General features: G+C 62.4%; 47 protein-coding genes and 1 riboswitch (2 of these 48 cut by a window edge). Of the genes, 30 read left to right on the forward strand and 17 right to left on the reverse strand.

Annotation, left to right across the window (positions count from 1 at the left end):
* Together HY836_RS10660 and HY836_RS10665 are read left to right on the forward strand one after the other, a co-directional pair.
* A protein-coding gene (locus HY836_RS10660) for a CHASE domain-containing protein (RefSeq protein ID WP_290676128.1) crosses the window boundary here: on the forward strand, nucleotides 1–2,552 show its 3' portion. The gene continues 472 nt to the left of window position 1, outside the view; 2,552 of the gene's 3,024 nt are visible here — the last part of the coding sequence; its start codon lies beyond the left edge, outside the window; the stop codon is at nucleotides 2,550–2,552.
* 58 nt (nucleotides 2,553–2,610) lie between these two features.
* Nucleotides 2,611–3,372: a class II glutamine amidotransferase gene (locus tag HY836_RS10665; protein WP_290676129.1), complete on the forward strand. Its 762-nt coding sequence runs from the start codon at nucleotides 2,611–2,613 to the stop codon at nucleotides 3,370–3,372.
* Here HY836_RS10665 and HY836_RS10670 read toward each other — a convergent pair whose 3' ends face one another.
* From HY836_RS10670 to HY836_RS10705, 8 genes are all read right to left on the reverse strand, one after another.
* Nucleotides 3,373–3,975 (reverse strand): TetR/AcrR family transcriptional regulator, encoded by a 603-nt coding sequence (locus tag HY836_RS10670; RefSeq protein WP_290676130.1) that lies wholly within the window; start codon nucleotides 3,973–3,975, stop codon nucleotides 3,373–3,375. It lies immediately after the preceding gene.
* Between the two features lie 44 nt (nucleotides 3,976–4,019).
* Nucleotides 4,020–5,198, reverse strand: coding sequence for an isovaleryl-CoA dehydrogenase (locus HY836_RS10675; RefSeq protein WP_290676131.1), 1,179 nt, complete (start codon nucleotides 5,196–5,198; stop codon nucleotides 4,020–4,022).
* Between the two features lie 30 nt (nucleotides 5,199–5,228).
* Nucleotides 5,229–6,155: a hydroxymethylglutaryl-CoA lyase gene (locus HY836_RS10680; protein ID WP_290676132.1), complete on the reverse strand. Its 927-nt coding sequence runs from the start codon at nucleotides 6,153–6,155 to the stop codon at nucleotides 5,229–5,231.
* A gap of 15 nt (nucleotides 6,156–6,170) precedes the next feature.
* Nucleotides 6,171–8,159: an acetyl/propionyl/methylcrotonyl-CoA carboxylase subunit alpha gene (locus HY836_RS10685; RefSeq protein WP_290676133.1), complete on the reverse strand. Its 1,989-nt coding sequence runs from the start codon at nucleotides 8,157–8,159 to the stop codon at nucleotides 6,171–6,173.
* 133 nt (nucleotides 8,160–8,292) lie between these two features.
* On the reverse strand, nucleotides 8,293–9,129 hold the full coding sequence (locus HY836_RS10690) for an enoyl-CoA hydratase/isomerase family protein (protein WP_290676134.1): 837 nt from the start codon (nucleotides 9,127–9,129) through the stop codon (nucleotides 8,293–8,295).
* 11 nt (nucleotides 9,130–9,140) lie between these two features.
* Complete coding sequence (locus tag HY836_RS10695) at nucleotides 9,141–10,763, reverse strand: carboxyl transferase domain-containing protein (RefSeq protein WP_290676135.1); 1,623 nt, start codon at nucleotides 10,761–10,763, stop codon at nucleotides 9,141–9,143.
* A gap of 21 nt (nucleotides 10,764–10,784) precedes the next feature.
* Entirely contained in the window at nucleotides 10,785–11,486 is a 702-nt protein-coding gene (locus HY836_RS10700) for a TetR/AcrR family transcriptional regulator (RefSeq protein WP_290676136.1), read from the reverse strand.
* Between the two features lie 133 nt (nucleotides 11,487–11,619).
* A complete protein-coding gene (locus HY836_RS10705) occupies nucleotides 11,620–12,408 on the reverse strand; it encodes an SDR family NAD(P)-dependent oxidoreductase (protein ID WP_290676137.1) in 789 nt (262 codons plus the stop codon).
* A gap of 59 nt (nucleotides 12,409–12,467) precedes the next feature.
* On the opposite strand from HY836_RS10705, the gene HY836_RS10710 reads away from it, so the two are divergent.
* From HY836_RS10710 to HY836_RS10730, 5 genes are all read left to right on the forward strand, one after another.
* On the forward strand, nucleotides 12,468–12,950 hold the full coding sequence (locus tag HY836_RS10710) for a thioesterase family protein (RefSeq protein ID WP_290676138.1): 483 nt from the start codon (nucleotides 12,468–12,470) through the stop codon (nucleotides 12,948–12,950).
* Between the two features lie 183 nt (nucleotides 12,951–13,133).
* Nucleotides 13,134–14,702, forward strand: coding sequence for a methyl-accepting chemotaxis protein (locus HY836_RS10715; RefSeq protein ID WP_290676139.1), 1,569 nt, complete (start codon nucleotides 13,134–13,136; stop codon nucleotides 14,700–14,702).
* Nucleotides 14,703–14,786: 84 nt separating this feature from the next.
* Nucleotides 14,787–16,703 carry a DNA helicase RecQ gene (recQ, locus tag HY836_RS10720; RefSeq protein ID WP_290676140.1) on the forward strand — a complete coding sequence of 639 codons (1,917 nt, stop codon included), beginning with the start codon at nucleotides 14,787–14,789 and terminating at the stop codon, nucleotides 16,701–16,703.
* Nucleotides 16,704–17,042: 339 nt separating this feature from the next.
* A complete protein-coding gene (locus HY836_RS10725) occupies nucleotides 17,043–18,158 on the forward strand; it encodes a porin (protein WP_290676141.1) in 1,116 nt (371 codons plus the stop codon).
* A 254-nt stretch (nucleotides 18,159–18,412) separates the two neighbouring features.
* The gene (locus tag HY836_RS10730; protein WP_290676142.1) at nucleotides 18,413–19,270 is read left to right on the forward strand and encodes a DUF1571 domain-containing protein; all 858 of its coding nucleotides are present in this window, start codon (nucleotides 18,413–18,415) and stop codon (nucleotides 19,268–19,270) included.
* A gap of 4 nt (nucleotides 19,271–19,274) precedes the next feature.
* Here HY836_RS10730 and metW read toward each other — a convergent pair whose 3' ends face one another.
* Complete coding sequence (gene metW / locus HY836_RS10735; protein ID WP_290676143.1) at nucleotides 19,275–19,865, reverse strand: methionine biosynthesis protein MetW; 591 nt, start codon at nucleotides 19,863–19,865, stop codon at nucleotides 19,275–19,277.
* Nucleotides 19,866–19,876: 11 nt separating this feature from the next.
* A complete protein-coding gene (locus HY836_RS10740; protein ID WP_290676144.1) occupies nucleotides 19,877–21,088 on the reverse strand; it encodes a homoserine O-acetyltransferase in 1,212 nt (403 codons plus the stop codon).
* Nucleotides 21,089–21,140: 52 nt separating this feature from the next.
* Nucleotides 21,141–21,215, reverse strand: a riboswitch (SAM riboswitch).
* A 152-nt stretch (nucleotides 21,216–21,367) separates the two neighbouring features.
* On the opposite strand from HY836_RS10740, the gene HY836_RS10745 reads away from it, so the two are divergent.
* Nucleotides 21,368–23,032 (forward strand): FMN-binding glutamate synthase family protein, encoded by a 1,665-nt coding sequence (locus tag HY836_RS10745; protein WP_290676145.1) that lies wholly within the window; start codon nucleotides 21,368–21,370, stop codon nucleotides 23,030–23,032.
* A gap of 12 nt (nucleotides 23,033–23,044) precedes the next feature.
* Here the strand turns inward: HY836_RS10745 and HY836_RS10750 are convergent, their stop codons facing one another.
* Nucleotides 23,045–23,665: a glutathione S-transferase N-terminal domain-containing protein gene (locus tag HY836_RS10750; protein ID WP_290676146.1), complete on the reverse strand. Its 621-nt coding sequence runs from the start codon at nucleotides 23,663–23,665 to the stop codon at nucleotides 23,045–23,047.
* 143 nt (nucleotides 23,666–23,808) lie between these two features.
* Between HY836_RS10750 and HY836_RS10755 the strand changes: the two genes are divergently transcribed.
* The 14 genes from HY836_RS10755 (at nucleotide 23,809) to HY836_RS10820 (ending at nucleotide 38,523) form a co-directional block, all read left to right on the forward strand.
* The gene (locus HY836_RS10755) at nucleotides 23,809–25,275 is read left to right on the forward strand and encodes a DUF898 family protein (protein WP_290676147.1); all 1,467 of its coding nucleotides are present in this window, start codon (nucleotides 23,809–23,811) and stop codon (nucleotides 25,273–25,275) included.
* Between the two features lie 66 nt (nucleotides 25,276–25,341).
* Nucleotides 25,342–26,718 (forward strand): adenylosuccinate lyase, encoded by a 1,377-nt coding sequence (gene purB / locus HY836_RS10760; protein WP_290676148.1) that lies wholly within the window; start codon nucleotides 25,342–25,344, stop codon nucleotides 26,716–26,718.
* Between the two features lie 207 nt (nucleotides 26,719–26,925).
* On the forward strand, nucleotides 26,926–27,603 hold the full coding sequence (locus tag HY836_RS10765; RefSeq protein ID WP_290676149.1) for a PEP-CTERM sorting domain-containing protein: 678 nt from the start codon (nucleotides 26,926–26,928) through the stop codon (nucleotides 27,601–27,603).
* Between the two features lie 60 nt (nucleotides 27,604–27,663).
* Nucleotides 27,664–28,503, forward strand: a complete 840-nt coding sequence (gene pyrF / locus HY836_RS10770) for an orotidine-5'-phosphate decarboxylase (RefSeq protein WP_290676150.1) — start codon at nucleotides 27,664–27,666, stop codon at nucleotides 28,501–28,503.
* 58 nt (nucleotides 28,504–28,561) lie between these two features.
* Nucleotides 28,562–29,719, forward strand: a complete 1,158-nt coding sequence (locus tag HY836_RS10775) for an FtsX-like permease family protein (RefSeq protein ID WP_290676151.1) — start codon at nucleotides 28,562–28,564, stop codon at nucleotides 29,717–29,719.
* 119 nt (nucleotides 29,720–29,838) lie between these two features.
* Complete coding sequence (locus tag HY836_RS10780) at nucleotides 29,839–30,477, forward strand: CDP-alcohol phosphatidyltransferase family protein (RefSeq protein WP_290676152.1); 639 nt, start codon at nucleotides 29,839–29,841, stop codon at nucleotides 30,475–30,477.
* Between the two features lies 1 nt (nucleotide 30,478).
* A complete protein-coding gene (locus tag HY836_RS10785) occupies nucleotides 30,479–32,263 on the forward strand; it encodes a bifunctional alpha/beta hydrolase/class I SAM-dependent methyltransferase (protein ID WP_290676233.1) in 1,785 nt (594 codons plus the stop codon).
* Nucleotides 32,212–33,639, forward strand: a complete 1,428-nt coding sequence (locus tag HY836_RS10790; protein ID WP_290676153.1) for a phosphatase PAP2/dual specificity phosphatase family protein — start codon at nucleotides 32,212–32,214, stop codon at nucleotides 33,637–33,639. The genes HY836_RS10785 and HY836_RS10790 overlap by 52 nt, the downstream gene beginning before the upstream one ends.
* Before the next feature lie 5 nt (nucleotides 33,640–33,644).
* Nucleotides 33,645–34,088 (forward strand): hypothetical protein, encoded by a 444-nt coding sequence (locus HY836_RS10795; RefSeq protein ID WP_290676154.1) that lies wholly within the window; start codon nucleotides 33,645–33,647, stop codon nucleotides 34,086–34,088.
* A 1-nt stretch (nucleotide 34,089) separates the two neighbouring features.
* Nucleotides 34,090–34,752 (forward strand): 1-acyl-sn-glycerol-3-phosphate acyltransferase, encoded by a 663-nt coding sequence (locus tag HY836_RS10800; RefSeq protein WP_290676155.1) that lies wholly within the window; start codon nucleotides 34,090–34,092, stop codon nucleotides 34,750–34,752.
* Nucleotides 34,753–34,754: 2 nt separating this feature from the next.
* Complete coding sequence (locus HY836_RS10805) at nucleotides 34,755–35,711, forward strand: phosphatidate cytidylyltransferase (RefSeq protein ID WP_290676156.1); 957 nt, start codon at nucleotides 34,755–34,757, stop codon at nucleotides 35,709–35,711.
* Nucleotides 35,711–36,358, forward strand: coding sequence for a hypothetical protein (locus HY836_RS10810; protein ID WP_290676157.1), 648 nt, complete (start codon nucleotides 35,711–35,713; stop codon nucleotides 36,356–36,358). Before HY836_RS10805 ends, HY836_RS10810 begins: the two co-directional genes overlap by 1 nt.
* A gap of 68 nt (nucleotides 36,359–36,426) precedes the next feature.
* Nucleotides 36,427–37,596, forward strand: coding sequence for an ABC transporter permease (locus HY836_RS10815; RefSeq protein WP_290676234.1), 1,170 nt, complete (start codon nucleotides 36,427–36,429; stop codon nucleotides 37,594–37,596).
* A 33-nt stretch (nucleotides 37,597–37,629) separates the two neighbouring features.
* On the forward strand, nucleotides 37,630–38,523 hold the full coding sequence (locus tag HY836_RS10820; RefSeq protein WP_290676158.1) for a fumarylacetoacetate hydrolase family protein: 894 nt from the start codon (nucleotides 37,630–37,632) through the stop codon (nucleotides 38,521–38,523).
* Nucleotides 38,524–38,539: 16 nt separating this feature from the next.
* Here the strand turns inward: HY836_RS10820 and HY836_RS10825 are convergent, their stop codons facing one another.
* Nucleotides 38,540–39,178 (reverse strand): TetR/AcrR family transcriptional regulator, encoded by a 639-nt coding sequence (locus HY836_RS10825; protein ID WP_290676159.1) that lies wholly within the window; start codon nucleotides 39,176–39,178, stop codon nucleotides 38,540–38,542.
* Nucleotides 39,179–39,326: 148 nt separating this feature from the next.
* Here HY836_RS10825 and HY836_RS10830 point away from each other — a divergent pair, with 148 nt between their 5' ends.
* Nucleotides 39,327–40,343: an alpha/beta fold hydrolase gene (locus tag HY836_RS10830; protein WP_290676160.1), complete on the forward strand. Its 1,017-nt coding sequence runs from the start codon at nucleotides 39,327–39,329 to the stop codon at nucleotides 40,341–40,343.
* Nucleotides 40,344–40,482: 139 nt separating this feature from the next.
* Nucleotides 40,483–43,398: an excinuclease ABC subunit UvrA gene (gene uvrA / locus HY836_RS10835; RefSeq protein WP_290676161.1), complete on the forward strand. Its 2,916-nt coding sequence runs from the start codon at nucleotides 40,483–40,485 to the stop codon at nucleotides 43,396–43,398.
* A 9-nt stretch (nucleotides 43,399–43,407) separates the two neighbouring features.
* Here the strand turns inward: uvrA and HY836_RS10840 are convergent, their stop codons facing one another.
* The 5 genes from HY836_RS10840 to HY836_RS10860 form a co-directional block, all read right to left on the reverse strand.
* The gene (locus tag HY836_RS10840; RefSeq protein ID WP_290676162.1) at nucleotides 43,408–45,039 is read right to left on the reverse strand and encodes a DUF1501 domain-containing protein; all 1,632 of its coding nucleotides are present in this window, start codon (nucleotides 45,037–45,039) and stop codon (nucleotides 43,408–43,410) included.
* Between the two features lie 9 nt (nucleotides 45,040–45,048).
* A complete protein-coding gene (locus tag HY836_RS10845) occupies nucleotides 45,049–46,710 on the reverse strand; it encodes a DUF1800 domain-containing protein (RefSeq protein ID WP_290676163.1) in 1,662 nt (553 codons plus the stop codon).
* A gap of 355 nt (nucleotides 46,711–47,065) precedes the next feature.
* Nucleotides 47,066–49,810, reverse strand: a complete 2,745-nt coding sequence (metH, locus tag HY836_RS10850) for a methionine synthase (RefSeq protein ID WP_290676235.1) — start codon at nucleotides 49,808–49,810, stop codon at nucleotides 47,066–47,068.
* A gap of 240 nt (nucleotides 49,811–50,050) precedes the next feature.
* Nucleotides 50,051–50,287 (reverse strand): DUF465 domain-containing protein, encoded by a 237-nt coding sequence (locus HY836_RS10855; protein WP_290676164.1) that lies wholly within the window; start codon nucleotides 50,285–50,287, stop codon nucleotides 50,051–50,053.
* A gap of 87 nt (nucleotides 50,288–50,374) precedes the next feature.
* Entirely contained in the window at nucleotides 50,375–51,634 is a 1,260-nt protein-coding gene (locus tag HY836_RS10860; protein ID WP_290676165.1) for a patatin-like phospholipase family protein, read from the reverse strand.
* A gap of 177 nt (nucleotides 51,635–51,811) precedes the next feature.
* Between HY836_RS10860 and recA the strand changes: the two genes are divergently transcribed.
* From recA to HY836_RS10890, 6 genes are all read left to right on the forward strand, one after another.
* Entirely contained in the window at nucleotides 51,812–52,861 is a 1,050-nt protein-coding gene (recA, locus tag HY836_RS10865; protein ID WP_290676166.1) for a recombinase RecA, read from the forward strand.
* Between the two features lie 22 nt (nucleotides 52,862–52,883).
* Entirely contained in the window at nucleotides 52,884–53,333 is a 450-nt protein-coding gene (gene recX, locus HY836_RS10870) for a recombination regulator RecX (protein ID WP_290676167.1), read from the forward strand.
* 177 nt (nucleotides 53,334–53,510) lie between these two features.
* Nucleotides 53,511–54,671, forward strand: a complete 1,161-nt coding sequence (gene sucC, locus HY836_RS10875; protein WP_290676168.1) for an ADP-forming succinate--CoA ligase subunit beta — start codon at nucleotides 53,511–53,513, stop codon at nucleotides 54,669–54,671.
* Nucleotides 54,672–54,783: 112 nt separating this feature from the next.
* A complete protein-coding gene (sucD, locus tag HY836_RS10880; RefSeq protein ID WP_290676169.1) occupies nucleotides 54,784–55,677 on the forward strand; it encodes a succinate--CoA ligase subunit alpha in 894 nt (297 codons plus the stop codon).
* A 95-nt stretch (nucleotides 55,678–55,772) separates the two neighbouring features.
* A complete protein-coding gene (locus HY836_RS10885) occupies nucleotides 55,773–56,477 on the forward strand; it encodes a TerC family protein (protein ID WP_290676170.1) in 705 nt (234 codons plus the stop codon).
* Nucleotides 56,478–56,481: 4 nt separating this feature from the next.
* Nucleotides 56,482–57,671, forward strand: the 5' portion of a protein-coding gene (locus HY836_RS10890) for a serine/threonine-protein kinase (protein WP_290676171.1). Its footprint extends 355 nt past the window's final position; the window shows 1,190 of its 1,545 coding nt (coding positions 1–1,190); its start codon is at nucleotides 56,482–56,484; its stop codon lies beyond the right edge, outside the window.

Here is a 57,671-nt window from a genome sequence, read left to right on the forward strand (position 1 = left end):
TGGATCTGTTTGTCATCAAGTACATCGAACCGCTGGCCAATAACGAAAAGGCCTGGGGTTTTGATGTCGGATCCGAAACTGTCAGGCGCCAGGCAGCCGAGCGTGCTGTGAGGTCCGGTCAGTCGGCGTTGACCGCTAGCGTCGTGTTGGTTCAGGATGGCAAGAAGCGGCCAGGCTATCTCTATTTCCTGCCAGTGTTCAATTGGGCTACCAAGATCGACACGCCGCAGGACCGCCAGCGCAACCTGGTTGGTTTGATTTACTCGCCCATCGTGCTGGAGGAGTTTCTCAGCGGTATTGGCGATGTCGCCGATCAACAGCTGGACCTGACTGTATTTGACGGTGATGACCTGGCGAGCAAGCAGCAGGTGTTTTCTTTGGGGCTGAACGCCAACAGAGCGCAGCAAACCCCGTCTTTACTCGGCTTGAGAACCCCCAAGTTCCAGATTCACAGGCGCCTTGAAATTGGGGGGCACAGCCTGACCTTGCTCATTGGCAGCACCCGGGAATTCGAACGCCGATTTGAAAGCGCCACGGTAGGGTGGTTCGCCTTGTCGGGGTGCCTGCTCAGCTGTATGTTGGCGGTGACGGCGTGGTTGTTGCTGGTGGGGCGTGCGCGCGCTGAAGCGCTGGCGCAGGCCATGACGTCGGATCTGAGTGCGGCCAAGCAAAAAGCTGAACTGGCATTGCGTGACAACAGCACCTTGCTGGACACCTTGCAGCGCTTCAACCTGATGTCGGTGACTGACGCCAAAGGCATCGTTGTGGACGTTAACGAATCGTTTTGCTTGGTCAGTGGCTACGCACGTGAAGAGATTGTCGGGCGTGGGCACAATGTCATGAGCTCAGGCAATCATGACCGCGAGTTCTGGCGCGAAATGTGGCAAACCATATCTGGCGGTGAGCCCTGGGATGGCGAAGTCTGCAACCGGGCCAAGGATGGTTCACTCTATTGGGTCAAGACAACGGTGGTGCCGCTGAAGGATGCGCAGGGGCGCGTCGAGCGTTATCTGTCCATCCGCACGGATATCACCGACGCCAAGCGCAACCAGCAGAACATGGCGGACATGGCTGAACGCTATCAGTTGGCCATTGACGGCGGCAGTGATGGCCTGTGGGACTGGTTCAATGTGAACGACCACAAGATGTGGTGGTCTCCGCAGCTCTATCGCATGCTGGGTTATGCGCCGGACGAGTTCCCCGCCGGGTTGGATGCCTTTGAAGACCTGCTGCACCCTGATTACAAGCGCAAGGTATTGGGCACGATCGAAGGTGCGCTGCGGCGAACAACGGCCTTGGACATGACCTATCCCTTGCGGACCAGGTCGGGGGCCTATCGCTGGGTGCGTTGCAGAGGCAAGACCTTCTTTGATGACAACGGATTTGCCACCCGCATGGCCGGCTCTGTGCAGGATATTCACGATCGTCACCTCGCCGAGGAGGTGATCCAGAAGCACAGCGAGCAGCTCAGCGCCATCTTCAGTTTAAGCCCGGATGGTTTTGTGTCCTTCGGTGCCGATGGTCAGGTCAACTACGCCAGTGCGGCCTACAGCGAGCTGACGGGTTTGTCTGCCGAGACCGTGCTGTGTCTGGATGAAGCGGAGTTTCTGGCTCAGTTGTTCGCGCGTTGTACCCATCCGCCAGAACTGCGCTCTCTCGACGAGTTGATGGCGTGCCCGAGCCAGGCGGATTCCATGTCATGGATGTCGCGGCATCGCCTTGTGCTGCAGATGAAGTCGCCTGCAGGGCGCATGTTGGCCTTGAGTGTGTACGAGACGCAGGGCGACACAGTGTCTCGGCTCCTGCTGGTGCGTGATGTGACCCACGAGGCCGAGGTCGATCGCATGAAGAATGTGTTTCTGTCGATGGCAGCACATGAACTTCGCACACCCATGGCCAGCATCTATGGCTTCATCGAATTGATGCTGACGCGGGACCTGAAGCCCGAGAAGCAAAAGGATCTACTCAGCAAGGTGTATCGACAGTGCGAGGTGATGATTTCGATCATCAACGAGTTGTTGGATTTGGCGCGCATTGAAAGCCAGCGCGGTGCGGACTTCGAGTGCCGCCAACTCGATCTGCTGGAACTGGTGGATGGGGTGGTTGGGGATTTCAAGACCCCTGCCGATCGCGATGCACCCATCATGGAACGCCCCCAGGAAGCCATGTTGGTGAGTGCCGATCAACAGAAGATGTGTCAGGCTTTCCTGAACGTCTTGTCCAATGCGTACAAGTATTCGCCGCAGGGCGGCCCGGTTCAGGTGAGCTTCCCGACCTCGATTGACGATGATGGCAACCATTGGGCGGGTGTGCGTGTGGTGGACCATGGTATCGGTATGACGCAGGATCAACTGGCGCACATGGGCGAGCGCTTCTTCCGTGCCGATAAATCTGGCAACATCCCTGGGACCGGCCTGGGCGTGAGCATCGTCAAGGAAATCATGGAATTGATGGGCGGCCGGCTGGATGTCAGCAGCGAGTTGGGCAAGGGCACGACCATGACCCTGTGGCTGCCCAAAGAGGCGTACCCACAAACGCTCATGCTGGCCTGACAGGCGCGGGTACCATGGCGGGGTTTGCCCCTCGGGCATCTATTTCAGGAGCGCCCCCATGTGTCAGTTGCTGGGCATGAACTGCAACACGCCCACCGACATCGTTTTCAGCTTTTCGGGTTTTGCCACCCGGGCCTGCGAGCATGCGGATGGGTTTGGCATCGCCTTTTTTGAAGGGCGTGGTGTGCGCTTGTTCGTGGATCACCAAGCCGCCAGTGTCTCGCCCGTGGCGGAACTGATCAAGCGTTACCCGATTCAGAGCCAACATGTGATTGCCCACATTCGCAAGGCCACGCAGGGGCGTGTGGCGCTGGAGAACTGCCACCCGTTTGTGCGAGAGCTGTGGGGGTGCTATTGGGCGTTTGCCCACAACGGCAACCTGGTGGACTTTCACCCCAAGCTGCACGCCGCGTTTCGACCGGTGGGTGATACCGACAGCGAACGCGCGTTTTGCTGGCTCATGCAGGAGCTGGCCAAGAGTCATGCCAGCATGCCCAGCGTGGCCGAGCTCACTGCCACCTTGACGGAACTGGTGCCTCAGGTGGCCCGGCATGGCACCTTCAACTTCATGCTCAGCCAGGGCGAGGCCTTGTGGGCGCATTGTTCGACCAAGCTGCACTACCTGGTGCGCCAGCACCCCTTTGGCATGGCGCGCTTGCAGGATCAGGATATGGCCGTGAACTTTGCCGAAATGGCCGCAGTGGATGACCGTGTGGCCGTGATCGCGACCGAGCCCTTGACCCTCAATGAGCCGTGGACGGCGATGTCCGCCGGTGAGTTGAAGGCTTTCGTTGGTGGGGCGCCGGTATCGGCGGTGTGATCAGGCCGGGCCTTGGCCCCGCAGGCACACGATGCCCTCGATCATCTTGTCCATGCTGAAGCCGAAGCCACTCAACTGCCCGTCCAGCAGCAGGTGGCTCAGGCCATGCACCATGCTCCAGTTTGCGATGGCCGTCATCAGGGCCTGTTCGCTGTCAGGTGGTACACCGGCCTGCTGGGCTGAAGCCTGCAGCAAGAGCTGGAACGCCGTGGAGGCCGCCGTTTTCAGGTCTTCGCTGCTGCTGGCATAGAGGAAACGGCTGAACATCAGCCTGAACAGCGCGGGATGGGCTTGAGCGAACGTCACATAGGCCTTGGCCGTGGCCGACTGCAGGTTCAGCGTATTGGCGGCACCTTGTGCCGCAGCGGCCTGCTGCGCGGCAAAGCGTCGGAAGCCTTCTGCTGCCACCGCGCCGAGCAGGTCATCCTTGTTGGCGAAGTGCCGGTAGGCCGCGTTGGCCGACACACCCACCTCCCGGGCCACGGCGCGCAGGCTGAAGTCTGCCAAGTCGCTTTGTTCCAGGGCTGCCAGCCCCGCCTCAATCAGGGCCGCGCGCAGATTGCCGTGGTGATAAGTGCGGGGGGGAGTGCCTACGTTGTCCATGTGCCTATTGTCCATGCTGCGCATGGCATCCCCCCCCTCAGCATTCACATCGTCTCGGCAAACAACTCCCGCCCTATCAGCATGCGGCGAATTTCGGACGTGCCGGCGCCGATCTCGTACAGCTTGGCATCACGCCACAGGCGGCCCAGCGGGTATTCGTTGATGTAGCCGTTGCCACCGAAGATCTGGATGCCCTCGGAGGCCATCCAGGTGGCCTTCTCGGCCGCCATGAGGATCAAGGCGGCGCAATCCTTGCGCACATGGCGGGCATGCTTGTCGCCCAGGTTGTCAAGGTTTTTGGCTACTGTGTAGGCAAACGATTTGACGGCCTGCTGCATGGTGTACATGTCGGCCACCTTGCCTTGCAGCAACTGGAACTCGCCAATGGCCTGGCCGAACTGCTTGCGCTCGTGGATGTAGGGCACGATGTTGTCCATCACGGCCTGCATGATGCCCAGCGGGCCGCCCGAAAGCACGGCGCGTTCGTAGTCCAGGCCGCTCATCAGCACCTTGGCGCCGTTGCCTTCGCCCCCCAGGATGTTCTCGGCAGGGACTTCGCAGTCTTCGAAGAACAGCGGGTAGGTGTTGGAGCCACGCATGCCCAGCTTGTCGAGCTTGCTGCCCTTGCCAAAACCCTTGAAGCCCTTTTCGATGATGAAGGCGGTCATGCCTTTGGCACCGGCCTCTGGCTCGGTCTTGGCATACACGACCAGGGTGTCAGCGTCACCGCCATTGGTGATCCACATCTTGCTGCCGTTGAGCACATAGCGGTCGCCACGCTTGTCGGCGCGCAGCTTCATGCTGACCACGTCAGAGCCGGCGTTGGGTTCGCTCATGGCCAGGGCGCCGACGTGATCACCACTGATCAGCTTGGGCAGGTACTTCTGGCGCTGGGCCTCGCTGCCATTGCGGTAGATCTGGTTGACGCACAGGTTGGAGTGCGCGCCATAGCTCAGGGCCACGGCCGAGCTGCCGCGGCTGACTTCTTCCATGGCCACCATGTGAGCCAGGTAGCCCAAGTTGGTGCCGCCATATTCTTCGGGCACGGTCAGGCCATGCACGCCCAGGTCGCCCAGCTTCTTCCACATCTGCGCGGGGAAGTTGTTCTCGCGTTCCACGTCTGCGGCGATGGGCGCCAGCTCCTTGGCAACGAAGTGCTGGACGGTGTCGCGCAGGGCGTCGATGTCTTCACCGAGCTGGTGGTTCAGGCCTGGCAGGTTCATGGTCTTGTCTCCTCGGGTATATGGGTTGAATCAGGTGGTGGGGTGCGCGCGCTTGGCCAGCAAGGCATTGCTGACGCGCGACACGGGCTTGCGGCCCAACACACCGGAGATGAAATCCGCCGCGTCCACCAGCTTGCCCAGGTCGATGCCGGTCTGAATGCCCAGGCCGTGCAGCAGGTAGACCACGTCTTCGGTGGCCACGTTGCCGGTGGCACCCTTGGCATACGGGCAACCGCCCAGCCCGGCCACGCTGGCATCGAAGGTGTGGATGCCCAGTTCCAGGCAGCCGTAGATGTTGGTCAGGGCCTGGCCATAGGTGTCGTGGAAGTGGCCGCTGAGTTCGGCAATCGGCACATGCTTGAGCGCACGCTCCATCACTTGCTTGACGCGGCCTGCGGTACCCACGCCGATGGTGTCGGCAATGCCGATGTGGTCGCTGCCGATGTCGAGCAGGCGCTTGACCACGTCCTCCACCGCATCGACGGACACCTCGCCTTGATACGGGCAGCCCAGGGCGCACGAGACAGCAGCCCGCACACGCATGCCGGTGGCACGCGCCGCATCGGCCACGGCCCGGAAGCGTTCGATGGATTCGGCGATCGAGCAGTTGATGTTGCGCTGGCTGAAGGCCTCGCTGGCTGCCGCAAAGATGACGACCTCATCGGCACCGGCGGCCAGGGCGCCTTCAAAGCCCTTCATATTGGGCGTGAGCACGGAGTAGCGAACGGTGTCCTGGCGCTGGATGCCGGCCATGACCTCGGCGTTGTCGGCCATTTGCGGCACCCACTTGGGGCTCACGAAGCTGGTGACTTCGATCTGCTTGAGGCCGGCCTGCTGCAAGCGGTGCACCAGCTCGATCTTGTCGGTCGCATCAACGGGGCGGGCCTCATTCTGCAGGCCGTCGCGCGGGCCCACATCAACCAGTGAGACCTGTCTGGGGAAGTGAGAAGGAATCATGATGAGGACCTCTGGTTAGTCGATGCGCAGCAGTTCGACACCTTCTGCCACCTGGTCACCCACGGCGCACAGGATGGCCGCCACGGTGCCATCTTGCGGCGCGGTGAGCGTGTGTTCCATTTTCATGGCCTCGGTCACGGCCAGGGGCTCGCCTTGTTTGACCTGCTGGCCTTCTTTCACCAGCAGGGCCACGACCTTGCCGGGCATCAGCGCGGTCAGTCGGCCTGTGCCCTGGTGGCTGTGGTCGACCAGGGTCAAGGGGTTCACGCGTTGCAGGTGCACCGCGCCTTCCGATGTGAAGACATGGATGTCGTCTTCATGGCGGTAGGCGCTGATGCGCAGTCGCTGGTCGTTGAGGCTGATGTCTTGCTGGTCGCCTTGTGCGCTCAGCAGGCTCAGTTTGCTGACTTGATCTCCGACCTGCAGCTCATAGTCCTGCGGGCCTACGCAGGTGGTGGTCACGGTGAGGGGCTGGCCCTCATGCAGCAGCACCTCGCGATGGCGCGGCTGGCCCGACAGGCGCCAGCCGTCTTGCACGGACCAGGGGTCTCGCGCCTTGCTGCCATGGGCGGCCTTGGCCGGGCGCAAGAGGCTGGCCATGGCGGCCCCAATGGCCACCTCGGCGGGCACGCCAGGCGCCTGGAACAAGGCCGCATGCTCGCGCTCGATCAAGGCGGTGTCTAGGTGGGCCTTCGAGAAGGAGGCGGTATGGATCACACGGCGCACAAAGGCCACATTGGTGTGCAGGCCCGTGATGTGCAGGTCACGCAGGGCTGCATCCAGCCGGCTCAGTGCGGCATCGCGGTCTTCGCCCCACACGATGAGCTTGGCGATCATCGAGTCGTAATACGGCGAGATCACGTCGCCTTCGCGCACGCCGCTGTCTACGCGCACGGGGGCCACTTCAAATGAAGACGAGGCGGGTGTGCGCAGGATCTGCAAGGTGCCGGTGGCGGGCAGGAACTGCTGTGCGGGGTTCTCGGCGCAGATGCGGGCTTCAATCGCATGGCCCTTGAGCTGCAGCTGATCCTGCTTCAAAGGCAGCGGCTCACCAGCAGCCACGCGCAGCTGCCACTCGACCAGGTCCAGGCCGGTGATGGCCTCGGTGACGGGGTGCTCCACCTGCAGGCGGGTGTTCATTTCCATGAAGTAGAAGCGGCCGTCCTGCTCGCAGATGAACTCGACCGTGCCCGCGCCCACATAGCCCACGCTGCGCGCTGCAGCGATGGCGGCTTCACCCATCTGCTGGCGGCGCTCGGCCGTCATGCCGGGAGCAGGGGCTTCTTCCAGCACCTTCTGGTGGCGGCGCTGTACCGAACAGTCGCGTTCGAAGAGGTAGACGTAGTTGCCCTGCTGGTCACCAAAGAGCTGGATCTCGATGTGGCGCGGCTGGGTAACGTAGCGCTCGACCAGCACATGCGCGCTGCCAAAGCTGGCTTGCGCTTCGCGCTGGCAGGAGGCGAGGGCGGCTTCAAAGTCGGCTGAAGCTTGCACGGCGCGCATGCCTTTGCCACCACCGCCTGCGCTGGCCTTGATCAGCACGGGGTAGCCCATGGCATCGGCCTGGGCCTTGAGGAAGGCCGCATCCTGCTTGTCACCGTGGTAGCCCGGCACCAGCGGCACACCGGCCTTTTCCATCAGCGCCTTGGCGGCGGATTTGCTGCCCATGGCCGCAATGGCGGAGGCGGGGGGGCCGATGAAGGCGATGCCGGCCTCTTCGCAAGCTTGTGCGAAGTCTTCGTTTTCGCTCAGGAAGCCGTAGCCAGGGTGCACGGCCTGGGCGCCGGTGGCCTTGGCGGCCTCCAGGATACGGTCGGCGCGCAGATAGCTTTCACGCGGGCTGGCGGGGCCGATGTGCACGGCTTCGTCACAGGCTTTGACGTGCTGGGCGTTGGCATCGGCGTCCGAGTAGACGGCCACGGTGCGGATGCCCATGCGGCGCGCGGTGGCGGCCACACGGCAGGCGATTTCACCTCTGTTGGCGATCAATATCTTCTGGAACATCACAGCTCCCGAGGTGAACTCGCCTGCAGCACGCTTCGCGTGCACAGGCGATTTGGCTTCGCCGCAAGGCCGGAGGCCTTGTCGCCTCGGTTGGCGATCAATATCTTTTGAAACATCACAGCTCCCGAGGTACTCAGTCGTTAGGTTCGGCGAGATCACGCACGCCTGGTTTGATCGGTGCAGGCCGGGCGTCGGCCAGCCAGGCGGGTGAGCGCTTTTGCAGGAAGGCCTGCAGGCCTTCGCGGCCTTCATCGCTGGCGCGGATGTCGGCGATGCGGCGCGCCGTCATGTCGCGCAAGGTCTCGTTCAGCGGCTGGCCCGCCACGTCCTTGACCAGTTGCTTGCAGGCCCGCACGGCCGCCGGGCCGTTGTGGGTGATGCTGTGCACCACCTGCTGCGTGGCTTCGTGCAGGGCATCCGCCGCGCACACCTCGTGCACCAGTCCCAGCGCCTGCGCACGCGCTGCACTGAAGCGCTCGGCCGTCACGAAGTAGCGCCTGGCGGCGCGCTCACCCAGTGCCTTGATCACATACGGGCTGATGGTGGCAGGGCTCAGGCCCAGCTTGGCTTCCGACAGGCAGAACCCAACCTGCTCGGCGGCCACCACCACATCACAGCAAGCCACCAGGCCCACGCCACCGCCATAACAGTCGCCTTGCACCTTGGCGATCACGGGCACCGGGCTGCTGGCAATCGTCCACAGCATCTGCGCCAGGCGCCCGCCATCGGTGTGGTTCTCGGCCCAGGTGTAGTCGGCCATGGCGCGCATCCAGTTCAGATCGGCGCCGGCGCAGAAGGCCTTGCCATGCGCGCCCAGCACGATGGCACGCAAGGCCTTGTCGGTGGCCAACTCGCTGAACGTGTGGGTCAATTCGGCAATCGTCTCGGCATCAAACGCGTTGCGCAGTTCAGGCCGGTTCAGGTACACGTGGCAGACGTGCCCTTCATGCTGGATATCCAATCGGGACATGCGCGCGCTCCTTACATGCGGAACACGCCATAACGCGTGTCGCCAATCGGTGCATTGAGGCTGGCGCTCAAGGCCAGGGCCAGCACGCGGCGTGTGTCGGTGGGGCGGATCACGCCGTCGTCCCACAGGCGGGCCGAGGCGTAATACGGGTGGCCTTGCGCCTCGTACTGTTCGCGGATCGGTGCCTTGAAGGCTTCTTCTGCATCGGCGCTCCAGGCTTCTTCGCCCTTCAAACCGGTTTTGGCCTCGATGCCATCGCGCTTGACCGTGGCCAGCACGCTGGCGGCCTGTTCACCACCCATCACGCTGATGCGCGCGTTCGGCCACATCCACAGGAAGCGCGGGTTGTAGGCCCGGCCGCACATGCCGTAGTTGCCGGCGCCAAACGAGCCACCGATGATCACCGTGAACTTGGGTACCTGGGCGCAGGACACGGCCGTCACCATCTTGGCGCCTGCGCGCGCAATGCCTTCGTTCTCGTACTTGCGGCCCACCATGAAGCCCGTGATGTTCTGCAGGAAGACCAGCGGGATCTTGCGCTGGCAGCACAGCTCGATGAAGTGGGCGCCCTTGTTGGCGCTCTCCGAAAACAGGATGCCGTTGTTGGCGATGATGCCCACAGGCATGCCTTCGATGTGCGCAAAGCCGGTGACCAGCGTGCTGCCATAGCGGGGCTTGAACTCGTCGAACTCGGAGTTGTCCACGATGCGGGCGATCACCTCGCGCACGTCAAAAGGCTTGCGCGTGTCGGTGGGGATGATGCCGTTGAGCTCGGCCTCGTCAAAGCGGGGGGCGCGGGGTTCCTGCAGCGTGATGTCGGGTGTCTTGCGCCAGTTCAGGCGCGCCACGCATTGGCGTGCCAGGGCCAGCGCGTGGGCGTCGTCACGGGCCAGGTGATCGGCCACACCAGACAGGCGCGTGTGCACGTCGCCGCCGCCCAGGTCTTCCACGCTCACCACTTCGCCTGTGGCCGCCTTCACCAGCGGCGGGCCGCCCAGGAAGATGGTGCCCTGGTTCTGCACGATGATGGTCTCGTCACTCATGGCGGGCACATAGGCGCCGCCAGCCGTGCACGAGCCCATCACCACGGCGATCTGCGGGATGCCGACCGCGCTCATATTGGCCTGGTTGTAGAAGATGCGGCCGAAGTGGTCGCGGTCCGGGAAGACCTCGTCCTGATTGGGCAGGTTGGCGCCGCCCGAGTCCACCAGGTAGATGCAGGGCAGGCGGTTCTGCGCGGCGATCTCCTGCGCGCGCAGGTGCTTCTTGACCGACAGTGGGTAGTAGGTGCCGCCTTTGACCGTGGCGTCGTTGCACACGATCATGCATTCCACGCCGGACACGCGGCCGACACCCGCGATCACGCCAGCCGAAGGCGCAGCGTTGTCATACACATTCAAAGCAGCGAGTGGCGCCACTTCCAGGAAGGGCGAGCCGGCATCCAGCAGTTGCTCCACGCGGTCACGCGGCAGCAGCTTGCCACGAGCCAGGTGCTTGGCGCGAGGGGCCTCGCCACCACCCAGCGCGATGCGGGCGAGTTGTTGCGCCAGGTCGTCCACCAGGGCTTGCATGGCCTGGACGCTGGCCTTGAAGGCGTCGGAGCGCGGATTGAGTTGGGTCTCGATGACGGGCATGGTGGGCTGTGTAAAAAGGCCTCAGGATTGGGGCGGTGACTGGACATGGCGCAGCGCTTCGCTCACCTCATCCTTGAAACGGCTGAGGGCCGCCAGGGAGGCGTCTTTGGGCATCAGCGCGCTCCAGATCAGTTCGGTCAGTTGCTCGGCCGTGGTGTCGATGCGGGGGCGCTTCATGGTGGTGATGGCATCCCACAGCACGTGTTCCATCGAGCCGTAAACCAGGTCGCGCAGCAGACGCAGTGGCATGTCCTGGCGGATCTGGCCCTGCGCCTGGGCTTCGGCCAGGCAGTCCATCAAGGGGGCGGTGTAGCGGCGTTTGCAGTCGGTGATGACCTGGGCCAGTTCGGGTTCGGCGGCGCGGCCTTCGCTGAGCACCAGGGCGCACATGCCCGAGCCATCGGCCAGCAGGGTCACCAGGTGGGCGCGCACCACATGGCTGAGCTTGGCGTGCACGCCGTGCAGGTGCGGCACGTCGCGCTCCAGTTCGCTGCTGATCTCGTCGTACCAGTCCTTGATGACCTGGATGCACAGTTCGCGCTTGCCGGGGAAGTAGGTGAACACCGTCGCCTCGGAGACGCCCGCCGCTTCGGCAATCTGGGCGGTGGTGGCGCGCTGGTAGCCGTGCTCGGAGAACACGCGTCGAGCGGCACTCAGCAGCGTCTGGATGCGCTCCTGGGACTTGGCTCGACGAGGCGTGGTGCGTTGCAGGCTGGTGGGCACGATAAAAATTGAGTGTCACTCAAGAATGGCGCGATCATGCCATGGGCCGCTCAGCTTGTGGGGAATGAAAAACTTAGGGTAAACGCGTGTTTGTGACGCATTGCGCGCAACGCGTTCACCCTTTGAGTCAGACTCAGCGGGCGGCCAGCCTCAGCCCGCCGTCCAGACGTATCACCTCACCGTTGAGGTAGTCGTTTTCCACGATGTGCCGCACCAGCGCCGCATATTCGTGCGGGGCGCCCAGGCGTGCGGGGCAGGGCACGCTGGCCGTCAGGGCGGCTTGTCTTTCTTCAGGCAAGCCGGCTACCAAGGGCGTATCGAAGGCGCCGGGCGCAATCGCCATCACGCGGATGCGGTCGCGCGCCAGATCGCGTGCTGCGGGCAGGGTCATGGCGGCGATGCCACCTTTCGATGCCGCGTAAGCCACTTGCCCCATCTGCCCGTCAAAAGCGGCAATCGAGGCGGTGTTGATGATCACCCCGCGGCATGCATCCATGGCCTCGCCAGGCCGAGGTGGGGAGGCCATCATCACCGACACGGCCAGCCGCATCATGTTGAAGCTGCCCAGGAGGTTCACCTGCATGACCCGCTGGAAGGTGGACAACTGGTGCGGCCCTTCACGACCATGCAGGCTCTCCTCGAAAGCAACGCCAGCGGCATTGATCAGCACGTCCAGCCTGCCGAAGCGATCCTTCGCCATGTAGACAGCGGCCGACCCTTGTGTGTCATCGCTGACATCGGTGTCCATCCAGTGCCACCGTTCCTGGTGCGGATCAAGCTGGCGCAAAGGGTGATCAGGTGGCGGGGCGCAGCGGTCGGCCAGCAGCAGGCGGGCGCCAGCCTCCCAGGCCATCAGGCTCGCGGCCGCCCCCAGGCCGGAGCAACCACCCGTGATCAGGAAAACGCAAGGTGCGATCTTCATGGCCGTCCCCTTCGGATGCGGAATGGCATCATGGCGCCAATCCGCATCACACACAAGCCATGACAAGCAACTCTGTGACCGACCTCAAATGGGACCTCCCCAGCCCGCATGTGCTCAACGTGTCCGTACAGGATCAGCACATTGACCTCATGCGCCACACGAACAATGTGGTCTACCTGCAATGGCTGGAGGATGTGGCCTGGGCGCACTCCATTGCGCTGGGGCTGGGGCCAGCCGAGTACGAGACCCTGGGCCATGGCATGGTGGTGCGCCAGCATGAGTTGAACTACATCCAGGCCACCCGCCTGGGTGAGCAACTGGCGCTGGCGACCTGGATCACACAGGCCGACAAGCTGTCCATGCGACGCCAATATCAGTTCATTCGCCTGGATGACGGCGCGACCGTTTTCCGCGGCCACTCACAGTTTGTCTGTGTGGACATTGCCCAGGGCAAGGTGCGTCGCATGCCGCCCGCTTTCCTGGCGTCTTATTGCTCTGCGGTCGCCGCCCAGCCGCCCAGCGCCGCCAACCGCACTGACTAGGCCTTCATTTCATGCTTATTTAAGCTTTGGGCCCCATCAAGTAGCGGTTTTTTCGCCCGATAACGAGTCAACTTCAGCCGGAGAGGTATTCATGCTGGGCGTTGCTGTTTTGGCAACGCAGCCAGCCCCGGCGATCGCCGGTGGGCTGGCGAGCCAACAGCCTGAAACGACCTGGGAGTCGTGATGAACTTCTCGAATTTGAAGATCGGTGCGCGCGTAGTCGTGCTGGGCGGGACCATGGGTGTTGCCTTGCTGGTAGTGGGCGCAACCGGCGGGTGGGCCTTGAAGGCCGACGAGGCGCAGTTCGAAGCTTGTGCCCACAAGGCTCAGCAGTTTGAGCAAGCCATTGACCTGTCGCGAGGCGCGCAGGTGGCATTCAAGGTACAGATTCAGGAGTGGAAGAACACGCTGCTGCGCGGTGGCGACCAGGCTGCCTTCGACAAATACAGCGCCGCCTTTGTCAAAGAGGGCGAGGTCACGCAAGCCAGGCTTCAGGACCTGAAAGGTGTTCTGGCCGGCCTGAACTTGCCCACGTCCGACGTGGACCAGGCTCAGTCCGCGCTGAGCGAACTCAAGACGAAGTACCTGGATGCGCTGACGCACTATGACCGTGCCAATGCAGATCACAGTGCTCACGAGGTGGATCGGCTCGTCAAGGGTATGGATCGCCCGCCCACCAAGAAGATTGATGAGATTGTCGCCAGTGTCCTGTCATCGGCCAAAACCATGCAGGCCCAGGCACTGGATGCAGCCAAGGCCAGGATGCAGACGGCCATCATGACCATGCTGGGTGTGGTCCTGCTGGCGCTGGGCGTTGGTGCGTCGGTGGCATGGCTCATCTTGCGCAGCATCACCGACCCTCTGGCTCAAGCTGTGTCTGCGGCCACCGAGGTGGCCAACGGCAACCTGCGCGTGACCATCCACGCCGATGGGCAAGATGAAGTCAGTCAGTTGCGCGCGGCCATGGGCAAGATGAACGACAGCCTGTTGCGTGTCGTCAGCCAGGTGCGAGAGTCAGCCGACATGGTCTCGCATGCCTCGGGCGAAATTGCATCGGGCAACATGGACTTGTCCTCACGTACCGAAGCTCAGGCGTCCAATCTGCAGCAGACGGTGGCGACCATCAGTCAGTTGTCGACGGGCGTTCAGCACAGTGCGGATCATGCTGCACAGGCCCAGGATCTGGCCAGCCGTGCCAGCGACGTGGCTGAACGCGGCGGGGCCGTGGTGGGGGACGTTGTGCAGACCATGAACGACATCAATGCCAGTTCGCGCAAGATCTCCGAGATCATCGGGGTCATTGATGGCATCGCCTTCCAGACCAATATCCTGGCCCTGAACGCAGCGGTGGAAGCCGCTCGCGCCGGTGAGCAGGGCAGAGGCTTCGCCGTGGTCGCGTCCGAAGTGCGTGCCTTGGCTCAGCGCAGTGCCAATGCCGCGCGCGAAATCAAGTCCCTGATCAACGCCAGCGTGGAGTGCGTGGATCGTGGCAGCCACCTGGTTGACGAAGCGGGCTCTACCATTGCCGAAGCCGTTCAGGCGGTCAAGCAGGTGCGCGACGTGATTTCCGAGATCTCGGTCGCCGCACGAGAACAAGCTGAGGGGATCAGTCAGGTCAGTCAATCCATTGGCGCCATGGACACGACCATGCAGCAAAACGCAGCCCTGGTAGAACAGGCCGCTGCTGCAGCGTCATCATTGCAGCAACAGGCGCAGGCTTTGCAAGGGTCGGTCAGCTTCTTTCGAGCTTGAGTCCTGCGGCGGGCCCCTCTGATTGGGGCCTTGCCGTCGGGGGCGCCCGGTCAGGGGCGACAATAGGGCCTTGGCGCCACCTGCATGGCGCATTCACCCGCTGCCCATTTCCGCCCCAACGTGTCTGCACTGCCCAGCGCGGCCTCTGACCAGGCTGCATCGTCCACCGAGCCCTTGACCATCCTTCAGGAGGTCTTTGGCTACGCCGCCTTCCGGGGGCAGCAGCAGGCCATCGTCGATCACGTCACGGCGGGCAACGATGCCTTGGTGCTGATGCCCACCGGTGGCGGCAAGAGCCTGTGCTACCAGATCCCCGCGATAGCGCGCCATCGCGCCGGCAAGGGCGTGACCGTGGTGGTGTCGCCCTTGATCGCGCTGATGCACGATCAGGTTGGTGCGCTGGAAGAAGTCGGCGTGCATGCGGCCTTCCTCAACAGCAGCCTCAGCCAGGAAGACACCCAGCGCATCGAGCGCGAGATGATGTCCGGCCGACTGGTGCTGCTGTATGCGGCGCCGGAGCGCGTCACCAACCTGCGCTTTCAGGCCCAGCTCGCCAGCCTGCACGAGCGCGGTCTGCTCAGCCTGTTTGCGATTGACGAGGCGCACTGCGTCAGTCAGTGGGGACACGATTTCCGGGAAGACTACCTGCAGCTGAGCATGCTGCACGAGCGCTTTCCCGATGTGCCGCGTCTGGCCCTGACCGCCACCGCTGACGATCAAACCCGCGCCGACATGATCGAGCGCCTGCAGTTGCAGGAAGCCCGTGTCTTCATCAGCAGCTTCGACCGGCCCAATATCCGCTACGCCCTGGTAGAAAAAGACAATCCGAGGCAACAGCTGCTGCGCTTCATCCGTGACGAGCACGACGGTGACGCCGGCATCGTCTATTGCCAGAGCCGCAAGAAGGTGGAAGAAACGGCCGCCTGGCTCAATGAGCAGGGCATCTCGGCGCTGCCGTATCACGCCGGGCTGGATTCAGCCGTGCGCCAGAAGCACCAGGACCGCTTCCTGCGTGAAGACGGCCTGGTCATGGTCGCCACCATCGCCTTCGGCATGGGCATCGACAAGCCCGACGTGCGCTTCGTGGCCCACCTGGACCTGCCCAAGAACATCGAAGCCTATTACCAGGAGACCGGGCGTGCCGGCCGTGATGGCGGTGATGCCGATGCCTGGCTGACCTATGGCCTGGCCGACGTGGTCAACCAGCGCCGCATGATCGATGAAAGCCCGGCGGCAGACGACTTCAAGCGCATCCAGCGCGGCAAGCTCGATGCCTTGCTGGCGCTGGCCGAAGCCCATGACTGCCGTCGCGTGCGCCTGCTGGCCTATTTTGGCGAGGAGAGCAAACCCTGTGGCAATTGCGATAACTGCCTGCATCCCCCCGCCACCTGGGATGGTACCGAGGCCGCGCGCAAGATGCTCAGTTGCATTTACCGTTTCTGGCAGCACGGCCGCCAGCGCTTTGGCGCGGGTCACCTGATCGACGTGCTGCGTGGCAAGCAGACGGACAAGGTGCAGCAATATGGTCACCAGAGCCTCAGCACCTTCGGCGTGGGGGCTGATCTGTCGGAAAACCAGTGGCGCGCTGTGTTGCGCCAGCTGGTTGCGCTGGGCCACGTGGTCGCGGAAGGGGAGTTCAACACCCTGACCTTGACGGACAGTGCCCGAGCCGTGCTCAAGGGTGAGGTCAATCTCACCTTGCGCGAGGCGGTTGAAGCGCCGCGTCGTGGTCGTGTGACCAAATCGGGCGGCAAGGTGGCCTCTGCGCCAGCTGATCTGACTGGCGACGCGCTGTCTCGTTACAACGACCTCAAGGCCTGGCGAGCCGGGGTGGCGCGCGAGCACAACCTGCCGGCTTACGTGGTGTTTCACGATGCCACGCTGGCCGACATGGCGCGAATTTCGCCCCAAACCTTGGGCGAGTTGGGCAGCATCAGCGGCGTGGGGGGCAAGAAGCTTGAGGCGTATGGCGAGCAAATTTTGAGGGTTCTGCGGGCGTGATTCCGCCCTGAACTGGGGCAATTTGTCTTGAAAAACCAGGTTCTCTGATTGATGTTGCACCCCGGTGGTGCGTTTTTTCATTCGATTGCCTAGGCAATGAGTTTTTGCGTTAAAACCACTGAATTGGCGGCGTTTTGTCCTGAAATCCAATGGAAATTGACTCATTTGTTGTCATGTGGCAACGAAAATACGCAAAAACCAGGGGCTAAAGCTGTCACGATTCTTGCTTTAAGTCCATCCGGCGGACTTTCCGTCCCACAATGAACTTCGTGGTTGGGCGCTGTTTTCAGTGTCCTCCCTGTTCAAATTTCTTGTTCATCTCATTGCTAGGAGAACTCAATGTTTGCAAAGAAGAACCTGGTGGCTGTTGCTGCCTTGCTGGCTGTCGCTGGCGCTGCCCACGCTGACGTCAAGCTGTACGGCACGATCGATGCTGGCCTGGCTTCCTTGGAAGCTGCCCACGTCAAGGGTGTCAAGGCGCGCACAACGGAAGTAACCAGCGGCTCCATGATGACCAGCTACATCGGTTTTGCCGGTTCCGAAGATCTGGGTGGCGGCCTGAAGGCTGAATTTGCCCTGGAAAGCTTCCTGAATGCCGACACCGGCAAGAATGGTCCTAACCTGGCTGGTGGCTTCTGGGGCCGTGGCTCCTGGGTTGGCCTGACCGGCAACTTCGGTCGCGTGGCGCTGGGTCAATACGATAACCCGCTGTTCACTTCTGGCTACACCTACAACCCCTTCGGCAGCTCGATGGTGGTGTCGCCCACGATGCGTCATTTCTACAGCGGTGGCGATTCCGCTGCTCTGGGTTTTGATACCGGCTTCGTGAATTCGGTGACCTATGAGTCGCCTGTGGTGTCTGGCTTCCAGGCTGTAGCTCAGTACGCCGCCAAGGAAAGCACGGCAGCTACCTCCAAGAACAGTTACGCGCTGATGGGTTCGTACAACGCCGGCCCTCTGAGCGCTGCGCTGACCTACGTCAAGGGTGGCAACACGTCTAGCGCCAACGGCACAACCACTTACACCAAGACTGCTTACACCTTGGACCAGAATGTCTGGAACCTGGGTGCCAGCTACGACTTCGGCGTGGTCAAGGGCTTTGCTCAGTACACCACGGTTAAGACGACCGGTGGTTTGGTTGTTGGCGATCTGGACGACGATGTCGATACGCCTGACACCGCCGAACTGTTCTCTGGCGCCAACGCCAAGACCAAGATCTTCCAAGTGGGCGCTTCCATCCCTGTGACTGACAAGGCCACCGTGATGGTGTCGTTCGGTCAGGCCAAGTACAAGGAAAGTGCTGACGCCGCATCTGAAAAGGATGAAGTGTTTGCCATCGGCTACGACTACACCCTGTCCAAGCGCACTGATGTGTACGCTGCCTTCATCAACAACCGTCACACTGCCCTGTCTTCGGGTCAATCGTACGCTGTTGGCATCAAGCACAACTTCTGATCGATCGCTGTCGATTTGAATCGCCCATGAAAAACGCCCCTAGCGGGGCGTGCCGTTCAAGCAAGCAAAGGCCCTTCGGGGCCTTTGTTGTTGGTAACGCGCCACCCGCAGGGGCTTGATGCGACACCGTTGCCGCTCGGGCGCGGTGCTTGATCGACAAAGATTCCCTGGCGTCTCGCGCTTTGATAATGAGCAATGTTTAATCGGCCATAGTCTCCAACACTGGCGAACCCACTCGCCAACTGGAGGCATCCGTGAAATCAGTTTCCATCAAGCTCGTGCTGGTCAGCCTGCTGGTCGCGCTGGCTGGTTTGCCATCGGTGCACGCCGCCAGCAACCCCGTTGAGCCTGGCGCCTTGGCCGCGCAGTCCCAGGCGGCCAGGGCCTTCGCGCATCGCCTGAAGGCTGGCGAGATCGCCGCCATGTCTGATGAGGACGTGGTCAAGGTGTTCAGGCAACTCCACCCCGACATCATCTCCGCCTATCTGGAGGTGGGGGCGCAACCCTATTCAGAGTATGAGTTGTGGATGCACCGTGAAGAGCGCATAGGCGGTGTGTGGCCTGACAAGCCCTTTGTGAACTACATCAAGTACCGACAAAAGCCTCGGCAGGTCTACGTCAAGTGGCTCGAAGGTGGTGCCAAGGCCGGTCAGGAAATGATTTTTGACGAAAGCAAGCGCAAGGACGAGATGTATGGCCACATCGGAGGGCTCTTCAACGTGATGTCGATCTGGACGTCCATCCACGGTGTCTTTGCGCGCAACAATTCCAACCACACGGTGGCCGATCTCGGCATACAGGCGATCTTCGATATCGTCAACGGAGAACGGGCCCTGTACCTCGCTGAAGGACAGCCCTCGCAACCTCAGCAGATCGAGGTGATGCAGGTTAATGGCACTCGTGTAGTGGCTTTGACCTGGATCGCGCCGAGCCGCAAACACTATGCCCACAAGACACGCGTTTTTCTGGAGCTCCATCAACCAATGGTGAGGGGTATTGAAGCCTGGAATGAAGCAGGCGCACAGATCGAGCGCATCATCATCGACAAGATCGTGCCAGCCAGGTTTCAGGATGCTGACTTCGACCCAGCCAACAAGGCTTACGCGTTCTGAGATATCAACTGCGCTCGAACTTGAACACCGCCGTGCTGGCCATCAGATTGGGCCAGTTGTGGACCACGTCTCCCTGGCTGTTCAGCCCGAACGACGCCAGGGTGCGCAGGCCATTCTTGCGCGCCAGTACCTCAAAGTCGGCGAAGGTCGCCACGCGGATATTGGGCGTGTTGTACCACTGGTAGGGCAGGGCCTTTGTCACCGGCATGCGGCCGCGCAGCACGCTCAGGCGGTGTTGCCAGTGCGCGAAGTTGGGGAAGCTCACCAGGCCCAGGCGGCCAATGCGCGCGGTTTCACGCAGCATGGCTTCGGTATTGCGCAGGTGTTGCAGCGTGTCGAGTTGCAGCACCACGTCGAAGCTGTTGTCTTCGAACAGGCTCAAGCCTTCTTCCAGGTTGCGCTGAATCACGTTGACACCGCGGCGCACGCACTCCAGCACCTTGGCATCATCCAGCTCCACGCCATAGCCCGTGCATTGGCGGTGGTCACGCAGATAGGCCAGCAGGGCACCGTCGCCGCAACCCAGGTCCAGCACGCGGGAGCCGGTGGGAATCAGGTCGGCAATGATCTGGTGGATGGCGCGGTCGTTGCTCATCATCTTCTCCATCACACCGCCATGTTCAAGGGCTGACCACTCGATGTGCTCAGCGCCGCGGATCGACCTCGCAGTTCCAGTGCGATGCGATCGAAATAGGCGCGGACCACATCGTGGTAGCGCGGGTCGTCGAGCAGGAAAGCGTCGTGGCCGTGAGGTGCGTCGATCTCGGCATAGCTGACGTCATGGCGGTTGTCGACCAGGGCCTTGACGATCTCGCGCGAGCGGGCCGGCGAGAAACGCCAGTCCGTCGTGAAGCTGATGACCAGGAACTTGGCCAGCGCCTTGGCCATGGCGGCCGACAATTTGCCGCCGCAGGTGCGGGCCGGGTCGAAGTAATCCAGCGCGCGCGTGATCAGCAGGTAGGTGTTGGCGTCGAAATAGTCGCTGAACTTGTCGCCCTGGTAGCGCAGGTAGCTTTCCACCTGGAACTCGATGTCCTGGGTGCTGTAGGCGGGCTCGTCACCGATGGCGCGGCCGACCATCTCACGGCCGAACTTCTCGTCCATCACGTCGTCTGACAGATAAGTGATGTGGCCGATCATGCGGGCCACGCGCAGACCACGGCGTGGCACCGCCCCATGTTCGTAGAAATGGCCGTTGTGGAAATCCGGATCGGTCACGATGGCGCGGCGCGCGACTTCGTTGAAGGCGATGTTCTGCGCAGACAGATTGGGCGCCGTGGCCACGGCCACGCAATGGCGCACGCGCTCGGGGTATTGCAATGTCCAGCTCAGGGCCTGCATGCCACCCAGGCTGCCACCCAGCACAGCGGCCAATTGGTTGATGCCCAGGCGATCCAGCACGCGGGCCTGGGCGTTGACCCAGTCTTCCACCGTCACGACGGGGAAGTCGGCGCCATAGAGCTTGCCGGTGGCAGGGTTGGTGTGCATCGGCCCGGTCGAGCCAAAGCACGAACCTGGGTTGTTGATGCCGATGACGAAGAACTTGTCGGTGTCCAGTGGTTTGCCGGGGCCGATCATGTTGTCCCACCAGCCCTGGCTTTTGGGCAGAGGCTGGCCGTTTTCGTCGGCATGCAGTCCGGCCACGTGGTGCGAGGCGTTGAGGGCGTGGCACACGAGCACCGCGTTGCTGCGGTCTTCGTTCAGCCGCCCGTAGGTCTCGTAGACCAGGGTGTAGTCGCTCAGCACCGCGCCGCTTTGCAGCGACAGGGGCGTGCCGAAGTGCATGGATGCGGGGGTGACGACCCCAAGATTGGACATGACGCTTGCAGATGGATCAGACAACAAAAAACCGGCCTCGCATGAAAGCAGGGGCCGGTTAGCAGCGCCCTCTTTAGCGGAATTTCTTGAGCGCCCGCAATCCGGACAAATCGGCGCTATGGACGCCAGTGTAGCGCCATTTCAAACCGAGCGGTGCACGGTGATATTTCACAATCTGACGGCAATTTGTCGCGTTGTGCGATGGACCGACCTGCAAGGCCGCGCCGTAGCATGGTGCAAGGGCGCGTTTGCATGTCGCCTGTTCCATAAGGAGGCCTCATGCCCAGGTGGTTGATTCGACTCAATGAACACGTGCCCATTCGCTACGGCGCCTGGGTGTTTGTGGTGCTCCTGGCCTTGGCGGGGCTCTGGCTGTGGGGCATGGACCATCACCAATATGGCTTGTGGTTGGCGGTCGTCGGCGGCTTTCTGACGCTGCTGGGCATCAAGGACATGCGCCAGACCAGTCGCTCGGTGCTGCGCAACTACCCGGTGATCGGCCACATGCGCTACCTGCTGGAATTTGTGCGCCCGGAGTTGCGTCAGTACTTCATCGAGAGTGACAACGAGGCAGCGCCATTTTCGCGACAGCAGCGCTCTTTGGTCTACCAGCGCGCCAAGGGCGAGTCCGACAAACGGCCGTTCGGCACCCAGCGAGATGTGGGCGCCGTCGGCTATGAGTGGATCAGCCATTCCATGGTACCCACGGCCATCGGCAGCGAAGACTTCCGCGTCACCATTGGCGCGGGTGGTTCATCCTGCACGCAGCCTTACAGCGCGAGCGTTTTCAACATTTCGGCCATGAGTTTTGGTGCGCTGAGCGCCAACGCCGTGCTGGCGCTGAATGCCGGGGCGAAGAAGGGCCGTTTTGCGCATGACACCGGAGAGGGCTCGATCAGCCGCTATCACCGGGAGCCCGGTGGCGATCTGATCTGGGAGATCGGTTCGGGCTATTTCGGTTGCCGCAATGAAGACGGCCAGTTCGACGAAACGAAATTCATCGCCAACGCGCGCGAGCCTCAGGTCAAGATGATCGAGCTCAAATTGAGCCAGGGTGCCAAGCCCGGCCATGGTGGCGTGCTGCCAGGGCCGAAGGTGACGCCCGAGATTGCCGAAACGCGGGGCGTGCCGGTGGGCAAGGATTGTGTGTCGCCGGCCAGCCATTCGGCATTCTCCTCGCCCATCGAGATGATGCGTTTCATCGAGCGCCTGCGCCAGCTATCGGGCGGCAAGCCGGTGGGCTTCAAATTCTGCGTGGGCCACGTCTGGGAGTGGTTCGCCATCGCCAAGGCCATGCGCGAGACCGGCATCTGGCCGGACTTCATCGTGGTGGATGGGGCCGAAGGGGGCACGGGCGCCGCGCCGCTGGAGTTCACCGACCATGTCGGGGCACCGCTGCAGGAAGGGCTTTTGCTGGTTCACAACACGCTGGTTGGCCTGGGCGAGCGCCATCGCGTCAAGATCGGTTGCGCGGGCAAGGTGATCAGCGCGTTCGACATCGCCCGCATGATGGCGCTGGGCGCCGACTGGTGCAATTCGGCACGGGGCTTCATGTTCGCGTTGGGTTGCATCCAGGCGCAAAGCTGCCACACAGGCGAGTGCCCCACGGGCGTGACCTCACAGGATCCGATGCGCCAGCGTGCACTGGTGGTGCCAGACAAGGCCGAGCGTGTCTACCGTTTCCACCACAACACCTTGCATGCCCTGCAGGAACTGGTGCAGGCCGCTGGCTTGCATCACCCCAATGACATCACTGCCGATCACATATTGCGGCGGGTGTCGGGGTTCGAAGTGGGGCGCCTGGCCAATTTGCTGCCGTACATGAAGCCCGGTGAATTGCTGGCGGCCGAGCGCGGCGAAGCGCCTTGGCGCCAGACCGGGTTCGAGCAGTACTGGCAACGCGCACGCGCCGACTCGTTCGAGCCGGCGGACGGCGTGCACTGAGGCCGAGGCCGATCAGGCCTTCGGCGGGGCGGTGTCGATGAAGCTTGGGCGCTGCATCAGTTTTTCATGCAGCTTGCCCAGATTGGGGTAATCGTTGCGCCAGTCGATCTCCGGGAAGCGGAAATCGAGGTAACCCAGCGCACAGCCCACGGCGATATCAGCCAGGCTGTGGTGGTTGCCGGTGCACCAGGGGCGGTCGCCCAGGCCCAGACTCATGGCCTTGACGCTGGCGTGCACCTTGTCGAGTTGGCGATCGATCCAGGCCTGGCTGCGTTGAGCCTCTGTGCGGCCGGCCCACGTTTGTTCCATGCGGGCGAGGATGGCGGCATCCAGCAACCCGTCGGCCAGGGCCTCCCAGGTGCGCACCTCCACGCGTTCACGGCCGCTCAGGGGGATGAGCTTGCCGACGGGGGAGAGCGTGTCCACGTATTCCACGATGACGCGCGAGTCAAAAATAGCCTCGCCGCCCTCCATGACCAGGCAAGGCACCTTGCCCAGCGGGTTGGACGCCATGATCGTTGAGTCAGCCGACCAGACGTCCTCGATGTCGAACTTGTAGTCGAGCTTCTTCTCGGCCAGCACGACCCGAACTTTGCGGACAAAGGGGCTGGTCAGGGATCCGATCAGTTTCATTCTGTGTTTGATGTGTGTTTGGGCCCATTTTAGCCACCGACTGCGGCTTGACGTGCACGTAAGGCTTCCGGGAGGTCGACCCACCCAATCAGGGGGAGTTCCGGGGCCCCAGGTGGTTCTAAATCGTTACATTTGATGCTGAAATGAACAATTCCGGCGCCCGCTCAGCAGTACGCGTCATCCGGCTGGATCCGTTCGCCCCCAAACAAGCTGTCTCGCCTCCCGCGCGAACGGTGGACGAACTCGAGCCCGAATGGTCGAGCCTGCCTCCAGTTGCCTGGCCCGATCCCATCGGGTCGGCTCGGTTGCGTGCGCCTGTCTTGCCGCCTGATCCCGACGAGGAGGGGCTGGATGCGCTGGGGGATGAGGGTGTGCTGACGGAGCCTTCGAGCATGGGGTTTGGTGCCTCGTTCGGTGCGACGGCAGGTGCCCCGACCAGTCATGCTTCAGGTGCCGCGCCCGGGAAGATGCCTCGTCTGCCCAATGGTGTGGTGACATCCTGGCCGCTGCGGTTCCACGGTGAGCCCGAAGGCTATGCTCGGGTGTGGCTGCGCAACTTGTTGATGATGTTGTTGACGGCCGGCCTTTATCTACCCTGGGCTCGGGTGCGCAGTCAGCGCTACCTGATGCGCCATACCAGGGTGGCCGGGCACGTGCTGGACTATCACGAGCCGCCGGGCAACCTGCTGCCTCGCTATGTACTCAGTGCGGCCTTGATCCTGGGTGTCATGGGTGCCTGGGCCGGAGGCTCCACGATGGCGGGCATGCTGGCTTTGTCGCTGGCACTGGCGGTCTGGCCTTTGCTGGTGTTCATGAGCCTCACGCACCGCATGGCCCACCTGAGCTGGGCGCATCGGCGGCTGGCCTTCGATGGCACTTGTCAGCAGATCTACCGGGCGATGTGGGCGCCCCTGTTTGGTGGCGGAGCGGTGGCCTGGCTGCTGATGGCAGCCGTCATCGTGCGCAGTCCTGGCAACTGGGTGGCCTGGGGGGCGGCGCTGGCCTTGTGGGTGCTGGCCATGCCGGCCTTTGTGTGGACCTGGTACGTGTTTCGCCAGCGGCATCTGCGTCTGGGGCCCCTGCATCTGCTGTGGAAGGCGAGCAAGCCCGCCGTGATGATGATGTTTCTGCGCACGCTGGTGTGGGCCATGCTGGCCACGGTGTTCAGCCTGGGCGTGGCGGCCATGGTGCTGGCGGCCGTGCTGGTCATGCGCGGCAAGCTCAATTTGACGATCGAGCGTGGTTTGTTGCTGGCTGCGGCCCTGGCCGTGTGCGCCGCAGTGCAGCCCTATGCCCAGGCGCGCTTGCAGAACCTGGTGTGGAACAAGTCTGGCAACCGCTACCTGCGGTTTCGCAGCAAGTTGTCTGTCGCCGATTTTGTGATGCTGCAATGCAAGCATGCCTTGCTGCTGGTCCTGACGCTGGGCTTGTACTGGCCTTGGGCGGTGATCGCCACGCGTCGCATGCGGGCGCAATCGCTCACGATCTGGTCTCGGGTGGATGCCGACGTGCTGAAGGCGCATTGGCCCGTGTATGAAGGCCCGAACACCAGTCAAATCGCGAGTGCGAGATTGCGTGCCATGGGCGCCGGGTCGAGAAGTACCTATTGATGGCCTTGCTGGCAGTAAAATGGCAGGTTCGCCCGCGAATCTGTAACCCGTCTCGGACCTTTGCCCATGAACCAGTCTGCTTTTTCCGCCTTGACCGCCTTATCGCCGCTGGACGGCCGCTATGCCGCCAAGGTCGCCACGCTGCGCCCCTTGCTGTCCGAGTTCGGCCTGATGCACCGCCGCGTGCAGGTTGAAGTCGAGTGGTTCATCGCCCTGTCTGACGCCGGCCTGCCCGAGTTCCCCTCGCTGTCGGAGGCCTCCCGCGGTTACCTGCGTGGCCTGGTGGCCCGCTTTTCCGAGGCAGATGCCCAGTCCATCAAGGACATCGAAAAGACCACCAACCACGATGTGAAAGCCGTCGAGTACTGGCTCAAGCAACGTTTTGCCAATCACCCCGAGCTGGAAAAGACCGGCGAGTTCGTGCACTTCGCCTGCACCTCGGAAGACATCAACAACACCAGCCACGGCCTGATGCTCAAGGCTGCCCGTGAGCAGGTGATCCTGCCCGCCATCGACGGCCTGATCGGCACGCTCAGCGGCCTGGCCCACAACATGGCCGAGATCCCCATGCTGAGCCGCACGCACGGCCAGACGGCTTCCCCCACCACCGTGGGCAAGGAAATCGCCAACGTGGTGGCCCGCCTGGCCACGGCCCGCGCCCGCATCGCCGACGTTAAGCTGCTGGCCAAGATGAACGGTGCCGTGGGCAACTACAACGCCCATCTGTCGGCCTATCCTGACAAGGACTGGGAAGCCTTCAGCCAGTCGGTCATCGAGAACCAACTGGGCCTGACCTTCAACCCCTACACCATCCAGATCGAGCCGCACGACTACATGGCCGAGCTGTTTGATGCCGTCACGCGCACCAACACCATCCTGATCGACTGGTCGCGCGATGTGTGGGGCTACATCAGCCTGGGCTACTTCAAGCAGAAGACCAAGGCTGGCGAAATCGGCTCGTCCACGATGCCGCACAAGGTCAATCCGATCGACTTCGAGAATGCCGAAGGCAACTTCGGCCTGGCCAACGCCGTGCTGACGCACCTGAGCCAGAAGCTGCCGATCAGCCGCTGGCAGCGCGACCTGACCGATTCCACCGTGCTGCGCAACATGGGCGTGGCCCTGGGTTACGCCCTGCTGGCGTATGACAGCCTGGCACGTGGCCTGGGCAAGCTGGAAGTCAACCCGCAAGCCCTGGCTGACGACCTCGACAACTCGTGGGAAGTGCTGGCCGAGCCCATCCAGACGGTGATGCGCCGTTACGCCTTGCCCAACCCCTACGAGCGCCTCAAGGAGCTGACCCGCGGCAAGGCCATCACCCGCGAGTCCATCCAGGCCTTCATCGAGACGCTCGAGTTGCCTGAAGCAGAGAAGGCGCGTCTGATGCAGATGACGCCTGGTAACTACATCGGCAAGGCGGTGGAGCTGGCCAAGCGCGTCTGAACCCGCTGATGAGCGCCTTGTCGCTCACTTGAAGTGGCCCGCGATCCGTTTGTGCAGCTTGCACACGTGATTGGCGGGCCATTTCCGCCATGGGCTTTGCCCCTAAGGTAAGGCTGCTTCAGCCCCTACCGCTAGGGATGCGCACTCGGCCCGTCATTCCTACATTGGTGACTCCTGCTTTTCAGCTATCCAAAACGGAGTATCACCATGCGCTTTCCCCTGTCTGCCTTGACCCTCGGCGTCAGCCTCTTGCTGGCTCAAGCCGCTCAGGCTGTGTCTTTGACCGAGCCCGTTTCGCCCGCCAACTTTGCCGATACCGACTTGAACGGCACCACGGCTGCGGCACGCCCGGAACTGGCCGGCACCGTCCTGGAAGATGTCGTCACGCCGTTCAGCTTCAGCGGCGTGACTGGCACCGTGCAGAACCGGGTGGTGCGTGAAACCGGCACCGGTACGCTGGATTTCTACTGGAAGGTCGATGTGGACGCCTCTACAACCGGGCTGGGTGTGAGCGCCTTCCGTCTGGCTGATTTTGGCTACGCCAACCTCAAGGATGCCGACTGGCGCATCGATGGCCTGGGCAACCGTGCGCCGGATGCGGCGCGCTTGTTCAACCCGGCGCCCTATCCGACAGGCGCCGTCAATTTCCTGTTTTTCAACGGTATCGCCCCTGGCAGCCAATCCAACTTCTTCTTCCTGCGCACCGATGCCACGGCCTACGACAGCACGGCCAAGTTTGATTTGCTGACCACCGGCCCGCAAAACCTCTCCGGCAGCTTCTCGACCTTTGCGCCCAGTGCCGTGCCAGAGCCCTCTACCTATGGCCTGCTGGGTGGTGGTTTGCTGGTGATGGGTGGTGTGCTGCGCCGCCGTCGTTCGGCCTGAAATGCAGCGTGACGGGGTTTCGGATTCTGCCCTGAGGGCTTGAGCCGGTAAAATTGGCGAATGAACTTCACCGACCAGCTCGCGCAAGCTCAGCGCCAGAACGATTCCCTGCTTTGTGTGGGCCTGGACCCCGAGCCGTCCAGGTTCCCCGGTGCCTGGAAGGGCCAGAGCGACCGCATCTATGATTTCTGCGCGGCCATCGTGGACGCCACCAAAGATCTGGTCTGTGCCTTCAAGCCTCAGATTGCCTATTTTGCGGCCCACCGTGCTGAAGACCAACTGGAGCGCCTGATGGCGCACATGCGCCGTGTGGCGCCTTACGTGCCCGTGATTCTGGACGCCAAGCGCGGAGACATCGGCAGCACGGCCGAGCAATATGCCCATGAAGCCTTCGATCGTTATCAGGCCGATGCCGTGACGCTCTCGCCCTTCATGGGTTTTGACACCATGCAGCCCTTCCTGAAGTACCCGGGCAAGGGCGTGATCCTGCTGTGCCGCACGTCCAACCCTGGTGGTTCGGATCTGCAGAACCTGCGTCTGGCCGATGTGCCCGGCCAGCCCCGCGTGTACGAACACATCGCCGCGCAGGCGCAAGGCCCCTGGAACACCAACGGCCACATGGGCCTGGTGGTGGGCGCGACCTTCCCCGAAGAGATTGCCCGCGTGCGCGAACTGGCTCCGACCCTGCCTTTGCTGATTCCCGGCGTGGGCGCGCAAGGTGGCGACGCCGTGGCCACCGTCAAGGCGGGCCTGAAGAGGGATGCCAGTGGCGCGGTCACCGGCACCATCATCGTCAACAGTTCGCGTGCCGTGCTGTACGCCTCCAGCGGCGAGGACTTCGCCAGTGCCGCCCGCAAGGTGGCGCAGGACACCCGCCTGGCCTTGAACGCCGCGCGCTGATACGAGTGATGCAGTCAGCCTGACATCGATGGTGCGTCAGCCCATGTCAGACTAGGGCATGTTCCTCTTCAGGCTGTTGCTCAAGAACGCGTTCAGGTATCGCCTGCGCGCCTTGCTGACCATGATCGGTCTGATCGTGGCCATCTCGGCATTCGGCCTGCTGCGCACCATTGTCGATGCCTGGTATGCGGGCGTCGACGGCACCTCCAGCACCCGCCTGGTCACGCGCAGCTCCATCTCGCTGACCTTTCCCCTGCCGCTGAACTACGCCGAGCGCATCCGCGCTGTCGATGGCGTCAGCGGCATCTCCTGGGCCAACTGGTTCGGCGGCATCTACATCACCGAGCGCAACTTCTTTGCGCAGTTTGCGGTGGACCCACCCACCTACCTGGCGCTGTACCCGGAGTTCGTCCTCAGCGACCAGGAAAAGGCCGAGTTCTTCCGTGATCGCAAAGGCTGCGTGGTGGGCCGCAAGCTGGCGCGCAAATTCGGCTGGAAGGTGGGCGACACCATTGCCTTGCGCGGCACCATCTACCCAGGCACCTGGAGCTTCACCATCCGCGGCATCTACCAGGGCAAGGATGCCAAGACCGATGAGCAACAGATGTTCATCCACTGGAAGCTGCTGGCCGAGACCATCCGTGCGCGCATGGGCGCACAGGCTGATCATGTCGGCGTGTATGTGGTGGGCATCCACAACCCGGATGACGCGCCGGCCGTGTCGCAACGTATCGATGCGCTGTTCAAGAACTCGCTGGCCGAGACCATGACCGAAACCGAGAAGGCCTTTCAGCTGGGTTTCGTGTCCATGAGCGAGGCCATCCTGATGGCCGTGCAGGCCGTGAGCTTCATCATCATCCTGATCATCATGGCCGTGATGGCCAACACGATGACGATGACCGCGCGTGAGCGTCTGGCCGAGTACGCCACGCTCAAAGCCTTGGGCTTTCCACCGGCGTTTGTGGTCAAGCTGCTGTTTGGCGAGAGCCTGCTGATCGCGCTCATTGGCGGCTTGATTGGCATGGCCGTGACCTTCCCCTTGGCGAAGGCCTTTGTGAATGCAGCTGGCACGCTGTTTCCGATCTTCAATGTGTCGGCACTCACGATCAGCCTGCAGTTGCTGGCCAGCTTGGTGGTGGGCACGGTGGCGGCGGCCTGGCCGGCCTGGAAGATGTCGCGCATCGACATTGTGCAAGGCCTTCGTCACGTTGCCTGACAATTTCCCCCCGATGTGGTGATGTTTCGAGCGGGGATTTGTCGATATCCTCGTCAGAAATTCAAACAAACATTCAGGGAACGAGCCAGCGGCGTTTACGCGCACGCCTGGCCTTGCGCATGGCGCTGTCGATTTACCAACTCAAACCCCGTTTCCAGGCATTGCTGCGGCCGTTGGTGGTGCTTCTGGCCCGCCAGGGCGTGACCGCCAACCAGGTGACGGTGATGGCCTGCCTGGTGTCCGTGGCCTTGGGGCTGGCGCTGCACGTGCTGGCGCTTCCCAGAGCCTGGTTTGCCTTGATTCCCCTGTGGATGCTGTTGCGCATGGCGTTCAATGCCGTGGATGGCATGCTGGCCCGTGAGCATGGGCAGCAGTCGGTGCTGGGGGCGTACCTCAACGAGCTGACGGATGTCCTGTCCGACGCGGCCTTGTATCTGCCATTCGCGAGCGTGAGGCCCTTCGATCCGTTCTGGGTTGGTGTCGTGGTGTTGCTGGCGGCCTTGTCCGAGATGGCCGGCATGCTGGGTGGCGCCGTAGGTGGCGTGCGCCAGTACGACGGGCCCATGGGCAAGAGCGACCGTGCGTTCGTGTTCGGTTGCCTGGGTTTGCTGGTCGCGCTTGGCGCACAGGGCAAGGATCTTCCTGCTGGCTGGGCCCCGCTTGCCTGGGTTCTGCCGTTGGTGGCCTTGCTCACAGCCTGGTCCATCCGTAATCGCATTCAATCAGGGATTCAGTACGTTCATGAGCGCCGTTCTTGACATGGTCGGTGAGGCGCAGCCCTTGCCTCGCCCGCATAGCGAACACTTTTTTTCAACCCATGATGGCCAGCGCCTGTTCTACCGCTACTGGCCGGCTGCAAGCGGGCGGCCCAGGGGCACCGTGGTGCTGTTTCACCGGGGCCATGAGCACAGCGGCCGGATGGCCCATCTGGTGGATGAACTGAACCTGCCCGATATGGCCTTTGTCGCCTGGGATGCACGGGGGCATGGACGCTCGCCCGGGCCGCGCGGGTTCAGCCCCAGCTTCTCGACCTCGGTGCGCGATATCCAGACCTTCATGGATCACCTGCATGTTCAGCACGATGTGCGCCTGCAGGATGTGCACGTGGTGGCGCAAAGTGTGGGGGCCGTGCTGGTGTCGACCTGGGTGCACGACTACGCCCCGCGCATTCGCGGCATGACGCTGGCTTCGCCTGCCTTCAAGGTCAAGCTGTACGTGCCTTTTGCGCGCACGGGCATTCGTTTGTGGCAGAGCCTGGCCGGCTCTTTCTATGTCAACAGCTATGTCAAGGCCAGGTTCCTGACGCATGACCCCGAACGTATCGCCAGCTACGACGTTGATCCGCTGGTCGCGCGGCCCATCGCCTCGCACATCCTGCTGGGCCTGTATGACGCCGCCGAACGTGTGGTGGCGGATGCCGCAGCCATCACGGTGCCGACCCAGCTTCTCGTCTCGGGTGCCGACTGGGTTGTGCATAAGGGGCCACAGCAAGCCTTTTTCGAGCGGCTGGGCAGCCCCATCAAGACCATGCAGGAGCTGCCCGGCTTCTACCATGACACCCTGGGTGAGCGCGATCGTGCGCCGGCCGTGGCCAGCATCCGCGAATTCATCGAGAAGCGCTTTGCCATGCGCAGCTTTGCGCCGGTTGATGTGCGCATGGCCCATCGCCAGGGTGCCACTTTCGACGAGGCCCAAGCCTTGGCCAGGCCTTTGTCGCCGTGGTCGCCGCGGGGTGCTTATTGGGCGATGACGCGACTGGGCTTGCGCCTGGGCGGCTTGTTCTCGCGGGGGATCCGCCTGGGGCATGAAACCGGCTTCGACTCCGGCAGTACGCTCGATTACGTCTATCGCCATCAGCCCGCGGGCATGGGGCCGTTGGGCCGCCTGGTGGACAAGGTGTACCTCGAATCGATCGGCTGGCGTGGCATTCGGGTGCGCAAGCTGCATGTGCAGGCATTGCTGGACCAGGCCATGCAATATGTGCGCAATCAGGGCATGCCTGTTCGCGTGCTGGACATCGCAGCCGGGCATGGGCGCTACGTGCTGGATGCGGTGGCCTCATCGGCGGTGAAGCCCGAGTCCATCGAATTGCGTGACTACAGCGACATCAACGTGCGGGATGGCGCCGCCTTGATCAAGGCGCGTGGCCTGGATCAGGTGGCCCGCTTCATCAAAGGCGATGCGTTTGACCGCGCATCACTGTCGTCCACGCAGCCTGCGCCGACGGTTGCCGTGGTGTCCGGCTTGTATGAGCTGTTTCCCGACAATGATCAGGTCGGCGCGTCTCTGGCCGGTCTGGCCGACGCCTTGCCTGAGGGTGCCTGCCTGGTCTACACAGGGCAGCCCTGGCATCCGCAACTGGAAATGATTGCCCGGGCCCTGACGAGTCACAGACAAGGCCAGGCCTGGGTGATGCGCCGACGTTCGCAGCAGGAGATGGATCAACTGGTGGAGGCCGCAGGTTTTCGCAAGGTGACGCAGCGCATCGACGAGTGGGGCATCTTCACCGTGTCGATGGCGGTGCGGGTGAGGGCGGCCAATTGAGGCCTCTGGATCAGTTGGCGCCCGTGTGGCGGCCAGGTTTGCTGGCCCTGCTGGTGCTGGCACCGCTGTTCTTCATCAGCTATGGGGCGGCCAACCACTGGTCTGCGTCGCAGGCCCATGTAGGGAGCATCGTGTTTGCCTGGGAGGCGCACATCCCCTTGCTGCCTTGGACCATCCTGCCGTACTGGTCCATTGATCTGTTTTACGGGCTCTCCCTGCTGCTGGCCGACAGTGCCGCGGTGCTGCGCCGGCAGGTGGGGCGATTGTTGACAGCGCAGGCGCTTTGCGTTGCGTGTTTCTACATCTGGCCTTTGCGCTTTTCAACGGCGCGCCCCGCGCTGTCTGGTTGGGAAGGGCAGTTGTTTGATGCCCTGGCCGGTTTTGATCTTCCTTACAACCAGGCACCGTCCCTGCACATCGTGCTGTTGATGATCCTGTGGGACTTCTATCGGCGGCGTGTGGGTGCTTGGGCCTTGATGCTGGTGCATGCCTGGAGTGCCTTGATCGGCATATCGGTGCTGACCACCTATCAGCATCATGCGATCGACGTGCCGACTGGCATCCTGGCCGGCGCGTTGTGTATGTGGCTGTGGCCGCTGGATGGGCCAACGCCCTGGCAGCGTTGGCGACAGGATGGCGTGCGGCACGATCTGGCGCTGTGCTACGCGCTGGCCGCCGTTCTCTTGTCTGTCGGTGCTGTGGCGCTAGGGGCGAGCTGGAGCCCTGTAGCCTGGGGCCTGTGGTGGCCTGCCGCGGCCATGCTGATGGTGGCGCTGGCCTATGCAGGCCTTGGGCATGGCGTGTTCCAGAAGCAGGTTTCAGGGCGTCATGCGATAGCGGCGCGCATCCTGTTGGCGCCATATCGCTGGATGGCCTGGTTCAACGCACGTTGCTGGACCTGGCGCCTGCCTGCCAGCGTGGAGGTTTGCGATGGCGTGTGGCTGGGCCGTCTGCCTTTGCCATGGGAGCGGGACCACACCCATTTTGAACAGGTGCTGGATGTCACGGCCGAGCTGGCTTGTGCGCATGCCGGTGTGGTGTCGGTGCCCATGCTGGATCTGCTGGTTCCCTTGCCGTCGCGCTTGCATGAAGCAGCCGGGCATTTGATGGCGTGCCGGGGCAACAGGCCTGGGCCGGTCCTGGTGTGCTGTGCGCTCGGCTTTTCGCGCAGCGCGGCCGTGGTGCTGACCTGGCTTTGCCTCAGTGGCCGGGCCCGCTCACTGGACCAGGCTGTGGCCATGCTTCGTCAGAAGCGCCCTCAGGTGGTCTTGTCAGCGGCCTTGTTGAGCGCGGTCGACGCCGCGATCAGTTTGCAGCCATCCGTGGCATACCACGATCTGCCGACGTCCAATGCGTTGAAGGGGGCTCGTGCATGACGCCCATGGCCTGGTCTGACTCCGAGCGCGCAGACAGCGCCATGTGCGCGGCCTTGCTCCACACCGGTGTGATCTGGTGGGGTGCGAGCAGCCTCATCCAGCTCTATTTGCTGGTGTTCTTCTGCACCAGCGGGCACTGGGGAGGTCTCTTGTTGAGCGTCCTGATCTGGTCGGGTGCAACCTGGATGGCCGTTCGCGTGCGGCTGGATGCCCTGTTGTTCGATCAGTTGGCCCGTTTTGATGGTCCCTGGCGAGATGCATCCAGCCTGGATGGCGCATTGGAAGGTGTGCTGGCCGTGAAGCGGCCACCTGCTGGCGCCGAGCGGGGCATGTCCGCGCGCATCGCCGGTGCCAGGCGTTTGTATCGCCTGCTGGTGGCCTTGTGTCTCGTGCATGGTGCTTGCCTGTTGTACGAGTGTCTGCGGCAGTCGTTTGGCTGGGGACGATGACATGATGGTGTTGATGCAATGGGCGCAGCGCGTGCTGGCCTGGCTGGTGGGCGAAGCGCTGCTGTTCGGCTCGAGAGCCTGGACAGGTGTGCGGCCTTTGTGGATTGGCGCCGCACCCCGATTACGCCAGCGCGTGTACTTTGCCAATCACGGCAGCCATGGCGATTTCGTGATGATCTGGGCCAGCCTTCCACCATCGCTGCGTGTGGCAACACGACCGGTGGCCGGGCAGGACTACTGGCTGGCTTCAGCGATGCGTCGGTTTGCTGCCTCCATGGTGTTCAGGGCCTTGCTCATCAACCGCCATCCGCAGGCAGGTGAGCCTTCACCGGTCGATCAGATGGCCCAGACCTTGTCTGCCGGCGAGTCGCTCATCCTGTTTCCCGAGGGGACCCGCAATACCACCGAGGCGACCTTGCTGCCATTCAAGAGCGGGCTGTATCACTTGAGCCGTCACAAGCCGGATGTCGAGTTCGTGCCTGTGTGGGTCGATAACATCCGCCGGGTCATGCCCAAAGGCGAGCTGATCCCTGTGCCCTTGGTGTGTACGGTGAGCTTTGGTGCGCCGCTGTCCCTGGATCCGCATGAGGGCAAGGAGGCTTTTCTGCAAAGGGCTCGCGATGCCGTCTTGTCGTTGCGGCCTGTCGAAAGTATCGGGAATTGAGCATGAATGCCGCTTTGTTGCATGACCAGGGCACACGCTGGTTGTTCATTGGCACGCTCTGTGTGCTGTTGCTGGCCTCTTTGGTAGGTGGGCTGTTGAAGTGGCGCCTGGCCAAAGGTCAGCCGCATGGCGTCATTGACAACCTCAACAGCCGCATCAAGGCCTGGTGGGTGATGGTCTTGCTGATCGGCGTGTCCTTTGCCTTCGGCAAGACCGGCGTGATCGTGCTGTTCGCTTTCATGTCGTTTGCCGCCTTGCGCGAGTACATCACCCTTGCCTATACGCGCTCCGGTGACCACATGGCCCTGGTCCTGATGTTCTATGTGGCCTTGCCCATGCAGTACTTCCTGATCGGAATCGAGTGGTATGGCCTGTTCTCGATCTTCATTCCCGTGCATGTCTTCCTGGTGCTGCCGATTCTGGCCAGCCTCCGAGGTGACACCACGCGCTTTCTGGAGCGCACGGCCAAGATGCAGTGGGGCCTGATGATCTGTGTGTTCTGTGTCTCGCATGTGCCGGCCTTGCTGACCCTCAACATACCAGGCTACCAGGGGCGCCATTTGCTCCTGATCGCCTATCTGATCGCGGTGGTGCAGGGCAGTGATGTGCTGCAGTACGTATGGGGCAAGTTGCTGGGGCGCCGCAAGGTGGCGCCCGAGTTGTCTCCCTCCAAGACAGTGGAAGGGCTGATCGGTGGCGTGGTCTCGGCGACCCTGCTGGGCGCGGCCATGTATGGCATCACACCCTTCACGCCATGGCAGTCCGCGCTCATCGCGCTGGCCATCTGCCTGATGGGTTTCCTGGGGGGCTTGGTGATGTCTGCGATCAAGCGTGATCGCGGCGTCAAGGATTGGGGCACGATGATTGAAGGCCACGGCGGGATGTTGGACCGCCTGGATTCCGTGGTGTTTGCGGCCCCGATGTTTTTTCACGTGGTCCGTTTCTGGTGGGTACCCTGATGCGCCGTTCGCGACAATCTTCTGCCGTGCTGCCTTTGTGGGCCAAACTGGCTTACACCGCTTTTGTGGCCGTTCTGGTGCCGCATTACTGGCAGGCTTATGGCCCGACCAACTTCCTGTACTTTTGCGACATCGCCTTGCTGATGACCTGCGTGGCGATGTGGACGGAGTCGGCTTTGCTGGCTTCTGCCTGCGCAGTGGGGATTTTGCTGCCCCAACTGTTGTGGATGATCGACTTCGTGGCGACAGCCATGGGCATGCCTGTCACCGGCATGACGGGCTACATGTTCCAGGATGCGATCCCGTTGTTCGCTCGCTTCCTGTCGTTCTTCCACTTCTGGCTGCCTATCGTGCTGTTGTGGCTGGTCTTGCGATTGGGTTATGACCGACGTGGCCTGTGGTTGTGGTGGGTGGTGGCCTGGGCCGCCATGTGGGTGTCTTACCTGTTTCTGCCCATGCCGCCGGCCCCAGTGCATGAGCCGGGCTTGCCGGTCAACGTCAACTATGTGTTTGGCATCAATGACCGAGGGCCTCAGACCTGGATGCCCAAGGCCGCCTTCTTTGCGCTGATGCTGGCGGCACTCCCCGCAGTCATCTGGGTGCCTACGCATATGGTTCTGGCCCGGGCGGTTCGTCTTCGCGATTGAGCCTGACGCATTGGAGGCGGGGAGGGGCGTCGTGCGGCGCCGAGCGGGCACAATGGGGCATGGCCGCCATGCGTATCGTTCCGTTCAGCTATATCGCACGCAATCTATGGGTGCGGCGCGTGACCACGCTGCTGACCGCTGGCGGCATGGGGCTGGTGGTCTACGTGTTCGCCACCGTGCTGATGATGAGCGAAGGCATTCGCGCCACCCTGGTGGCCACCGGGCAGCCTGACAACGTGATGGTGCTGCGCAAGGGCGCAGGTGCCGAGATCAACTCCGGGATCACGCGCGGGCAGGCCTCCGTCATCGAGAGCCTGCAAGGCATTGCGGTGGATGGCAGCGGGCGTCGCCTGATATCCAAGGAACCGGTGGTGCTCAACACCTTGCCCAAGCGTGCCTCGGGCAAGCCCAGCAACGTGACGGTGCGCGGCACCTCGGCCACCGGCATGGCCTTGCGGCCGCAGGTGCAGTTGTTTGCCGGGCGCATGTTCCGGCCCGGTACGAGTGAGATCGTCACGGGCAAGGCCGTGGCCAGGGGCTTTGCCGGGGCTGGGCTGGGTGAGACCATGCGCTTTGCCGGTCGTGACTGGAAGGTGGTGGGCGTGTTCGACGCCGGGCGCAGCGGTTTCGACTCGGAAGTGTGGGGCGACAGCGAGCAGATGATGCAGGCGTTTCGCCGCCAGGCTTATTCCAGCGTCGTGTTCAAGCTGACGAACCCTGCCACGTTCGAGCAGGTCAGGCAAGCACTGGAAGACGACCCTCGCCTGACGCTGGAAGCCAAGCGCGAAACCATTTTTTATGCCGAGCAATCGGAGGCGCTGGCCACCTTCATCCGCTTGCTGGGCCTGGCCTTGTCCATCATCTTTTCGATCGGGGCCGTGGTCGGCGCCATGATCACGATGTTCGCAGCCGTGGCCTCGCGCATTGGCGAGATCGGCACCTTGCGTGCCCTGGGCTTTCGGCGCACGGCCGTGCTGTCGGCCTTCATGAGCGAGTCGCTGCTGTTGTCATTTGTAGGCGGCGTCATGGGCCTGGGGGCTGCGGCCTTGATGCAGACCGTCAACATCTCGACGGTCAACTTCCAGACCTTTTCCGAGCTGGCGTTCCAGTTCACACTCACACCACGCATTGCCATGCAGTCGATCAGCTTTGCGCTGGCCATGGGCTTTGTCGGGGGCTTCATCCCTGCCTGGCGCGCGGCGCGCATGAAGATCGTGGATTGCCTGCGTCAGGCATGATGACGCGGCGCCTCATCCCCTAAGGAGACACCCATGCATTTGTGCAGTTATGAAGTCGATGGCCAGGTTCAAGTCGGTCTGGTGCACGGCTCCGGCATCGTCAACCTGAGCAAGGCCTTGGCGGGCGAACTGTCGGGGCACCAGCCCATGATCGACCTGATCACGCGTTGGTCGGCATTGAAAGATCGCGTGGCCATGCTGCTGGATGCGCCGGCCGATGTGACGGTCGACCAGGTGCACCTGCTGGCACCCGTGCCGCGCCCCGGCAAGTCGCTGGCCATCGGTCTGAACTACCTTGAACACGTCAACGAGAACATCATTGGCGAGAGCCGCACCGTGCCGGATCACCAGATCTGGTTCCCCAAGCTGGCCAATGCCATCAACGGGCCGTTCGACCCCATCGTGCTGCCCCGTATTTCCAAAATGACGGATTACGAGGCCGAGATGGTGACCATCATCGGGCAACGTTGCCGCCACGTGCCGCGTGAGCGTGCCAGCGAGGTGGTGTTCGGTTACTGCGTGGGTAACGACGTGTCGGTGCGCGACATCCAGAAGCGCACCTCGCAATGGACCTTGGGCAAGTCGTTTGACACGCATGCGCCGTTTGGCCCCTGGATCACCACCGCTGACGAAGTGGGCGACCCGCATGGCCTGGAGATCCAGTGTCTGGTCAATGGCGAGGTGCGCCAGCACAGCAACACGCGCCTGATGATCCACAAGGTGTGGGATCAGATCGCGCAATTGAGCCAGGTGATGACGCTGGAGCCGGGTGATGTGATCTTCACGGGCACCTGCAGCGGCGTGGGGGCTGCCTTCAACCCGCCGAAGTTCCTGAAGGCCGGTGACACGGTGCGCGTCGAGATCGAAAGCCTGGGTGCCATCGTGGCGCGTTGTGTGGACGAGGATGACGACAGCGCCGAAGGCTGATGGCGCCTTGATCTGATCAGGCGCTGGTCTGCACCGGCGCTTCCAGTGACTGGATCACCGCCTGCACGAACTCGGTCACCGTGGGCGTGAGCTCGCTCAGGCGATGGGCCTCACCCCGCTCGATGGCCTGCAGGATCAACTCGTTGATGCCGCCGATCACGGCGGTGGCCATGGTGGGCGTCAAAGGGCGCTTGTGGGGCTCGACCGTGCGGAAGGCCTCGACCTGCATGATCAGGAACTGACCAAAGCGTTCGCCCATGCGTCGGCGCAGGGCCAGGCCTTCAGCGCCGATGGTCATCAGCTCGATGTACATGGCCCGCATCACGGCCGTCTGGCTTTCCAGGCTGCTCAGGTAGGCATGGGTCACGTTGCGCAACTGCGTGATCCAGTCTTCGTCGAACCGGTAGTTGGCGGCGATCAGGGCCAGGGTCTGATCACACAGTCGCTCGCCCAGGGCCAGCAGGCAGGCTTCCTTGCTGGCGAACTGCTCGTAGAAGGTACGCTTGGAGACGCGTGCCTTGGCCACGATGTCGGCGATGGTGATCTCGGCAAAGGCTTGCGTCTGCAAGGCGTCCGCCAGCCCGTCCAGCAGGCGCTGACGGTGCTCGGTGGCGGCAGCTAGCGCCGCTTTGGATGACGAAGAAACCTTGTCCATGAATGAGGGGTGATTAGGCCATATGTCGCATTTGGTACTTGACGGTACCAGTTGCTTTGGTTATCTTTGCGGCAGTTTGGTACTGAACGGTACCGGAAACGTTACCCATTTCGCTTTCAAGTGTCCATACCTACCGAGGAGAGATTTCATGGTTTCAGAGAAGTTGATGATGGGATGGCGCCCGTTCGCCGTGGCGATGGCGGCAGGCCTGCTCGTATCGGCAGGTGGTGCGGCGCACGCGCAGCCCGCTGGTGCCGCCAGGCCCTATACCGTGGTCAACGCCAGCTTCGCCTGCCAGCAGACCACCTGTGATGCCGAACTCTGGTTGCCCGTGCAGGCGGCCAACGCCCCCAAGCCACCGGTGATCATCATGGCCCACGGTTTTGGCGGCCTGAAGGATTGGGGCTTGCAGCCCTTCGCCGAGCGCTTCGTGAAGGCCGGCTTCGCCGTGGTGCGATTTGACTACCGCGGCTTCGGCAAGAGTGGTGGTCAGCCCCGTCGTGTGGTGGACGGCAAGGAGCACGTCAAGGATTGGTTGTCTGCCATCGACAACATCAGCCAGCGCGCTGACGTGGACGGCCAGCGCCTGGGCATCTGGGGCACGTCCTACAGCGGCGGGCAGGTGCTGGTGGCCGGTGCAGAGCGCCCGGCCGTGGTCAAGGCCGTGAGCGCGCAGGTGCCCTTTGTGAGCGGCTTCTCCAGCAGCCTGCGTTTCCCCATCAAGTATCAGCCGCTGGCTGGCTGGTATGCCTTGCGCGACATGATGCGCAGCGACAAGGAAGAGCCTCTGTACGTGCCCACCATCGCCAAGGGCGAGTTTTCTGCCCTGATCTGCGACGAGTGCAACGAGGGCTACAAGAAGCTGGTGCCGGCAGGTGTGGGTGAAGAAGAGAACAAGGTGGCTGCACGTGTGTTCATGAGCCTGCCATTCTTCTCTCCAGGCAGCCGCGCCAAGGATATCAAGGCCCCCACGCTGATCGTGGCGGCCGAGAACGATGGCCTGATCCCGGTGGGCAAGGTGCGTGACGTGGCCAAGGAGCTGGTCAAGGGCGAGTACGTCGAACTCAAGGGGGCGGATCACTTCTCGCCCTACACCGGCCCCCTGTTCGAGCAGGTGGTGGCCAAACAGACGGCTTTCTTCCAGAAGAACCTGATGGGGCAGTAAAGGGCTGCACACGCCCAGCATGCCTGTCAGCGCCTGAGTGAGCGGTAGCGCCAGAGAGCGAAGCCGACGTATCATGATCGGTTGCCTTTTTGCCGAGGGCTTGACTCAGGTCGGGCCCTCTTCTTGCTCAGATCCGCCGATGTCCCGCCCCGCCTCTCCCGACGCTACCGCCAAGCCCGCATCTCGACCCAGGGGCGACAACCCCTTGATCCAGATCCGAGGGGCCCGCACCCACAATCTGAAAAACATCGACCTGGATCTGCCTCGCCACCAGTTGGTGGTGATCACCGGCCTGTCCGGCTCGGGCAAATCCAGTCTGGCCTTCGACACGCTGTATGCAGAAGGCCAGCGCCGCTATGTCGAAAGCCTGAGCGCCTATGCGCGCCAGTTCCTGCAGTTGATGGACAAGCCCGATGTGGATGTCATCGAAGGCCTGTCGCCTGCGATCAGCATCGAGCAGAAGGCCACCAGCCACAACCCGCGCTCCACCGTGGGCACGGTCACCGAGATCCACGACTACCTGCGCCTGCTGTATGCCCGCGCCGGTACCCCGTTCTGCCCCGATCACCACGTGCCGCTGCAGGCACAAAGCGTCAGCCAGATGGTGGACATGGTGCTGGGCCTGCCCGAAGACACCAAGCTGATGGTGCTGGCGCCTGTGGTGCGCGATCGCAAGGGCGAGCACGCCGAGCTGTTTGCCGACATGCAGGCGCAAGGCTATGTGCGCTTTCGCATCAACGGCGAGATCGTGGAAGCGGCCGATCTCAAGCCCCTGGTCAAGAACGAAAAGCATGACATCGACGTGGTCGTGGACCGTCTCAAGGTCAAGCCCGACATGCAGCAGCGCCTGGCCGAAAGCTTTGAAGCCGCCTTGCGCCTGGCTGATGGTCGCGCGCTGGCTTTCGAGATGGACACGGGCACCGAGCACCTGTGCTCGGCCAAGTTCGCCTGCCCCGTGTGCAGCTATTCGCTGGCCGAGCTGGAGCCGCGGCTCTTCTCGTTCAACTCACCCGTGGGCGCCTGCCCGACCTGTGATGGCCTGGGCCATGTGATCGCCTTTGATCCCCAGCGTGTGGTGGGCTTCCCCTCCTTGAGTCTGGCCAGTGGTGCCGTGAAGGGTTGGGACCGTCGCAACCCCTACACCTACAGCCTGATCGAATGCTTGGGCAAGCACTATGGCGTCGACATGGAGCAGCCTTTCGAGGAGCTGCCTGCCCATGTGCAACAGGTGGTGCTGTACGGTTCGGGCGAAGAAGAGATCGAGTTCGTCTACGAAGCGGATGGCCCGTCGGGCAAGAAGCGCAAGGTCAAGCGCACGCATGCGTTCGAGGGCATCATCCCCAACTTCGAGCGCCGCTTCAAGGAGACCGACTCCGCTGCCGTGCGCGAAGAACTGGCCCGCTATCAGCAGCCCAAGGCCTGCCCTGATTGCCACGGCACGCGCCTGCGCACCGAGGCTCGCAACGTGAAATTGCTGGACGCCAACACGGGTGAGACCCGCGCCATCTTCGAGATCGCGCACGCCACCCTGGCCGAAGCACACCACTACTTCGAGCACCTGCATCTGCAAGGCGCCAAGGCCGAGATCGCCTCCAAGGTGGTCAGCGAAATCCGCTCGCGCCTGCGCTTCCTCAATGATGTGGGCCTGAACTACCTCAGCCTGGATCGCAGTGCCGACACGCTATCGGGCGGTGAGGCGCAGCGCATTCGCCTGGCCTCGCAGATCGGCTCCGGCTTGACGGGCGTGATGTACGTGCTCGACGAGCCCAGCATCGGCCTGCACCAGCGCGACAACGACCGCCTCATCGGCACGCTGCAGCATCTGCGTGACCTGGGCAACAGCGTCATCGTGGTCGAGCACGATGAAGACATGATCCGCGCCGCTGACCACGTGGTGGACATGGGGCCGGGTGCTGGCGTGCATGGCGGCAAGGTGCTGGCGCAAGGCCGTCCGGCCGACATCATGGGCAACCCAGACAGCCTCACAGGCCAGTACCTGGCGCGCGCCTTGCGCATCGAGGTGCCGACCAAGCGCCATGCCTTCACCAAGGACACGCCACGACTGCGTGTGGTCAACGCCCGCGGTCACAACCTCAAGGGCGTGACCGTGGAAGTCCCTGTGGGCCTGCTGACCTGTGTGACCGGTGTGTCCGGCTCCGGCAAGTCCACCCTGGTCAACGACACCCTGTATGCCGCCGTGGCCAAGAAGCTCTACCAGAGCCACACCGAGCCCGAGCCGCATGACGAGATCGAAGGCCTGGAGCTGTTCGACAAGGTCATCAACGTGGACCAGTCGCCCATTGGCCGCACACCGCGCAGCAATCCCGCCACCTACACGGGCCTGTTCACACCGATCCGCGAGCTGATGGCCGATGTGCCGGCGGCACGTGAGCGCGGCTACAACGCCGGGCGCTTCTCTTTCAACGTGGCCGGTGGCCGCTGTGAAGCCTGTCAGGGTGATGGCGTGCTCAAGGTCGAGATGCACTTCCTGCCCGATGTGTACGTGCCGTGCGACGTGTGCCACGGCAAGCGCTACAACCGCGAGACGCTGGAGATCCTGTACAAGGGCAAGAACATCCACGAGATCCTGGACCTGACCGTGGAGGCCGCACTGGCCTTCTTCAGTGCCGTGCCCTCGATCGCACGCAAGCTGCAGACGCTGATGGATGTGGGCCTGGGCTATATCCGCCTGGGGCAGGCCGCCACGACCTTGTCAGGCGGTGAAGCGCAGCGTGTCAAACTGGCGCTGGAGCTCTCCAAGCGCGACACGGGCCGCACGCTCTACATCCTGGATGAGCCCACCACTGGCTTGCACTTTCACGACATCGCCTTGCTGCTCAAGGTGCTGCATCAACTGCGTGATGCCGGCAACACCATCGTGATCATCGAGCACAACCTGGACGTCATCAAGACGGCCGACTGGTTGATCGACATGGGCCCAGAAGGGGGCTCAGGTGGCGGGCAGATGTTGGTGGCCGGTACGCCGGATGACATTGCCGGGCACGCCAGTAGTCACACCGGCCGTTACCTCAAGGCCTTGCTGGGCGAGGTCTGAGTTCGACGCTCAAGCTCGCAGGAAGCCCAGGTCGTAGGTCGAGCTGTTGAACTGCCGCAGATTGGGTAGGATGGCCGTGCGGTCACCTGCGAAGCTGCCCAGAAGGGCGCTGTCTGAAACACCCATCCAGCGGCCTAGCGTGTAGGCATACTGGTCCACCGAGGTGGTGGGAATCAGCACACCGTTCTGGATTTGATCCGGGCTGCTGAAGACGCCACTGCCGTTGGCTGTGCTGTATTGCGGGAAGGTGCCGTACACCTCGGCGCCATTCACGGCCCCGCCCATGATGAAGTGGTGTCCGCCCCAGCCGTGGTCCGTGCCATCGCCATTGCTGGTGAAGGTGCGACCAAACTCGGACGCCGTGAAGGTGGTGACCTGGTTGCTCATGTCCCCGCCTGGCATGAAGCGCAGAACGCGGTCAAAGTAGGTCAGCGCATGGTTGATCTGGGCCATGCGTTCCGCGTGCTCCGCATTCTGGAAATTGTGGGTGTCGAACCCACCGATGTTCACCATGAAGAACTGGCGCGTCAGGCCCAGGTTGCCTCGGCGGTTGGTGTCGATCAGGCGTGCCACCATTTGCAGTTGTTGCGCCAAAGGATTGAATTTCAGTGCCCCTGTGACCGGGCTCACATATTTCAGCATGGCGTCTGCCGCACCGTCGGTCACGCCATTGGTGCTCCATGGCGTCACACCAAGCGGGGCCAGCGAGGGCCCAATCAAGTCATAGGCACTGATGGCGCGTTGAACCAGGCTTTGGTGATCGGCCACAAACATATTGCCCGGCGCGCTTAATGTGGCGCCTTGTCCATTGCCCTGGCCCATGATCCGACCGACGGCGCTCAACAGGCGTTGGCTGCCATAGATCTGGCCATTGGCGTTGCCCAGCGCCAGCACACTGGTGCTGCCGCTCTGGTAAGGCTGCAGGTTGCGGCCGGCCAGCCACACCGACGTCGAGGCCGGCGTCATGCATGTAAACGAGCGTTGAATCAATTGGGCGTCTGTGGCACTGCGCCCACTCCCGTTGCTCGACATCAGCAGGTCGCCCATCAGTCCCGCCCAACCAGCGCTTGCGCCTTCCGGTTTGAAGGACTGCCAGGTGGAACTCTGGTCATTGTGGGAAAACAGCTTGGCTGGCTTGGTGACCGCCGCGTTGCTCATGTCCGACTTGGTCGTGGGGCGCAGCAGCGGGCCGACATTGGCCAGCACGGCAAGCCGGCCGGCCTGGTGCAGGGCCTGGACTTGCGTGAGGGCCGGATGCAAGGCGAACTGGCGTCCGCTGTTGCTTGGCCTGCTGCCAGTGGCAATGGGGATCACACCCCCCAGGCGTTCGCGTACGCTGGATGCGCCGGGGACGCCGGCCACACCCAGGGCTGGCAAGCCGATGCCATCATTGGAATTTGTCGGGTTGCGCTGGCTGACATAGTGCCCCCATGAGGCGGTGTCTGTGGGCAGCACCGTGTTGAAGGCATCGTTGCCGCCATTCATGAACAAGCACACGATGGCACGGTAACCCGATGTGCCGCTGGATTGGGCTGCGGCCTGGGTGATGGCGCTCAAGTTGAGGCCCAAGGGCGCGGCCACGCCCATGGACGAGTACGTGGCGGCATGCCTCAGAAATTCGCGACGGCTGCTTTGACTCATGCCGAACCCTTACTGTTGAACCGTGAAATCAGGAGAAACCACCACCATCAAGATGGCCGCTTGTGTGCGCAGCTTGCGCTGCGCGACGGTGCCGCCGGGCATGGACTCGATGGCTGCAACCGCCTCATCTGAGATGGCTTTGGGCAGTTCATGACCAAGCAGCCTTTGCGAGATGGTGTTCACCAAGTTCGTGGGGTTGTTGGCAACGCTGTCCCAGCCGCTCACATCCAGCATGATGTCGAAGGTGAGGTGCTCACCGTTCCACATGCCCCATCCCCATTGGATGACTCGGCTCATCAAATTGGCGTAAGCCAGAACCGATGTTTCGCTGGTGATCTGCATTTCCGGGGCGACCTTGCCGGCTGCCGCAATCTGAGTCTGCGGGGGCGTGTAGCCAGGGCGGAAGAAGTTGAACACGGAAGGGGATCGCATCGGAGTCTGCCCCAGAGAGGTGCCGACATCGGATGAGTCATCCGCATCGTAGAACGGGTGCGCCGTTCCCTTGGCAACTTGTGCTTCATACATGTAGCTGCTGTGCGGCATGGCACGCAGCAAGTGGGTCAGCTTCAGGACCGGTTCGCGCAGCTTGCCGTATGTGTAGCGTTGCTCAGTAGCGTTGGGCAGCGAACGTGCTTCCTTGTGAAGCAGGATGGCTTTGACGACGGCGCGCAGATTGCCGTTATTGGCCCGGAACACGCGGGTGATGTCCGCCACGTAGTCGTTGCTTGGGTTGCTGGTCACCAGGCGCTGGATCAACTGCTTGCTGATGAAGGGCGCCGTGTTGCTGTGGGTGGCCAGCCGGTCGAGTGCCGCACGCAAGCTCGCGTTCGGATCCCCCTCGGATTGAGCTGAGACGGTTACGCCCAGGAATTGCTTCACAGAGGTCGAGTGGGCGCTTCCAAAGCCAGTCATCGAGGTGGTGTCTTGGCTGGCATCCCAGCAACCTGTCAGGCGCCAATAGCAGCGGCCCAACTCGACGTTCGCAAAGGAGTCGGGGCGATACCAACTGAAGCCCGTGAAGACCTTGGCCAGCCCTTTGATGTCATCGCTGGTATAAGTCTCGATGGGGTTGTCGCCGACCAACTTGGGGTTGCCGCTGTCGTCCAGTTCATACAGCCCAATCGAGAACAACTGCATGATCTCTCGGGCGAAGTTCTCGTCAGGCACGCGGCCGGTGGCCGGGTCCTCCTTGAGGTTGGCCAGGTGCGACAGGTACAGCCCCATGGCCGGGTGCAGTGTGACGGACTCCAGCAGATCACGAAAGTTGGCGTCAGCCTTGTTCGTGAGCATGTCCAGGTAGCTGGCAACGCGGCGACCGTGTTCGACACCATTGATCGACACGACAAAGATTTCTGACAAGGCAAACGCGATGCGTTGACGCAACTGGGCTGGATCGCGTACAGCATGGGTCCACCAACTGAGTACGACGTGGCCGCCCCCCGCATCACTTTGGTTCAATGCGGTCACTGCACCATCCACCAGTTCAAGATGCGTGCTTTGCAGTTGCATGTCGAACTGCTCATCGATCCATCGTTCGTAACCGATGCTCTTGAGCCGATCGGCATCCTCTGGCGTGGGGCCGAATGTGGCCTGCGTCAGGAAGCGGTATGCTGCCGCGTCGGTCAAGGGCATGAGCGCGGCACTTGACAGCATGTTGTTGCCATTTTGCATGTCAGCGCTCGTTGAACTCTCGCTGCCCTTGCCGCCACCGCAGGCGCTGAGCGCGCAGCTTATAGCGAGCAGTCCGATTCGACGGATCATGCCCATCTGCTGGCGCCTCAATCGGGCTCCGGGCATCGTGATCGAGGCTGAGGCGTCAGTACGGAAGAAGTCAAACATGGACACGAACAAAGTGATGACGTTGGGCCATCACCTGCATCCGTATCCTTAGTGCGCGACAAACGGTAGGCCTGACCTGATGGGCCGAATGTGCCATGTACACCATGCGACCATGTGATGCCAGATTGCCATGTTTGTAAGCAGTGGCAACGCGCATCACATGAAACGCGCACAAGCGTGAATCAGTTCACAGCAGGGGGGCCAAGGCGCGCTCAGCCTCTGTCGTGGACAGTCCCATGCGCAGCGCCCAATCTTCAAGCTGATCGCCACCGATCTTGCCCACGTTGAAGTAGTCCGCCTCAGGATGGGCCATGTAGAAGCCGCTCACCGAGGCTGCCGGCATCATGGCCAGGCTTTCTGTCAGGTGCATGTGGATGTCATGCGCGTCTAGAACCCGGAACATGTCCTTCTTGACAGTGTGATCCGGGCATGCGGGGTAGCCTGGCGCCGGGCGGATGCCGCGGTACAGTTCCTTGATCAGGGCCACGTTGTCGAGTTGCTCGCCACCGGCATAGCCCCAGAACTCCTTGCGCACCCGTTCATGCATGCGCTCGGCAAAGGCTTCGGCCAGGCGGTCGGCCAGGGCCTTGAGCATGATGGCGGAGTAGTCGTCCTCGCGGCCCAGGAACTCGGCTTCCTTCTTCTCGATGTTCAGGCCTGCCGTGACGGCGAACATGCCGATGTAGTCGGGCTTGGCTTCGCGAGGCGCGATGAAGTCGGCCAGCGAGCGATTGGGGCGTTTGACACCGTCCACCACAGGGCGTTCGGTCTGCATGCGCAGTGGGCACCAGGCCATCAGCACCTCGCTGCGGGACTCGTCACGGTAGATCTCGATGTGGTCGTCCTGCACGGTGTTGGCCGGGTACAGCCCGATCACGCCATTGGCCGTGAGCCAGCGGCCTTCCACGATCTTCTTGAGCATGGCCTGCGCATCGGCATACACCTTCTTGGCTTCCTCGCCCACGACTTCATCTTCCAGGATGGCAGGGAAGGGCCCGGCCAGATCCCAGGTCTGGAAGAAAGGACCCCAATCAATGTAAGCGGCCAGTTCACCCAGGTCGTAGTTGTGGAACACGCGACGGCCAATGAACTTGGGCACATCGGGCGTGTAGCTTGCGAAGTCGGCCTGGTGCTTGTTGGCGCGGGCCTCGGCCAGCGACACCATGGGCGTGGCCTTCTTGTTGGCGTGTTGCACACGCACGCGCTCGTAATCGGCATTCAACTCGGCGATGTAGGCGGCCTGGCGCTCGGGGCTCAGCAGCTCGGAGCACACACCCACCGCGCGCGAGGCATCGGGCACATAGACCACAGGGCCGCTGTAGTTGGGCGCAATCTTCACGGCGGTGTGCACGCGCGAGCAGGTGGCACCACCAATCAGCAGCGGGATCTTGCGCGAGCGGAAGTACTCGTCGCGCTCCATCTCGGCGGCCACGTACTGCATCTCTTCCAGGCTCGGTGTGATCAGGCCGGACAGGCCGATGATGTCCGCGCCCACTTCCTTGGCCTTGTCGAGGATGTCCTTGCAGGCGACCATCACGCCCATGTTGACGACTTCAAAGTTGTTGCACTGCAGGACCACGGTCACGATGTTCTTGCCGATGTCGTGCACGTCGCCCTTGACGGTGGCGATCACGATCTTGCCCTTGGCCTTGGCATCACCGCCGCCTTCGATCAGCAGCTTCTTTTCTTCTTCGATGTAGGGGAACAGATGGGCCACGGCCTGTTTCATGACGCGAGCGGATTTCACCACCTGCGGCAGGAACATCTTGCCGGCGCCAAACAGGTCACCCACGGTGTTCATGCCGGCCATCAGCGGGCCTTCGATCACGTGCAGCGGGCGGCCGCCACCGGCCTTGATCTGTTGATAGCACTCCTCGGTGTCCGCCGTGATGAAGTCGGTGATGCCGTGCACCAGCGCATGGCTCAGTCGGGCTTCCACGGTGGCCGGGTGTTCGGCGGTGCCGCGCCAGGCCAGCTTGGCCGAGTCATCCTTGGCCGAGCCCTTGACCTGCTCGGCAATGGCCAGCAGGCGCTCGGTGGGCGTCAGGCTGATGTCTTCGCCATCCTTGAACACCGGCTGGCGGTTCAGAACGATGTCTTCCACCAGCTCGCGCAGATGGCCGTCCAGATCGTCGTACACACCGACCATGCCGGCATTGACGATGCCCATGTCCATGCCCGCCTGGATGGCGTGGTACAGGAACACGGTGTGGATGGCTTCCCGCACGGGCTCGTTGCCGCGGAAGCTGAAGGACACGTTGGACACGCCGCCCGACACCTTGGCACCAGGCAGGTTCTGCTTGATCCAGCGCGTGGCGTTGATGAAGTCCACCGCGTAGTTGTCGTGTTCCTCGATGCCGGTGGCGATCGCGAAGATGTTCGGGTCGAAGACGATGTCTTCAGGCGGGAAGCCGACTTCATCGACCAGCACGCGGTAGGCACGTTCGCAAATTTCGACCTTGCGGGCGTAGGTGTCGGCCTGGCCTTGTTCATCAAAGGCCATGACAACGGCCGCGGCGCCATAGCGCTTGACCAGCGTGGCCTGGTGCTTGAAGTTGTCGACGCCCTCTTTCAGCGAGATCGAGTTGACGATGCCCTTGCCCTGGATGCACTTGAGGCCCGCCTCGATCACGTCCCACTTGGACGAGTCGATCATGATGGGCACGCGCGCGATTTCCGGCTCGCCGGCGATCAGGTTGAGGAAGCGCACCATGGCGGCCTTGCTGTCGAGCATGGCCTCGTCCATGTTGATGTCGATGATCTGGGCACCGTTCTCGACCTGTTGGCGCGCCACGGACAGCGCGTCTTCAAATCGCCCCTCCAGGATCATGCGGGCAAATGCCTTGGAGCCCGTCACGTTGGTGCGTTCGCCCACGTTCACGAACAGCGTGCCCTGGCCAATGTGAACCGGCTCCAGGCCTGACAGGCGCATGGGCAACACGGTGGGGTTGGCGGGCGGGGTGCCGGCGTTGGCGGCGAAGGTGGGGCGGGCGGACTCGGTCATGGCCGGCATTTTACGAGGCCCCAGAGGCATAACGTGCCCCGACATGCCCTAAATACGTCGCCCAGAAAGTGGAAAGGGCGCGGTGCTTGTGGCACCGTGCCCCGAGGCGCTGTCGATCTACCCGATCAGGTAGCGTCCAGCGATTGCCTTAAACCTTGCAGCCTGATGTCAGGCCTTCAGCATATTGTAGAGCTCGTCCTTGAGCGTCACGCGTTGCTGCTTCTTTTGTTCCAGTTCGATGCTGGAGCCATGCTCCACGCCGGTTTCGAGTCGAACAATGGCTTTGTCCAGATCTTCGTACTCACGTTCCAGCTTGGCGAAATGCGTGTTCGATGTCTTCAGCGAGTGGATCTTGTCCTTGTACTCGGGGAAGTCCTTGGCCAGCGGGTGGTGATCTTGAATCATTCGTGTGTCCTCTCGTTCTCAATCCGTCTGCGTTTATCGCGACGACCTCATCTTGGGGTTAGCACGAGGTTCGAGCCTTGCGGTAGATCAAGCCTTGTGCCCGGGCGTGAGGAAGACGCCATCGATGTCGAAAGTGCTGCTGTGGCCAACCTGCGCCTTGTGCGCCGCCAGCCACTCGTGCGCTGCGCGGTGCCCCAGGTGATGCAGCTCCTGCAGGAAGGCCCAGTCCGTGTTGAACTTGCTGGAGGCGTTGTAGGGCAGCATGCCCTGGTCGTCGGCCACCATGTGCATGTGGATGTTCTTGTAGCGACCCAGCTCCAGCTTCTCTTCCTTCAGCAACTTCTTGACGAAGGAGATGGCCCGCATCTCGCCGATCAGGCTGGCGTTGAAAGTGATCTCGCTGAGCCTGTCGATGATGTCGATGCTGCGCGTGGGGTTGTCGTCGCGCCTCAACGGGGTCAGGCGCACCAGCATGATGTCGCTGAGATCGGTGTTGTAGATCAGCGGATAGAGGGCTGGGTTACCCGTGTAGCCTCCGTCCCAATAAGGCTCCCCATCGATCTCGACGGCCTGGAACACGAAGGGCAGGCAGGCGGATGCCATCAAGGCATCCAGTGACAGCTCTTCGGCCGTGAACACGCGCGCCTGGCCGGTGCGCACCGAGGTGGCTGTGACAAACAGCGGCACGCCGCAATGCTGGCAGCCCGTGTGCAGTGCATTCACATCCACGTGGCGGTTCAGCACATCCTTCAGCGGGTTGAGGTTGAGCGGGTTGAACTCGTAGGGGCTGAACGAGCGCATGAACAGGTTCAGCCACTGATAGGCAGGGAACTGATCGAAATTGAACTGGTTCTTGATCAGCCCGTTGGACTGGATGGTCAGCGGTGAAAACAGGGGGCCGTGCTGGCTGACATCGCGCCAGAAATCGTGCAGCGCCTTCTGGGCGTGTTTGCGGGCCTTGGCCTCGTCGCCATGCTCGAAGCCCTTCACATAGCCGGACAGCAGGACCGCGCCGTTGAGCGCACCCGCACTGGTGCCCGACAGGCCGGCGAAATCCAGGCCATCGTCATCCAGCAGGCGGTCCAGCACGCCCCATGTGAAGGCGCCGTGTGAGCCGCCGCCCTGCAGGGCCAGGTTGACGCGCGGGCGGCCGTTTGCTCTGGGCGCTGCCTTGAGGCTGGCAGTCTTGCCGGGACTCGGTTTGGCCTTTTTGGCAGCCTTGCTGGCCAGGGCGCTGCTGGATTTGACGCCCACTTTGGCAGAGGTCTTTCGGGCCGGCCGCGCGGGGGGTTTGCTGGCGCTGGCCGAAGGCGCTTTTTTTCTGCTGGCGGGATGCGAACTTGTCATCGTTACAGTCTAGTCGCAATTGCTGCGCTGCAGCAAAAGACTGTGCTTGCCCGTTCAGCACCCCCCTTAGGCGGGATCAAAAATTTTCGCAAAGGTACTGTACAAACATCCAGGCTTTGCCATAATGGCGCTCAAATTCAACAACCCGAACCCACGGAAACATACGGAGTCACGCACATGGAAGTCACCAACAAGTCAGCCCTCAGCGTAGAAAAAGCCAAGGCCTTGCAGGTCGCACTGGCCCAGATCGAAAAGCAATTCGGCAAGGGCTCCATCATGCGTCTGGGCGAAGGCGAAGTGGCCGAAGACATCCAGGTCGTGTCCACCGGTTCGCTGGGCCTGGACATCGCCCTGGGCGTGGGTGGCCTGCCCCGTGGCCGCGTGGTTGAAATCTACGGTCCTGAATCCTCCGGCAAGACCACGCTGACACTGCAGGTCATCTCCGAGATGCAAAAGCAAGGTGGTGTGTGCGCCTTCATCGATGCCGAGCACGCCCTGGATGCCCAGTACGCCCAGAAGCTGGGTGTGAACCTGCAAGATCTGCTGATCTCCCAGCCTGATACCGGTGAGCAGGCGCTCGAAATCGTGGACGCCCTGGTGCGCTCGGGCTCGGTCGATCTGATCGTGGTGGACTCGGTCGCTGCGCTGACACCCAAGGCCGAACTGGAAGGCGAAATGGGCGACTCGCTGCCCGGTCTGCAAGCTCGTCTGATGAGCCAGGCCCTGCGCAAGCTGACGGCCACCATCAAGAAGACCAACTGCATGGTCATCTTCATCAACCAGATCCGCATGAAGATCGGCGTGATGTTCGGCAGCCCTGAAACCACTACCGGTGGCAATGCCTTGAAGTTCTACGCCTCCGTGCGCCTGGACATCCGCCGCATTGGCTCGATCAAGAAGGGCGATGAAATCATCGGCAACGAGACCAAGGTCAAGGTGGTCAAGAACAAGGTTTCGCCGCCCTTCAAGACCGCTGAATTCGACATCCTCTACGGTGAGGGCATCAGCCGCGAAGGCGAAATCATCGATCTGGGCGTTGTTGCCAAGATCGTCGACAAGTCCGGTGCCTGGTACGCCTACAACGGTGAAAAGATCGGTCAGGGCAAGGACAACGCCCGCGAATTCCTGCGCGAAAACCCCGAACTGGCCCACGAGATCGAAAACAAGATCCGTGAATCGCTGGACATCGCCCTGCTGCCGGCCGCTGTAGCCGATGCTGGCGAATAACAAGGCACCCAGGAGGCCGGGTATGCCTGGCCTGTCGCTCAAAGGCCGGGCACTCAAGTACCTGGCTGCCCGAGAGCATTCTCGGGTCGAGCTGCGGCGCAAACTGGCGCCGCACGCCGAGTCACCTGAGCAGATCGAGCAGGCGCTGGACGACCTGGAAGGCCGGGGCTTGCTGTCAGCCCAGCGGTTTGCGGACTCCATGCTTCACCGCAAGGCTGCCAAATTTGGCGCCGCGCGCCTGCAAGCCGAGCTGGCGCAACATCAGCTGCCGCCCGACATCGCCCGCGAGGCCACCCAGGCCCTGCGCGAAACCGAGTTCGAACGCGCTCACGCCCTGTGGGTGCGTCGCTACGGTGAAATCCCTGAGACACCCGAAGACAAGGCCCGGCAGATGCGCTTTCTCGCAGGGCGAGGGTTTTCTGGTGACGTCATCCGCCGCGTCGTTCGTGGCGAAGGTTTCACACATTCCTGATCTTCCCGCCGGTCTTGTCATCAAGCCTTTTTGTGTTCAAGGCCTGCGGTGCTATGCTGGTTGCTGCACTGCACACAAGTCATCCTTGTGTGTGGGCGCTTCCCGTCAAAACCCGATCGGTTCTGGCGGTTATTGTCATGTTCGGTCAGAACGCAAAACCTTCCTGCGAGTTCCCCCATGAAGATTCATGAGTACCAAGGCAAAGAGATCCTGAGCCGATTCGGTGTGCCAGTCCCACGAGGAATCCCGGCATTTTCTGTTGACGAAGCGGTTGCTGCCGCGCAGAAACTGGGTGGCCCCGTCTGGGTCGTCAAGGCCCAGATTCATGCGGGTGGTCGCGGCAAGGGCGGTGGCGTGAAAGTCGCCAAGTCCATCGAGGACGTCAAGCGTCTGGCAGGCGAGATCCTGGGCATGCAGCTCAAGACCCACCAGACCGGCCCTGAGGGCCAGAAGGTCAACCGTCTCTATATTGAAGACGGCGCCGACATTCAAAAGGAATACTACGTGTCCGTGGTCACCGACCGCGGCACCCAGAAAGTCGCCTTCATCGCATCGAGCGAAGGCGGCATGGACATCGAAGAAGTCGCCCACAGCACACCTGAGAAGATCATCAAGGTCTTCGTCGATCCGCTGGCTGGCCTGACAGATGCCCAAGCCAAGGAAATCGCCGACGGCATCGGCATGCCGGCTGATTCGACTGCACAGGCCACCGACATCTTCAAGAAGCTCTACCAGTGCTACATGGAGACCGACGCCTCCCTGGTCGAGATCAACCCCCTGAACCGCGACAGCAAGGGCAATGTCATCGCCCTGGACGCCAAGTTCAACTTCGACGCCAACGCGCTGTTCCGCCACCCCGAAATCGTGGCCTACCGCGATCTGGACGAAGAAGATCCTGCTGAAATCGAAGCCTCCAAGTTCGATCTGGCCTACATCCAGCTCGACGGCAACATCGGTTGCCTGGTGAACGGCGCAGGCCTGGCCATGGCCACCATGGACACCATCAAGCTGTTCGGCGGCGAGCCCGCCAACTTCCTGGACGTGGGCGGTGGCGCCACGGCCGAGAAGGTCACCGAAGCGTTCAAGATCATGCTGAAGAACCCGGATGTCAAGGGCATCCTGGTGAACATTTTCGGCGGCATCATGAAGTGCGACACCATCGCCGATGGCGTCATCACCGCCTGCAAGGCCGTGAACCTGAACGTGCCTCTGGTGGTCCGCATGAAGGGCACCAACGAAGACCTGGGAAAGAAGATGCTGGCCGTCTCCGGCCTGCCCATCATAGCCGCAGACTCCATGGCCGAAGCAGCGACCAAGATCGTTGCCGCGGTTGCATGACCACCCCCGTTGCGCCTGCGGCGCTCCCCCTCAAGGGGGCGTCGCCAACGGCCAGGCAAAGCCGGTTCCGTGGCGCCCGCTGGGATCAACATCTTCGAGCTAGGTACGCATCATGAGCATTTTCATCAATAAAGACACCAAGGTCATCACCCAAGGCATCACGGGCAAGACCGGTCAGTTCCATACCCTCGGTTGCCAGGCTTACGCCAACGGCAAGAACGCTTTCGTGGCGGGCGTGAACCCCAAGAAGGCTGGCGAGAAGTTCTCCGACATCCCCATCTTCGCCTCCGTCAAGGATGCGGCTAAGGAAACCGGCGCCACCGTGTCGGTGATCTATGTGCCGCCCGCTGGCGCGGCTGATGCCATCTGGGAGGCCGTCGAGGCCGATCTGGATCTGGTCATCGCCATCACCGAAGGCATCCCTGTGCGCGACATGCTGATGGTGCGCAACAAGATGAAGGCCAAGGAAGCGGCCGGCGGCAAGAAGACCTTGCTGCTGGGCCCCAACTGCCCTGGCCTGATCACGCCGGAAGAAATCAAGATCGGCATCATGCCCGGCCACATCCACCGCAAGGGCCGCATTGGTGTGGTGTCCCGCTCGGGCACGCTGACGTATGAAGCCGTGGCGCAACTGACCGAACTGGGCCTGGGGCAATCCAGCGCCGTGGGTATCGGTGGTGACCCGATCAACGGCCTCAAGCACATCGATGTGATGCGCGCTTTCAACGACGATCCGGACACGGATGCCGTCATCATGATCGGCGAAATCGGTGGCCCGGATGAAGCTGAGGCAGCTCAGTGGTGCAAGGCCAATATGAAGAAGCCCATTGTTGGCTTCATCGCAGGCGTCACCGCGCCTCCGGGCAAACGCATGGGCCACGCCGGTGCGCTGATCTCCGGTGGCGCCGATACGGCCGATGCCAAGCTCGCCATCATGGAAGAGTGCGGCTTCAAGGTCACGCGCAACCCTTCGGAAATGGGCCGCATCCTGAAGTCGCTCATCTGACAATCTTGCAGAGTATGTGCATTCCTGGGTGACGCGTCCGGGAATGCTGGTCAATCAGCCCCTACACTCAGGGGCTGATTCTTTTTTGAAGCGACATGGAAGCACTGATGCACCCGGAGTTCTGGCTCGCCGTAGGCCAGATCGTGATGATCGACATCCTCCTCGGCGGGGACAACGCCGTGGTGATCGCCCTGGCGTGCCGCAATTTGCCGCCCGAATTGCGCACCAAAGGCATCATCTGGGGCACGGCGGGCGCCATCGCCCTGCGTGTGGTGTTGATCTTCTTTGCCATGTCCTTGCTCAAGCTGCCCTACTTGAAGCTGATCGGGGCCTTGCTGCTGCTGTGGATCGGCATCAAGCTGCTGGTGCCTGAAGACGACGACCATGGCAACCTGCAAGCCAGCGATCGCTTGATGGGTGCCATCAAGACCATCATCGTGGCCGATTTTGTGATGAGCGTGGACAACGTCATCGGCATCGCCGGTGCGGCACAAGGTGCGGGTCACGAAGGGCATCAGATGCCGCTGGTGATCTTTGGCCTGCTGGTCAGCATCCCGATCATCGTGTGGGGTAGCACCGTCGTGCTCAAGCTGATGGACCGCTTCCCGCTCATCATCACCGGTGGCGGCATGTTGCTGGGCTGGATTGCCGGTACTTTGGCTGTGGCTGATCCCGTTGTGGCGCCGCATTTGCCCTCAGCCGATTCCATTCGCTACTTTGCCGGCGCGTTAGGTGCCTTGCTGGTGCTGACGGTCGGCAGTGTGTTGGCCAGAAGGGCTGCGGCCGAGGCGGAGGCCTGAGCGCATGCATGTCACCGCGTTGACCCTCATCATTGCCTTGCTGGTCGTGACCGGTGTGGGCCTGGTGCTGTGGTTGGTGCGGCAGCGCAGGCAGGTGCCGCTGGCCAAAAATGGCTTTGTGCACACGCGGCCCATTTTTGCGGACACGGACCCTGTCACCGGGGCCCAGCCCGGCCGAGCCGGGGCTGGGCGCCACGAGGCTGGCGAGCTGGACGATGAGGCCGGCCCCGAGACCGTCCTGTCTTATCTGGACATGCCGCGGAACTCGACCTTCCATTCGCAGTTCTCCAACAGCATGCCTTCGCTGTTCCCGGAGGATTTCGCGTCCAGCACCATGCCTCAAGCGTTGATGAACGTGTCGCCGCAGACATCGGGCGAGCAGGTGGGCGTGGAGCGCATTCAGCGCGCCTTGCAGGCTCTGGGTGACGGGCCGGTCGATCAGGCCTGGCAGACCATGCAGGGCTTCTATCCAGAGGCCGGTAACCGCCACGCCACGCTGGAAACCTTGGAGCGCATTGCCACGGCCTTCGAGAGTGATGCTCGCTATGACTGCGCGCGAGACGTCTACGAACACATCGCCGACATCGATCCGCATTGGCATCAGGTCAAGCTGCGCCTGATGCGCGCACGCGGTCTGGCCCAGGTGGCCACCGCCAACACCTGGGGCACCTTGCCCGCTCGCCCCATGCCTGAGGTCGCGCAGGCCCACATGGGCAAGTTTCTGGTGGAAAAGCAGATCGGCAAAGGCGCGATGGGCGCGGTTTATCTGGGTTACGACCCTGCCACCGATCGCAAGGTGGCGCTCAAGACCATGGCCCTGGCGCAGGAGTTCAGCGGCGCAGAACTGGCTGATGCACGCAATCGCTTTCTGCGTGAGGCTGAAATGGCAGGGCGCCTGCAGCACCCGGACATCGTCAGCATTCTCGATGCGGGCGAGCAAGACGGTGTGGCCTACATCGCCATGGAGCTGATCGAAGGCACCGACCTGAGCCAGTACACCCAGCCCGACAAATTGCTACCGCTCGCGCAGATCCTGCCCATCATGGCCCGTGTGGCCGATGCTTTGGCTTACGCCCACACGCGTGGCGTGACCCACCGCGACATCAAGCCCGCCAACATCATGGTGGAGGTCGCCACTGGTGTGGTCAAAGTGATGGATTTCGGTGTGGCGCGTGTGGCGGATGCGACCAGAAC

It is taken from the genome of Aquabacterium sp., from assembly GCF_016234775.1.
Lineage (GTDB): Bacteria > Pseudomonadota > Gammaproteobacteria > Burkholderiales > Burkholderiaceae_C > Aquabacterium.

Coding starts and splice junctions, on each gene's coding strand:
- HY836_RS10665 (WP_290676129.1), top strand. CDS start 2,611: ATGTGTCAGTTGCTGGGCATGAACTGCAACACGCCCACCGACATCGTT.
- HY836_RS10670 (WP_290676130.1), bottom strand. CDS start 3,975: ATGGACAACGTAGGCACTCCCCCCCGCACTTATCACCACGGCAATCTG.
- HY836_RS10675 (WP_290676131.1), bottom strand. CDS start 5,198: ATGAACCTGCCAGGCCTGAACCACCAGCTCGGTGAAGACATCGACGCC.
- HY836_RS10680 (WP_290676132.1), bottom strand. CDS start 6,155: ATGATTCCTTCTCACTTCCCCAGACAGGTCTCACTGGTTGATGTGGGC.
- HY836_RS10685 (WP_290676133.1), bottom strand. CDS start 8,159: ATGTTCCAGAAGATATTGATCGCCAACAGAGGTGAAATCGCCTGCCGT.
- HY836_RS10690 (WP_290676134.1), bottom strand. CDS start 9,129: ATGTCCCGATTGGATATCCAGCATGAAGGGCACGTCTGCCACGTGTAC.
- HY836_RS10695 (WP_290676135.1), bottom strand. CDS start 10,763: ATGCCCGTCATCGAGACCCAACTCAATCCGCGCTCCGACGCCTTCAAG.
- HY836_RS10705 (WP_290676137.1), bottom strand. CDS start 12,408: ATGAAGATCGCACCTTGCGTTTTCCTGATCACGGGTGGTTGCTCCGGC.
- HY836_RS10710 (WP_290676138.1), top strand. CDS start 12,468: ATGACAAGCAACTCTGTGACCGACCTCAAATGGGACCTCCCCAGCCCG.
- HY836_RS10715 (WP_290676139.1), top strand. CDS start 13,134: ATGAACTTCTCGAATTTGAAGATCGGTGCGCGCGTAGTCGTGCTGGGC.
- recQ (WP_290676140.1), top strand. CDS start 14,787: ATGGCGCATTCACCCGCTGCCCATTTCCGCCCCAACGTGTCTGCACTG.
- HY836_RS10725 (WP_290676141.1), top strand. CDS start 17,043: ATGTTTGCAAAGAAGAACCTGGTGGCTGTTGCTGCCTTGCTGGCTGTC.
- metW (WP_290676143.1), bottom strand. CDS start 19,865: ATGAGCAACGACCGCGCCATCCACCAGATCATTGCCGACCTGATTCCC.
- HY836_RS10740 (WP_290676144.1), bottom strand. CDS start 21,088: ATGTCCAATCTTGGGGTCGTCACCCCCGCATCCATGCACTTCGGCACG.
- HY836_RS10745 (WP_290676145.1), top strand. CDS start 21,368: ATGCCCAGGTGGTTGATTCGACTCAATGAACACGTGCCCATTCGCTAC.
- HY836_RS10750 (WP_290676146.1), bottom strand. CDS start 23,665: ATGAAACTGATCGGATCCCTGACCAGCCCCTTTGTCCGCAAAGTTCGG.
- HY836_RS10755 (WP_290676147.1), top strand. CDS start 23,809: ATGAACAATTCCGGCGCCCGCTCAGCAGTACGCGTCATCCGGCTGGAT.
- purB (WP_290676148.1), top strand. CDS start 25,342: ATGAACCAGTCTGCTTTTTCCGCCTTGACCGCCTTATCGCCGCTGGAC.
- HY836_RS10765 (WP_290676149.1), top strand. CDS start 26,926: ATGCGCTTTCCCCTGTCTGCCTTGACCCTCGGCGTCAGCCTCTTGCTG.
- pyrF (WP_290676150.1), top strand. CDS start 27,664: ATGAACTTCACCGACCAGCTCGCGCAAGCTCAGCGCCAGAACGATTCC.
- HY836_RS10775 (WP_290676151.1), top strand. CDS start 28,562: ATGTTCCTCTTCAGGCTGTTGCTCAAGAACGCGTTCAGGTATCGCCTG.
- HY836_RS10780 (WP_290676152.1), top strand. CDS start 29,839: ATGGCGCTGTCGATTTACCAACTCAAACCCCGTTTCCAGGCATTGCTG.
- HY836_RS10785 (WP_290676233.1), top strand. CDS start 30,479: ATGGTCGGTGAGGCGCAGCCCTTGCCTCGCCCGCATAGCGAACACTTT.
- HY836_RS10795 (WP_290676154.1), top strand. CDS start 33,645: ATGGCCTGGTCTGACTCCGAGCGCGCAGACAGCGCCATGTGCGCGGCC.
- HY836_RS10800 (WP_290676155.1), top strand. CDS start 34,090: ATGATGGTGTTGATGCAATGGGCGCAGCGCGTGCTGGCCTGGCTGGTG.
- HY836_RS10805 (WP_290676156.1), top strand. CDS start 34,755: ATGAATGCCGCTTTGTTGCATGACCAGGGCACACGCTGGTTGTTCATT.
- HY836_RS10810 (WP_290676157.1), top strand. CDS start 35,711: ATGCGCCGTTCGCGACAATCTTCTGCCGTGCTGCCTTTGTGGGCCAAA.
- HY836_RS10815 (WP_290676234.1), top strand. CDS start 36,427: ATGCGTATCGTTCCGTTCAGCTATATCGCACGCAATCTATGGGTGCGG.
- HY836_RS10820 (WP_290676158.1), top strand. CDS start 37,630: ATGCATTTGTGCAGTTATGAAGTCGATGGCCAGGTTCAAGTCGGTCTG.
- HY836_RS10825 (WP_290676159.1), bottom strand. CDS start 39,178: ATGGACAAGGTTTCTTCGTCATCCAAAGCGGCGCTAGCTGCCGCCACC.
- HY836_RS10830 (WP_290676160.1), top strand. CDS start 39,327: ATGGTTTCAGAGAAGTTGATGATGGGATGGCGCCCGTTCGCCGTGGCG.
- uvrA (WP_290676161.1), top strand. CDS start 40,483: ATGTCCCGCCCCGCCTCTCCCGACGCTACCGCCAAGCCCGCATCTCGA.
- HY836_RS10840 (WP_290676162.1), bottom strand. CDS start 45,039: ATGAGTCAAAGCAGCCGTCGCGAATTTCTGAGGCATGCCGCCACGTAC.
- HY836_RS10845 (WP_290676163.1), bottom strand. CDS start 46,710: ATGCAAAATGGCAACAACATGCTGTCAAGTGCCGCGCTCATGCCCTTG.
- metH (WP_290676235.1), bottom strand. CDS start 49,810: ATGCGCCTGTCAGGCCTGGAGCCGGTTCACATTGGCCAGGGCACGCTG.
- HY836_RS10855 (WP_290676164.1), bottom strand. CDS start 50,287: ATGATTCAAGATCACCACCCGCTGGCCAAGGACTTCCCCGAGTACAAG.
- HY836_RS10860 (WP_290676165.1), bottom strand. CDS start 51,634: ATGACAAGTTCGCATCCCGCCAGCAGAAAAAAAGCGCCTTCGGCCAGC.
- recA (WP_290676166.1), top strand. CDS start 51,812: ATGGAAGTCACCAACAAGTCAGCCCTCAGCGTAGAAAAAGCCAAGGCC.
- recX (WP_290676167.1), top strand. CDS start 52,884: ATGCCTGGCCTGTCGCTCAAAGGCCGGGCACTCAAGTACCTGGCTGCC.
- sucC (WP_290676168.1), top strand. CDS start 53,511: ATGAAGATTCATGAGTACCAAGGCAAAGAGATCCTGAGCCGATTCGGT.
- sucD (WP_290676169.1), top strand. CDS start 54,784: ATGAGCATTTTCATCAATAAAGACACCAAGGTCATCACCCAAGGCATC.
- HY836_RS10885 (WP_290676170.1), top strand. CDS start 55,773: ATGGAAGCACTGATGCACCCGGAGTTCTGGCTCGCCGTAGGCCAGATC.